The following is a 54,480-nucleotide window of genomic DNA, read 5'->3' on the forward strand; positions in this document are numbered from 1 at the left end:
CAGATCGTGGACGCGAGTCCGCTGCCGGTCAATGTTCTCGCCAGCCCGCGATACTCACGCACGCAGTTCGCCGAGGTGGGAGTGGCGCGCATCAGCACCGGTTCGCTGCTCTACCGGGCCGCGATCTCAGCGGCAGCGCAGTCACTGAACGGGCTGAGTGAAGACCGCCCGGCGCAGACAGCGAACGTGCTGACCTACCGGGCGGTCTCGCAGCTGGGCGACTAGCCACAGCTCAGTTCTCGGTTCAGTCCTCGTCCTCGGTCAGCATCTCATCACCGGGACGATTCCCCAGATCAGTCGCGGTGGCGGAATCCGTGGAGAACTCACCGGAGATGTCCGGGGCATCAAGTTCGTCGCCCTCACCCGAGTCGTCGAGCAGGGCATCATCGGCACCTTCGATGCCTGTGCCCTCGGGGCCATCGGCACCGGGTTCGGCATCGATTGGTTCGACATCGAGGTCCGGGTCGAGTTCCGGATCGACGTCATCGGCTTCCGCCTCGGCGGCATTGAGCTCCGGATCATCGAGCTCATCGGCCGTGGGTTCGTCGAGGGTGGGGTCATCCATCAGTGGTGCACCCATCTCGGGTTCGTCCTGCCACTGTGTCGGATCGTTGGGAATGTCGCTCATGATCGCTCCTTCGGTGGTCGTCGTGTCTGTCGACGCCCACATTGTTGCACGAGCAGCGGGCGGTGCGCAGGTGATGCGATCACCTGCGGTCGTAGCGTTCCTTCCATGTCTGCCAGTCCCAGGCGCTGAGGAACTCTTCGGCCGCGGCCTCACCCGATCCGATGAGATCGATCTTGTCCGCCAGTGTCAGGTCGAAGTCGGTGCTGCTCTGTGCACCGGTGTCGACGAAGATCGTGCGATCGGTGACCGAGGGCTCATCGATATGGCGTCGGTCGTGGGCATTGATCATGGTCGACAGGAGCGAGAGCGCGTATTGGTAGGTGTTCGCATTGGGCCGCCATTCGGCTTCGGCCGTCGTTCTGGCCGAGAGCATCACTCCCAGGGTGGGCCAGCGTGCAGGCTGGCTGTCTTTGCGATCGAAGATGTCGACGGGGAAGTTCGAGAGCAGGCCGCCATCGGCCGCGAGCACCGAGGCACCGCCTGCGGTCTGCGGATCTGCCCCCAGAGAGCGGGGCCGGAAGAAGAACGGAGTTGCCGCGGACGCACAGACTGCCTCGGCGACCGACTGCGAATCCGGGTCGACGCCCAGTGCCTCGTGGTAGTCCCAGGGCAGTCGGAGCATGCGACCGCGAGAGACATCGGAGACGATGACGACGAGGCGGTACTGCCGCTCCGGCGGCAGCGCACTGTACGCATCGTGCAGGCGCAGATCGCCCCAGGTTCGGATGCCCTGTGCGGCGAGGATGTCGTCAAGGAAGTCATAGAGCGCCGAGCCGAGGTACATTCCCTTGTGGAACACAAGTCCCTGGATCTTCCCCAGCCACGGCACGAGACGGAAGGCCGGGCTGAGGTCTTCGAAGTCCGTGAAGTCCTTGCCCAAGATCGTTTCGATGAGCTTTTCCGGAGGAATTCCCGCGGCAGTCAGTGCGCCCACGATCGCACCGGCCGAGGTTCCCGCGATGCGGTTGAAGGAATAGTTCGCCGAGCTCAGCGCATTGACCGCGCCGACGAGGCCGGGAAGTTTGGCGCCCCCACCTTCGAGGACCAGATCGGTGACGGCCATGACGCGCTCCTCCTCAGAGACCTCGGTATCCCGGCGACCCCCGTGCCGACGGGGCTCCTCTCATTGTCTACCAGCAGGGGCGGAGACAATGAGAGGAGTGGGCCGTGTTGCTGCTCAGCGTGGTGCGGGCGCGGACGCAGGGTCGGCGTCATTGAGCTCGGCGGCCGGTGATGCAGTGTTCTGTTCTGCGATCACTGGGCGGCGGCCGGTGAAGTGATCCATGGTCTTATTGACGCCGAGGAAGTCCATCACCTTGTCGAAGACCCGTGTGGGCAGCAGTCGCGCCCCGGGCAGGATGCGGACCAGCGACGGCATGACCAGCTGCTCACGACCTGATTCGACGGAGTCCAGGACGTCATTGGCGACGTTGGTCTCTTCGAGGATGGGCAGGAGACGTGGGAACTTGGTTTTGACGCCTTCGAACATGCCGGTGTTGATGTAGAACGGGCAGACGACGAGGGTGTTGACGTTGTGACCATCGGCGCGCAGTTCGGCACGCAGCGATTCGGTGAAGCCCACCGCGGCGTACTTGCTTGCCGAGTAGTCGGTCTGCCTCGCTACGCCGACCATTCCTGCAGCACTTGAGATGGTGACCACTGTGCCCCGGTCGCGCTCGAGCATTCCGGGCAGGAAGGCACGGGTGACCCAGTACAGGGCGAGGGTGTTGACATCGTAGACTCGGCGGATCGCGGCCTCATCGGCCTCGAGCAGCTTCGTGCCGGTGACGATTCCGGCGCAGTTGATGAGGACGTCCACGGGACCGGTGTCTTCGGCGATTGCTGTGACCTGTTTGGAGTTGCCTACGTTGACGGTGAAGGACCGGGCACTGGTGCCGGTCGCTGCGATCTCGTCGGCAACGCGCTGTCCGCTCTCTGTTGAGAGATCCCAGATCAGAACCTCCGCTGCTCCACGCGCTGCGGCGTCGAGTGCCATCAGACGGCCGATGCCGCTGCCGGCGCCGGTGATCAGTACTCGTGCACCTTCGATAGGGGTACCGCGGGTCATATTTTTGCTCCTTTGCATCTCGAGTTTCAGCGCATGGTTCGAATGGGGACGCTGTTACTGACATCACAATACATGCCATAGTTACTGATTCGTAACCAGTTGGTCTCTTCTCTTTTCACTCTCCAGAGTGATGTCGGCCCAGACACGTGCCCCCTATCGTCGCGGATGGACGGGGCGAACGCTTCCGGTCATCCTATGAATGGAGTCAATGTCGTGCGTCTCATCAAACAGCTTGTCGCCGTTGTGGCAGTCACCGCGCTCGGAGGGGTCGCGGCAAATATCGTTGGAGGAAACGGGGTGTTGGCTCTCCTGGCAGGGCTCATTACTGCAGCCCTGACGCTCGTCGTCTACCGCGCTGTCGTGCGGCGCACTGAACATCGCTCGGTCGCCGAGGTGTCGTCGGCAGGTGCTCTCCGGGCACTCAGCCTCGGAGCGCTCATCGGCGTCGGACTATTCTCTCTTGCGATCGCTGCCATTGCGCTCCTCGGTGGGTACACGGTTGATGGGCTCGGATCTCCAGGAGCACTGTTGGGGCTGCTCGGTCTCATGGCAGCAGCCGCGGTCACTGAGGAAGTGATCTTCCGGGGTGTCCTGTTCCGAGTCGTCGAAGAGCGGACCGGCTCATGGATCGCCATGGTGGTAACCGGACTGGCGTTCGGCCTCATGCACCTGCTGAACCCCAACGCTTCACTCTTCGGTGCGATCGCCATTGCGGTCGAAGCCGGCTTCATGCTCACCGCCGCCTATATGGCGACAAGACGACTGTGGGTTCCGATCGGTCTGCATTTCGGATGGAACATAGCTGCTGGCGGAATCTTCAGCACTGAAGTCTCCGGAGCCAATACTCCGCAGGGGCTGTTGGATGCGACGATGTCAGGCCCGGTGCTCCTCACCGGCGGAGACTTCGGTCCCGAGGGCAGCGTGCTCTCCATTGCAATCTGCATTCTCGCAGGTGCCGTCTTCGTCTGGATGGCTCATCGACGCGGAACAATACTTCCACCGCGCAGTCGGCGGCAGGTGCCCGAGGCCTCCCCGCCGGTGCTCAGCGAGGGCTGACTGGGCCTGGGCCGGCTGCGGATACACGAAAACCCTCGCCGAGGCGAGGGTTTTCATTGTGTGGTGGCTCCGACCGGCGTCGATCCGGTGACCTTTCGATTTTCAGTCGAACGCTCTACCAACTGAGCTACAGAGCCAAGCCGCCAACATACCGAAGCATGTTGAGAGAAACAAAGGCCCTTCCGAAGAAGAGCCTTGTGCTCCGCGACCCTGACCGGACTCGAACCGGCGACCTCCGCCGTGACAGGGCGGCGCGCTAACCAACTGCGCTACAGGGCCTAACTGGTGTAACTAGTGTATCCGTTGTGGTGGCGGACTTTCCAATCCTACACCGTACCCCCAACGGGATTCGAACCCGTGTCGCCGCCGTGAAAGGGCGGTGTCCTAGGCCTCTAGACGATGGGGGCCCAGGTTGTCCTCGGATTCCCCCGGGGCAACGACGTTAAGCTTATCCCAACCGTTTTGCTGAGCGCAAACCGGCAACCCGTGTCCTCGGTCACACTGTTTCGCAGCCCTGCGAAACAGCGATCGAGAGGGCAGTCCACAGCTCCTTCGGAGGCCCTCCGATTAGGCTGGGGGCATGGAAGACCTCAGTGATGACGAGTTCGAAACGATCCTTGATGAGGCACTCGACCAGCTTCCCGCGGGGGTGACTGACGAGCTCGACAATGTTGCGCTCTTCGTCGAGGACCGGCCCGAGGATGGGAACACGCACCTGCTGGGCCTCTATGACGGAACGCCCGTGGGGGAGCGGGGAATCTCGGGCCTCGAGCTGCCGGACAACATCTTCCTCTACCGCGACAATCTCGTCTCCTTTGCCGAGGACCGCGATCACCTGCGCAGCGAAATCGTCATCACCATCGTCCACGAGATCGCGCACTTCTATGGAATCGACGACGAACGCCTCCACGAGATCGGCTGGGGCTGAACCCAGGCGCCCCTCCGCAGTCCCCGCAGGCGACGGTGAAGTCCAGCGTCATCCCAGGTCGTAGGCGGTGACAGGAGGTTCATCCGCCCTCATTGATTGGCGCTCGAGCCTGGACTTCGCTTATTGTGGGCGGGTACCCATCAGCACTCGATACAACATTCCGTCCGTATCGACGCGGGAACACAGGGACGAAAGTCCCGGGCAGAAATGCTCCGCGTGTCCCCGCAGATTTACGGGCAGGAGGCACGACCCCTTTATGACAGTGGCATCCAAACCGACAAGCGCGGCTACCCCGGCCGTCCGTGTACTCAACCTGGCAGGCATCGACTACACCCTGCACAGCTTCGATCACGACCCCAGCACCCGCCGTTACGGGTCCGAAGCAGCCGATAAGCTCGGCGTCGGCTCTGACCAGGTGTTCAAGACCCTGATGATCCAGGTCGACGGCGCCCCCGTCACCGCCCTGGTCCCCGTGTCCGGGCAGCTCGACCTCAAGGGTCTCGCGTCCGCACGCGGAGCGAAGAAGGCTCAGCTGGCAGGCGTGGCCGAGACCGAGCGTCGCACCGGCTACCCGGTCGGCGGAGTCTCTCCGTTCGGGCAGCGTCATGCTGTGCCGGTCGTCATCGACCGCACCGCACTCGAGCACTCCTCGGTCTTCGTCTCCGCAGGCCGCCGTGGCCTCGAGATCGAGATCCGTCCCGAGGACCTCGTCATGCTCACCAACGCACAGGTCGGGAAGATCGCAGCACTGGACTGATCAGTTCAGCACTGATCGACACCCAGACCTGATCACACCCATTCGACGTCACCGACGGCGGGCTCTGCCTGACCGGCGGTGACGTCTGCGTATATCGCCAGGGCCGCGTCCACCTCGGCGACGGGGACCATCATGTCGAGCTCCACGGCGGCACCGTACTGTGACCGTGTCGTCCAGCCCCGGTTCCCGGCCGCTCGATCCAGGGCGTTGGCCTGGGCGTAGTCCACCTCGGCGCGCACCGGCACCAGCTCATGCTTCGTCACGATGCGTGCCGTTTCCAAGGCCGCCGAGGTGGCCTGGCCGTAGGCGCGGACGAGTCCTCCCGCACCCAGCAGAGTTCCCCCGAAATACCTGGTCACCACCGCAACGACGAAGGTCAGCTGGTGTCCGGAGACGACGTCGAGGATCGGTGCCCCGGCGGTGCCCGCCGGCTCGCCGTCATCGCTGAAGCGCTGTGTGCGCGAATCGGGATCGAGGACGAACGCAGTGCAATGATGGCGCGCCTTCGGATGGGCGCTGCGGCGCTCGGCGATGACCTCCCTGGCCTCTGCCTCGTCGGCGACCGGCGCGAGGTACCCGATGAAGCGTGACTTCTTGATCTCGATCTCGGTCTCAGCGGGGGCGGCGATCGTGCGGTAGGGCATGCCGATCACTCTACCGAAGACCACTGACGCGGACCCCGCCACCACGGGCCCGGACCGTTTCGCCGGAATCTGATCTACGATGAGCGGACGAACCTGAACAATGGTGAAAGGGTGATGCGTTGTGCAGCAGCTCAGCGAAGCTGAAATCTCGGCGATCAAGGACGAATCCGCCAGAGCCTACGAACTCGATCGAGCGCATGTCTTCCACTCCTGGTCGGCCCAGGAGCTCATCGACCCGATGACCGTCTCCCGCGCGCAGGGCTCGACCATCATCGACGGTCAGGGGCAGTCGTTCCTCGACTTCTCCTCACAGCTGGTCAACACCAACATCGGCCACCAGCATCCGAAGGTCGTCCAGGCCATCAAGGACCAGGCGGACCTGCTGTGCACGATCAGTCCCGCCCACGTCAACGCCGCCCGGTCCGAAGCCGCTCGGCTCATCACCGAGCGCACCCCGGCCGGTCTGGACCATGTGTTCTTCACCAACGGCGGCGCCGATGCCAACGAGCATGCGATCCGCATGGCCCGGCTGCACACCGGCAAACACAAGATCCTCTCCCGATACCGCTCGTATCACGGGGGCACGGAGACGGCAGTCAACGTCACCGGTGACCCGCGCCGCTGGTCCAATGACCGTGGCGACTCCGGTGTCGTCCACTTCTTCGGGCCTTTCCTCTACCGGTCCGAATTCTCGGCCACCACCGAGGAGGAGGAGACCGAGAGGGCTCTGCGCCACCTCGAGCGCACCATCGAACTCGAGGGCCCGTCGACGATCGCCGCGATCATCCTCGAGTCCATCCCCGGCACCGCCGGCATCATGCTGCCTGGCAGCGAGTACATGCAGGGCGTGCGAGCCCTGTGCGACAAACACGACATCATCTATATCGCCGACGAGGTGATGGCCGGATTCGGGCGGGCCGGCAAATGGTTCGCCTTCGAACACTTCGATGTGGTGCCCGACATCATCACCTTCGCCAAGGGCGTGAACTCCGGCTATGTGCCCCTGGGCGGAGTGATCATGGATGATGCGATCTACGGTTCCTTCGCACGTAAGGCCTACCCCGGCGGGCTCACCTACTCCGGCCACCCGCTGGCCTGTGCTGCGGCCGTGGCCACCCTCAAGGCGATGGACGAGGAGCGCATGATCGATCATGCCGAACGCATCGGTGAGGAGATCATCGGGCCCAGGCTGCGCCAGATCGCGGAGAACTCGAAGCACGTCGGCGAAGTCCGCGGAGTCGGCGCGTTCTGGGCGATCGAACTGGTCTGGGACAAGGAATCGAGGGAACCGCTGGCACCCTACGGTGGCGGCTCACCCGAGGTCGCCTCGGTGGTGGCTGCGCTCAAGGAACACGGGGTGGTGCCCTTCAACAACTATCACCGTCTCCACGTGGTCCCGCCGATCAACATCAGCGAAGAGGATCTCGAAACCGGCCTCGGCGTCTTCGAGAAGGTGCTCACCGACCTCGACTTCTCCCGCTGAGTTCTAGCGGGCGTCGTGGGTGAAGTCGCCGCCGAGGACGGTGGCGCGGACTGTAATCTGTGAGATCTGCTCGGGGGCCACGTCTGCGGGGTGGGCGTCGAGGGCCACGAAGTCCGCGAGCTTCCCGCGTGACAGTGTTCCCTTGTCTGCGCCGTGCCCGGAGGCTTCGGCCGCGACCGAGGTGTAGGCGGCGATCGCCTCATCGGCGCTCAGGCATTCCTCGGCCGAGCCCATGATGTCGCCGTCGCGGGTCTTCCTCGTCACAAAGGCTTCGATGCCGCGCAGCGCATTGCCGTCGGCGCAGGGGCGATCCGAGCTGCCGGCCAGCAGCACACCGTTATCGATGAAGGACTTCGCGCGGTAGATCAGGGAACGACGTGCAGGTCCCAGTGAGGCGTTCATTCCGTCGCCGATGCCTTCGGCGAATGCGGACTGCGGGGTCACGACGATTCCGTTGTCGGCCAGGGTGGATAGGTGCTCATCATGGACGAGGGCAGCGTGTTCGATCCGGTTGGGAACGACCCGGCGACCGTACTTGGCCTGCGCGTCGACGATGTTGGCCACGGCAGCATCCACGGCCGCATCGCCGATCGCATGGACCGCGACGGACCACCCGGAGGCGTAGGTGTCGAGGATCTGCTTGCGCAGCACCTCGGCGTCGTCCTGCAGGTAGCCGGGATGGTCCTTGCCCTCGTAGTTCTCCCGCAGAGCTGCGGTCTCCCCGCTCAGCGCCCCGTCCATGAAGAACTTGACCGGTCCCAGAGAGACGAGGTCATCGCCGAGGCCGGTGCGCACCCCTGCATCGAGGCCGATGCCGAAGCCGTCGGCCGAGTTCGCTGCGATCTCGTGGAGTCCGTCGGCCTGCGGCAGGAGCTGGGCGCGGGCACGCAGCTTGCCCTCTTCGCGCGCACGCAGGTAGGCGCTGACTTCGATGGGGGAGTGTCCGATCCAGCCGTAGGCGACGCCGCAGTCACCGAAGGAGGTGATGCCTTCCTTCGCGTAGTACGCGGTCGCAAGGTCGATGGCCTCGACGATCGTGTCGAGTGAATAGGGGCGGATGAGGTCCTGGACGAGGCCCTGCGCGGTCTCTTCGACCAGGCCTGTGGGGTGGCCCGCCGCATCGGTGACGACCCTGCCGCCGACTGGGTCGCTGAAGCCGGGGTCGAGGATCCCTGCTCGCTTCATCGCCTCGGTGTTGACGATGGCGGCATGCCCGGAGGTCTGTCGCATGAATAGAGGCCGGTCGCCGGTGATCTCGTCGAGGCGGGACAGCTCCGGGTACTGCCCGTCGTAGTCGCGGTGGGCGTAGCCGGTGGCGTTGATCCACTCGCCGGCCGGAGTCGTCGCAGCTGCCTTCTCGAGGGCGGCGTAGACATCGGGCAGGCCGCCGGGCAGCGCTGTGACGTCGATCGATGCCAGGGTGAGTCCGAACCATGCGGTGTGGCAGTGGACGTCGTTGAAGCCCGGCAGCACCGTGGCCCCGCCCAGCGATTCGACCCGATCCGCGGTGACGCCGTCGAGCTCCTCATCGAAGCCGATGATGCGCCCGGCGAAGACGCCGATCTTCTTCGCCCGCGGACGTGCCGGGTCGAGCGTGTGGGCGTCGAGATCGGTGAAGATCGCGTCGATGTTCATGTCAGTCACCTTTGCAGCGTCAGAATCAGTTACAGCGTGGGGGTCGGGGCCAGCGTGGCACTCACACCCGGGCTCCGCGGATCGCGGGGTCGGTGAGACAGCGGACGAGCGCGGGACCCTTGTGGGCCAGTGCCTTCTCGAAGGCATCTCGGAAGTCCTCCGTGCGTTCGACTGTCAGTCCCATACCGCCGAAAGCCGTGGCGAGGGCCGCGAAATCGGGGCTGGACAGGGAGGTGCCAGTTGCGCGGCCCGGATACTCGCGATCCTGGTGGCCGCGGATCGTGCCGTAGACCGAGTTGTCGTTGACGACGACGGTGAGGTTGACACCGTATTGTGCGGCGGTGGCGAGCTCCTGGCCGTTCATGAGGAAGTCACCGTCGCCGGCGATGCAGAACACGGGACGCTCGGGATGAACGAGTCCGGCGGCAACGGCGGCGGGGAGCCCGAAGCCCATCGATCCGTTGCGTGGGCCCAGCGCCGAGGGGAAGCCGTGGGTGGGCAGGAACCTGGTGGCCCAGCCCGAGAAGTTCCCGGCCCCGTAGGTGATGATCGCGTTGTCCGGCAGCAGCTCCCTGACATGGACGAAGGCCTCATCCATGTCGACGAAGCCGTCACCGGCACGACCAGAGTCAGAGCTCGCCGAGGTGGTCACCGGCACCCGCCATTCCTCGAGTTCTGCCCGGGCTTGGCGGATCCATTCGGGCAGCGGCACCGGTTCGTCGTTGCCGCTCAGGTGCTCATCTCCGACAGCAGGCTCATTGATCGACCCGTCGGAGGACACCGAATACGCACGTGCACCGTCCTCGGTGAACAGGGCCTGGGCGAAGCGGTTGACCGGGGTGATGATGTGCTGGTCGAGGCTGCCGAAATGTCCGTGAGCGTCCGGATCGGGGCCGATGACGACGGTCTTGGCGTCGGTGCCGATGGTGAAGGAATCGGTGGCCACATCGGTGCGGACACAGCCGAGGAAGATGTGCAGGTCAGCCTCGGCGAAGGTTCTCTTCGCGACCGCGGAGGCACCGAAGCCGAGCATGCCGAGGAAATTGGGGGAGTCGTGGTCGATGCCGTCATAGGCACGGAAGGTGCCGATGACGCCGAGGCCGCGGTCGCGTGACCACTGCGCGATCCTGCGCGAGGTCGCCGGGGACCAGTCCTCGCCGCCGATGATGAGGACGGGACGATCGGCCTGGAGGATGCGGGCCCGCAGCTCGGTGACATCGCCTGCATAGGGGGCAGCAGAACCGTGCGTGCGCGGCGGCAGCACCGTCCCCGCGCTGGCCTTGACCAGGACCTCCTCGGGCAGGCCCACGACGACGGGACCCGCCCGGCCGGTCACGGCGGTGTGCATGGCATCGGCGACCACCTCGGCGGCCTTGTCGGGGTCATCGAGGGTGAGGACCTTCTTGGTCGTCGTCGAGAACCAGCCGTTCAGGTCGAATTCCTGGAAGGACTCGCGGCCACGCTGGGCGGTGGGGATGAGGCCGACGAACACGACGAGCGGCGTCGCGTCCTGGTAGGCGGTGTGGACCGAGACCATGACGTTCGAGGCACCGGGACCGCGGGTGACCATGGCGATCCCGGGGATGCCGGTCATGCGGCCCTCGGCTACGGCCATGTAGCCGGCTCCACCCTCTTGGCGGCAGACGATCGGGGTGATAGTCGAATCGTGGAGGCCGTCGAGAACGTCGAGGTAGGACTCGCCGGGGACCAGGTAGGAACGCTGGACGCCGTGGGCTTCGAGCTCCTTGACGAGGAGGTGACCTGCGGAAAGTGGCGCTGAGTTGTCCATGGCTTCATGCTTATCATTCTTTTGTCTCATGTGGGCAGACTCTTGAACATTCGGTCGCACAACGCCGTATGATCTTGGCACAACGGATTCCGCAGGGAATCGCTCGACATCGAGATAGTTCATCGCCAGGAGGCTCAAGTATGACCGGCATCGACTCCGACGAACACTCGGGACAGGCATCATTTATGCCTGGACCGGCAGCGGCCGGAGGGACGCCCCGAAAGCGGTTGGACTCCGACTCGTCTGGGGGATCCGCGGAGACGGGATTCCGGTCTCGGCCGAAGAAGTCGCAGCTCGAACGCGATCCGGGCATGCCTGCAAGCACCTGGCGTCTGCGCTCGGATGCCTGGGAATACCTGAAGTTCGCGATCAAGCGACTGGCCATCAGCGGCGGGGACTTCTCGATGATCGCCGCCGACGGCGAGGTCTGGCGGTCGCTGCGATCGCTGAAGACGATCGAACTGTACTGGGGCGGGTTCGGGCAGCGCTATGTCGAGGACATCGCCGAGCTGCTCTCCAACGGTGAGTTCGACAAGGCCCATGACATGATTACGCGCGCCGTCAACCGTCTGCGCGGAACCACGGTCCCCGATGTCGTCGACGATGACCTCTCCGAGGACGAGCGTGCCGAGCACAAGGACCGCCAGGATTCGCGCCCCCGCTTCGAGGTCCTCATCGTCGATGAGACCACCGAGGGCGGCCGCGATGAGCTGCACACCGACCTGCTCAAACTGCGCCACGCCTCCGACCAGTTCATCTACGACTACGTCATCGTCCCCACCGCCGACGATGCTGTGGCTGCGGCGCTGACGAACCCGAACCTGCTCGCCTGCGTCATCCGCCCCGGCTTCACCGACCGCACCCGGCAGGTGCTCAGCCGCGACCTGCGCAGCGCCGTCGAACTCGCCCACCAGGGCACGACCGACTCGCCGACGATGCCGATGAGTCCGCTCAACTCGGTCCGGCGGGTGCTGCGTCTGGCAGACACCCTGGCGGGTCTGCGCCCCGAACTCGACCTCTACCTCATGGCCGGTGCCCATATCGAGAGCCTGGCCGGAGCGTTGACCCATCGGTTCCGCCGTGTCTTCCGCCGAGAGGACCAGTTCGAGCTCCACCTGTCCTTGCTGCGCCGTGTCCAGCACCTCTACGACACTCCGTTCTTCACCGCGATCCGGGAGCACGCACGCCGCCCGGCCGGTGTCTTCCACGCCCTGCCTGTCTCTCGCGGCGGCTCGGTCGTGGGCTCGAAGTGGATCAGTGACTTCGTCGACTTCTACGGTCTCAACCTGCTGCTCGCGGAGACCAGCGCCACCTCGGGTGAGTTGGATTCCCTGCTCGCTCCGGTCGGCACGATCAAGAAGGCGCAGTCTCTGGCGGCCAGGGCCTTCGGCGCGAAGCGGACCTACTTCGTGACGAACGGGACCTCGACGGCGAACAAGATCGTCCACCAGGCCGTCGTCTCACCCGACGAGGTCGTCATGGTCGACCGCAACTGCCACAAGTCGCACCACCACGCGCTCATGCTCACGGGCGCCAGGACCGCCTACCTCGAGGCCTACCCGCTCAACGACGTCGCCTTCTACGGCGCGGTGCCGCTGAACCGGATCAAGCAGCTCCTGCTCGACTACCGGGCCGCCGGCCGCCTCGACGAGGTCCGGATGATCACCCTGACCAACTGCACCTTCGACGGGATCGTCTACGACCCGGAGAAGGTCATGGCCGAGTGCCTGGCAATCAAGCCCGACCTCGTCTTCCTCTGGGACGAGGCGTGGTTCGCCTTCGCCCGGTTCCACCCGGTCACCCGCAAACGCACCGCCATGGTCGCGGCCGAGCGGCTCGAGGCGATCCTCGGCACCGACGCCCACGCCAGGGCATATCGGGAGCAGCGCGAGCGGCTCTTCGATGCACAGACCGGTGAACCGGCTCCCGACGAGGTGTGGCTGAACGAGTCCCTGCTGCCGCCGCCGGACGCGGTCCTGCGCGTGTATGCGACCCAGTCGACGCACAAGACGCTGACCTCGCTGCGGCAGGGCTCGATGATCCACGTCTATGACCAGGAGTTCTCCCACGGGGCTGAGGAGTCGTTCCACGAGGCGTACATGACGCACACTTCGACCTCGCCGAACTACCAGATCCTCGCGTCCTTGGATTTGGGGCGCCGGCAGGTCGAGATGGAGGGCTTCGCCCTCGTGCAGAAGCAACTGGACCTGGCAATGAGCCTGGCCTCGGCTGTCTCGCGCCATCCGCTTTTGAAGAAGACCTTCCGGGTGCTCACCGCGGCCGACCTCATTCCCGAGGAGTACCGGCAGACCGAGCGCACGATGCCGCTGCGTGATGGTCTGGCGACGTTCTGGCATGCGTGGACGACCGATGAGTTCGTCGTCGATCCCAGCCGCATCACGATCGAGATCAGCGGCACCGGAGTCGACGGGGACACCTTCAAGCACGACTTCCTCATGGACCGCTACGGCATTCAGGTCAATAAGACGAGCCGCAACACGGTGCTGTTCATGACGAACATCGGCACGTCACGCTCGGCTGTGGCCTACCTCATCGAGGTCCTCGTCAAGATGGCCGAGAAGTTCAATGACCCGCACGAACTCCAGGCCGAGTATTCCCTCGACGAGCCGGCCGAGATCATGCCGCCGCTGCCGGACTTCAGCGCCTTCGCCCCCGCATACGCCGCCGAGGTGCCGGCTGAGGATCCGTCGAAGCAACTGCCCGACGGTGACCTGCGCACCGCCTACTACGCCGGACTGCGCCGCTGGAACATCGAACACGTCCTCCCCGAGGAGCTGGGCCGTCGGCTCGAGTCGGGGGACCAGCCGGTCTCTGCCGGGTTCGTCACGCCCTACCCGCCGGGATTCCCCGTGCTCGTGCCCGGTCAGATCATCACCGCCGAGGTGCTCGACTTCATGTCCGCCCTCGACACTAGGGAGATCCACGGCTACGACGCTCGGTTGGGCTATCGCGTCATCCTGCCGAAGGATCAGCTCGAGTCGAAGAAGTAGGCGAGCATGCGCACGAATCGACTCATCCAGACCGTTGAATCCCACACTGAGGGTCTGCCGGTGCGGGTCGTCACCGGGGGAGTCGGGACCTACCCTGGGGCCACGATGGCCGAGCGCCGGGACTGGTTCATCGCCAACTCCGATGACCTGCGCACCTTCCTCATGTGCGAACCCCGCGGCACGGGTTGGCTCTCCGGGGCGATCCTGCAGCCGCCGACGCGTTCCGATGCCGATTGGGGTGTGCTGTTCATCGAGGTCACCGGTGTGCTCCCGATGTGCGGTGCCGGCACCATCGCCGTGGCCACCGTGCTCGTGGAGACCGGCATGGTGAGGGTGGAAGAGCCGGTGACGCGCATCCGTTTGGACACGCCCATCGGGCTCATCGTCGCCGAGGTGGTTGTCCGTGATGGTCGAGCCGAATCGGTGACCATCGTCAACGTCCCCTCCTACGCCCATGCCTTGGACCAGAGCGTCGACGTTCCGGGCTACGGCTCAATCGGCTGCGACATCGCCTTCGGCGGGAACTACTATGCGTTCGTTGAGGCTGGGGGCGAGCCGGGGTCGGGCGGGATTGGCATCCCCTTCGACCGCGACCGCGGCGAGGAATTCACCAGGGCCGGCCGTGCGATCATGGCCGCGGTCAACGAACAGATCGAGCCGGTGCACCCGGTCTCAGGTTTCCGCGGCTGCGAGCACGTTGTGTTCCTGGCTCCCGGCTCAACCGCGTCCCATGCCCGACACATCCTGATCAACCATCCCGGGTGGGTGGACCGCTCGCCCGGAGGGACCGGGACGAGCGCCCTCATGGCCGTCCATCACGCCCGCGGCGACCTGGGGCTGGATACGGATTTCGTCAACGAGTCCTTCATCGGCACCTCGTTCACCGGTCGCCTCGTCGAGGAGACGAGCGTCGGTGAACACACGGCCGTGGTCCCCACGATCACCGGCCGCTCCTGGCTGACCGGCACCGCGCAGTACACGCTCGACCCCACCGACCCGTTCCCCGCCGGCTTCACGATCTGAGGCGAGGAGGCGTCCCCGCAGGGACGCCTGAGCGCTTGTCGCCGAAAGCATAGCTGAGCGCCGAGAGCCGACTTCACGGAGTCGACTCTCGGCGCTCAGGTCTGCTCTCGACGAGGCCGGCCTCCGCCGGCCGGCTCTCAGCTCGCGAGGTTCTCGAAGACGGCTGCCATGCCCTGACCGCCGCCGATGCACATCGTTTCGACGCCATAGCGCGAGTCGCGACGTTTGAGTTCGTGCAGCAGGGTGGCCAGAATACGTCCGCCGGTCGCGCCCACTGGGTGGCCCAAGGAGATTCCGGAGCCGTTGACATTGAGTCGCTCAGCGAAATCGGACTCGCTCAGCTTCCACTCGCGGGTGCAGGCCAAGGCCTGGGCCGCGAAGGCCTCATTGAGTTCGATGAGGTCCATGTCGCCGAGGCTGAGCTCGGCACGTTCGAGTGCCTTCGCGACAGCCGGCACAGGTCCGATGCCCATGGTCTTGGGCGGCACGCCGGCCACGGCCCAGCCGACCATGCGGGCGAAGATGCGCAGGCCCAGCTCACGTGCCTTCTCCTCGGTGGCGATGATGCACAGCGCGGCGCCGTCGTTCTGTCCCGACGCGTTGCCAGCTGTCACAGTCGCCTCGGCGTCGGAAGAGCCGAGGATCGGGCGCAGCTTACCCAGCGATTCGACGTTCGCGTTCGGGCGAATGTGCTCATCGCTCGTGATGACCTGCTCCGGGGTCTTCCGGGTTGCGGGGATCGTGATCGGTGCGATCTCGTCGTCGAAGCGGCCGGTGTCTCGGGCCTTGGCTGCCTTCTGGTGCGAGGCGACGGCGAATTCGTCCTGTTCCTGGCGGCTGATGCTGTATTCGGCGCGCAGGTTCTCAGCGGTCTCAATCATGCCACCAGGCACTGGATAGTTCGTGCCGCCTGCGGTGACGCGGCCACGGGCCAAGCTGTCCTTGAGGTCGATGCCGGAGCCTTTGACACCCCAGCGGATCTCTTCGTTGAAGAAGGCGCCGCGGCTCATGGTCTCGACGCCGCCGGCGATGACGACATCGGCGAATCCGGCATTGATCATCGCGTGTCCGTCGGCGATGGCCTGGAGACCGGATCCGCATCGACGGTCGATCTGACGGCCGGGCGTGGTGATCGGAAGTCCCGCATTCAATGCGACGACGCGCCCGATGGCCGGAGCTTCCATCGTGGGGTAGCAGTTGCCGAGGATGACATCGTCGACGACGTCGACGTTCAGCCCGGACTTCGTGATGAGTGCTTCGAGGACCTGGCGGCCGAGCTCTTCTGGCGGCAGGTTCTTGAACTGTCCGCCGAATCCGCCGACGGCAGATCTCACGGGTTCACAGATGACTATGTTCTTCGGCATTCTTCCTCCTCGGAAGGGTTGGTTTGTGTCAGCGTCCGAGCAGTTCGTCGGAGATGATGCGCATCTGGATCTCCGAGGAGCCTTCGAAGATCTTCGTCAACCTGGCATCACGCCAATGACGTTCCACCGCGAAGTCCTTCGTGTACCCAGCTCCACCGTGGATCTGCACGGCCTCCGAGGTGACCTTCTCCGCCATCTCAGCCGCCAGGTACTTCACCATCGCCGCTTCCTTGTCACAGCGTGCACCAGAATCGATCTGCGTGCACACGTGATACATCAACGCCCTGGACGCCTCGATCTGAGCTGCCATGTCAGCAACCTTGAACCGCAGATGCTGGAAATCAGCGAGCGGGTGACCGAACTGAACACGCTGCTTCAGATACGCAATCGAGTCTTCAAGCGCTGCCTGTGCCAGACCGATGGATCGAGCAGCAGTATGCGCACGCCCGACCTCAAGTCCCGACACTGCTTGGTAGAAGCCACGATCTTCCTCACCCAGCAATGCATCAGCCGGAAGGTGGAAGTCGTCGAAGTTCAGATCCCAGGTCTTCCACCCGAAGTACCCGATCTTCTTCACCGCAGTCCCCGACATACCCTCCGGGAACTCACCACGTTCCTTCTCGACCAGGAACGCCGAGATCCCACGATGACGCTTGGCTTCGTCGGTCGAGGTGCGGGCGAAGAGAATGATGTAGTCGGCCTGATCGGCAAACGTGCACCACATCTTCGTGCCATTGATAACCCACCCACCATCATCAGCACGCGTGGCCTTGCAACGAATGTTCGCCACATCGGAACCGGCCTCGGCCTCGGAGAGGGCGAAGGCGCCGAGGTATTCACCGGTGGCGACCTTCGGCAACATTCTGGCTTCCTGCTCGGGAGAGAAGTTGCCACCCATACCGTTGCCGCGAGCCAACAGGCCACCAACACTCATCCACGCTCTGGAGAGTTCCTCGGCGACGAGACAGTACTCGAAGACGCCGAGCCCCAGACCCCCGTACTCTTCGGGGATGAGGATGCCGAAGAACCCCATGTCCGCCATCTGCTTGATAAACCACTCTGGGAACTGACCCTCAACCGGGTCGAGTTCATTCGCGAGTGGCAGGACGACGTCGCGGGCGAACTCGCGAGCAAGCGCCTGGATCTCCAGTCGCTCCTCGGTCATGAAGTGCGGGGTATTCGGGCGTGGCCTGGGTTTGTGCGTCATTGTGTGTCTCCTTGGCTAGTCGGGGGTGGCAGCGAGAGCGTCACTTCTGCGTCTCGAGCGGTTTGGCCGCCCATTCGCGCAGGACGGCTGCCTTGATCTTCGACCCGTTCGTTCCGGCGGTGACGGGCATAGTCTCGACGAGGCGGACCTCGGTGGGAACCTTGAAGCTGGCCAGACGATCCTTGCAGTACGCTCTGATCTCGGCCGGATCCGGATTCGTCCCTGGCACGGGCTGGACGAAGGCGACCACTTCAGGGGACCCCGCTTCACTGTTGCGGCCGACGACCTTGACGATCTCGACCTCGGGGTGGGTGATGAGGTGGAGTTCGATCTCTGCCGGGTCGACGAGGAATCCGCGCAGCCGGATGACGTCGCCCATGCGGCACACGTATTCGAAGGAGTCGGGTCCTTGGGCTCGGCCGAGGTCGCCGGTGCAGAACCAGCCTCCGGTCGTGAAGTTCTTCGCGCCTTCGCCCTTGTCGCCGAGGTATCTGTCAACGATATTGGGCCCGCGCAGCTGCACTTCGCCCTCTGACCCTTCAGGGACATCGAGGTTCGAGAGGGGATCGACGATGCGGTACTCGTATGCGGGATCGGTCAGTCGCCCGCCACCGGAGTAGCGGAGCTCTTCGGGCGTGTCGACGGGCCAGAAGGAGGTCAGCGCGAAGACTTCGGAAGAACCGTAGACGCCGACGGTCCGAGTGCCGAATGATTCGGCGGCCCATTGTGCGATGTCTGCGGACATGCCTTGGAAGTCGGCCACGCCGGCCCACTTCCACGAATCCAGGCGAGTGCCGGACTCTTCGCAGACACGACGTACCCGCGAGAGCATGTCATCGGCGCCGACGAAGTGGGAGCCGTTGAAGTGATCCCAGGCCGAGACAAGTTCCTGTTCGTTGAAGACAGGGTGGAGGAGGACTGCGGAGCCGCCGAAGAGCGCACCCATGCCCGCCGAGTATCCGAAGACACCGGAGTAGGGCAGCGGCTCAACGAGAACGTCGCCGGGCTCGAATCCCACGCGTGAGGCGACGTGCTGCGAATGGGAGACCACAGCGGTCTCCTTGTGGGCGGCCAGTTTCGGCATGCCCGTCGACCCTGAGGTCGTGAACGCGACCGACAGCCGGTCCGCGCTGGGCTCGACTGCAATCGGTTCGACAGCCGACAAATCCGTCGCCGAGGTGGTGGTGCCGTCCGCGGGCACGATCACTGCCCCGGAACCGAGGTCATAGTCGGCGGCAACAGGTTCCTCCGATGCCCCCGGCACGGCCCAGACGGCAACCGTGGGTGCGTCCTCCTGCGATTCGTCGACGGCCTTCGTTGCGGTGGCAAGAAAGTCGATGCCGCGGAATCCGTGGGCCATTACGAGGACCTTGGGCCGCGCCTTCGTGAGGACATGGCCGACCTCGGCGACGTTGTAGCGAGTGTTGACGCCGATGACGTGGGCTCCGCGGGCCGAGGCCGCGAACTGCCAGGCGTAGGTGTCTGCCCAACTGGGCAGCCAGATTGCCACGCAGTCGCCCTCACCGACTTCGTGCTCGGCGAGGAGGGCGGCGAGCTGGTTCGCACGGTTGAGAAGACCAGCCACGGTGACGCGAATGTGTCCGTGGTCGAGGCCGCCGGTCTGAGCGCTGGCGGACTGCGCGTCTGCAGGCACAGGGTCGATGAGGGCCAGTCGCTGCGGGTCGGCCTCGACCCACGATGCCAGGTGGCCGTAGAGAGTACTGGTCTGTGCGGTCATGATCGGGTGGTCTCCGTTTCTTCGTCGCTGGTTTCCAAGGTGCGCACCCATGCGTCGACCTGGCTGGCGAAATCGCTCATCTCCTCCATCGGATAATGCCCGATCCCGGGGAGGAAGGTGAACGATCCTCGAGGGATGGACGCAGCATCACGACGGACCGCCTCGGCGTCGATCCAGAGGTCATCCTCACCGGCGACGAGGATCGTGGGGCAGACGATGTCGGGCAGTCCTGCGCTGACATCGTGACGGCCCCAGCCGATGAGGTCCGAGTTCGAGATGATCGGGTCCTCGCGGCAGTGCATGCGGGCGATGACGGTGCGGCGTTCCTCGCTGACCGCGGAGCCGACGACGGCGCGTGTGCCCCAATAGGTGCGGTCACTGCGCGAGGGAGTCGAGATGTCGTTGAGCTCGCGGGTCAGACCTCGAACGGAAACATGGCCAGCTTCAGCCCCGGCAGCCATCGCGACCGCGGCCCGGATGCGAGTTCCGGCCCGTACGGCGAGATCGATCGTGATCTTTCCGCCGATCGAGCAGCCGACGGCGACGAAGCGGTCGATGCCGAGCTGATCGAGGACGGTGAGTGCGAACCCGGCATACTCGCCGAGGTCGGTCACCGGACCGTGGGCAGAGGGTTCGCTGCGTCCGTGGCCGGGGAAGTCGGGGACGATGACGCGGTATCCCAGGGCCGCGAGGTCGGCGGCGACGTGGGCGTACTGGACGCCGCTCTGTCCTGCTGTGTGCAGGGCCAGCAGCGGGGTCGCGTCGATGTCGCCCCAGTCCTCGACGAAGGCGAGGCGGCCGTCGATGACGAGCTGGTGCGCACGCAGTGTCGTAGCCACGGTCGTGCCGGTCGTCGGTGTGGTTTCGGTCAGTGTCGTCATGTCAGGCCACCTGCAGGGTTTCGATGGATGTCGTGGTCGCGCCGACGTAGCCGGCGGTGCCGGCGAGGGCGCGGGCGTTGTCGATGATGCGGATGAGGGCGCTGGTCATGCGCAGGTACTCGTAGCCGGATCCTGCCGAGCGCATCTTCCCTAGCATGGCGGTCTCCATGAAGGAGTTGTCATCCGAGGACATGAGATCGATGAAGACCTCGCCCGGGATGTCGAGGACGAAGTCGGCGCCCTTGACCGCACGGGCCACGACCTCGAGGACCTGGCCGCGGTAGCAGCGGATGTGCACGGGGCGGCCGCCGATCGCAATTCCGACCGTTCCGTCATAGGACTCGATGAGGCGGGCGAATGATTCGTCATCGCTCAGCCGACGGTGGAGCTCGGCGTTCCATTCCCTGCTGCCGGGGCACAGCAGGCCGGAGACGGAATCGGAACGGTCGACAGCCTCGGCGCCGGTGAAGGCCAACCGCAGGACCGCGGCGACTCCCGCGTCACCGTTGAGGAAGGCGGTGACCTCGGTGCGCACACGCGCGTCCAGTTCGGCCAGGACCGCTGTGACGACCGCGGTCGGGGTGGCGGCCTCTGTGAGCTGCCCCTTCAGCTCGAGGTTCGCGGACACCAAGTTCGCTGAGGCCAGGTCGGAGGAGTCGACGATCTCAGTGCCGATCGCAGTGGCCACAGCGTCGGCCAGAGCCAATGCAGACCCCGGGGCGAGGACGGGCGCGGCAGCGAGCAGTCGCTGTCCGGGGGCGAGTGGCGGTGTCATGGAGATTCCTTCCGAAGGGGCTTGTGAGAAGATTGGTGGCAATGGACGAGCATGTGGACAAGTCAGGCAGGCGGCGGGCTGCGCCACGATTCATCGACCGCGAAACGGTCATCGACGCGGCGCTCGAAGTGCTCGCAGCGAAGGGTTTCCACGGGGCGTCGACGCGTGAGATCGCGAAGGCAGCCGGAACCTCGCTGTCGAACCTCTACAACTACTTCGGTTCGAAGAGCGAGATCCTCGAGGTCGTCCTCGAAGACACCGCCCGCACACTTGCCGATTCGCTTGAGACGGCAGTGACTGCGGCCGGTGACGCACCGCTGGCCAGGCTTGATGCCGCGGTGCGGGCCTACGTCGATTTCATCGTGGAGAAGCCGCGCGCCTCGGTGGTGGGCATCACCGAGTTCCGTTACCTCGAAGGCGAGAACCGCGCCGAGGTGGTTGCTCAGCGCGATCGCACCGAGAAGGTCTTCCGAACCGCCATCGCCGAGGGCGTCGAGGCCGGGGACTGCGATGTGCGCAACCTCGGCTCGGCCACGCGTGGTGTTGTGACCCTGTGCAACTCGATGTCCACGTGGTACCGGCCCGACGGCAGACTTTCGTCTGCCGAACTGGCCGACCTCCAGGTCGATCTCGTGTTCGGTCTCGTGCGTGCCGCGGGTCGTCCCAGCGCCGCGCACTGACGAGGCGATCGCACACGGGAGCGAGGGCGTGTCAGACGCTCTGAGCATTCTCGACTCTTTCCATGGTGCGCGCATCGGCGGCTCCCGCTGCGGGTGGGAACGAGAAGCGTGCTGCATCCCAACCGGCCTCGAGTGAGGACCAGAAGAAGAACGAGACCTTGCGCTCGGTGAACTTCCAGCCGTCTGCAGTGCGGACCATCGTGTCGTCATAGCGGCCGGCAGCCAGCTGCGATTCACCCTCGACGACACAGGGCTGGAGCAGCCAGGTCGTGCCGGTGGCCGAGTCGCCGTCGAGGTCGACGGTCTCGTTCGAGCTGAAGTGCCACCACGAGGTCACGGTCGTCGAGTTGAGTTTGGGGAAGAACTCGAGCATCTCCTCGCGACCGCGGGCTGTGGAGAGTCCGACGAACGCGCCATCGGCGGTGAACGTGTCAGCCAGAGCATCCCAGTGACCGTCGTCGAGCGCCTGACAGTAGCGGGCGCGAAGCTGGCCGATCGCCTGGATGTCCTCGAGGCGGGCGATGCGCTCCTCGAGTGATGGTGACTGCTCAGACATGTGCGGATACCTCCCTTTCGCGGGCCTCACGCTCTTCGACTTCCTGCGAGGTTTCGTGCAGGTCGGCCTGGAAGCGCTCCTTGATCGTGTACACGGCGACGAAGGTGATGATGGCCATGACGATGATGTAGAGCGCCACGCTCGCGGAGGTCCCTGTGGCTTCGATGAGCGAGACCATGATCATCGGGGCCAAGCCGCCGGCGAAGACACTGGCGAGCTGGAAGCCCAGCGAAGCACCGAAGTAGCGGACATCGGCAGGAAACATCTCTGCGAAGAGAGCGGCCTGTGGGCCGAACATCATGGCGTGGAGGGTGAGGCCGACGATGATCGCAAGGGCGACGAGGAACGGGTTGCCGGTGTCGACGAGCCAGAAGAACGGGAATGCCCAGATCGCCATGAGGACTGTGCCGAGGAGGAAGATCTTGCGTCGTCCGTGACGATCTGACCAGGAGCCGAAGAACGGGATTGTGAAGATCTGAGTGGCGACGGAGAGGCAGACGATCATGATCATCGTCGTCTGCGAGAGTCCGACGTTGGCGGTGCCGTAGGAGAGCATGCCGGAGATCATGATGTAGAAGGTGCCGTTGACGACGAAGAACGCGCCTGCTGCCTGGAGGATCTGCTTCCAGTATTTGCGGACGGCTGCCAGCAGCGAAACCTTGGGGATCTCCTTGTCGGCGGTGGCGGCATTGGCCTTGGCCTGCATCGTTTTGAAGACCGGGGTCTCTTCGATCTTCATCTGGACGAAGATGCCGACCGTGACGAGGAGGATTCCCGACAGGAACGGAACGCGCCAGCCCCAGGAGATGAAGGCGTCCTCATCGACGAAGAGCAGGATGCAGAGGAAGAACGCGTTGCCGATGATGATGCCGGCGACCGTTCCGAGCTGAACCAGGGAGCCGTAGAACCCACGGCGCTTGATGGGGGAGTGCTCGGTCAGCAGCAGAGTGGCTCCGCCCCACTGCGCTCCGACGCCGAGGCCCTGAACGAGGCGTGCGGTGATGAGGAGGATGGGTGCCCAGATGCCGATGGTCTCGTATCCGGGAAGGAGTCCGATGGAGGTGGTGGCCAGACCCATGACGACCATCGAGGCGACGAGTGGTCCCTTGCGGCCGAAGCGGTCGCCGAGTGCGCCGGCGATGATGCCGCCGAGAGGGCGGGCGATGAAGCCGACGGCCAAGGTGCCGAATGAGGCGATTGTGCCCAGCGCGCCCTCGAGAGAGGGGAAGAAGATATGACCGAAGACCAGCGCCGAGGCGGTCGAATAGATGAGGAAGTCGAACCATTCGAGGGCCGTCGCGAGGATCGAGGCACTCGCGAGTTTGGTCATCTTGCTCTCCTCTGGGAGGTCAAGATCGGCGGTGTCGGGCCCGGAGCGGTCGACGGGCGGTTCAATTGTTGAGGCCATAGCACTCTCCTTCGAGCAGGGAAGAACGTTCGTTCTTGTATCATGAGTATGACAGATCACATTAAGGGCTGGCAATAGGTGATCCGAGAATGGAACGTTCCGGCCCGGAAGGACGAAGGAGTCGGCAATGACGCAGGAATCCAAGAAGAAGCACGAGGAGATGTGCGCTGACCGCAGGTTCATCTCCACCGATCACAGCCTCTATTACGAGGACATGGATGCCGGCCAGATCTATCGATCCTCGTCACGGACTCTCTCGGAGGCCGACCTGACCATGTTCTCGATGTTCTCCGGTGACTGGAATCAGGTGCACTCCGACGCCGAGTACATGGACGCGAACGGCGGGAAGCGCCTCCTTCACGGAGTGCTGGGGATCGCGGTGATCACAGGGCTCATGGACAAAGCCGGCTGGTTCACCAGTTCCGCGATCGCGATGACCGGCATCGACGACTGGACGTTCAAGCGGCCGCTCTACATCGGCGACACCGTGACCATGGAGATGGTGATCCTCGGCAAGCGCTTAGTTTCGGCCGGGGACAAAGGCCTCCTCGATCGGCAGTTCACCCTGTACAACCAGCACGGGGAGATCGCCCAGCAGGGACGCTGCGGCTTCCTCCTCAAACTTCGAGGCGAAGGCGCAGCCTCCGTGCAGGACTGGTGAGATATGACTAGCCCAGCTGGCCGGGATTGAGGACGCGGGCGAGGAAGTCCTTCGTCCGCTGCTGCTGCGGATTGCCGATGACCTCTTTCGCCGGGCCTGCCTCGACGACGTACCCGCCGTCCATGAAGATCACACGGTCAGCGACCTGCCGGGCGAACTCCATCTCGTGAGTGACGACGACCATCGTCATTCCCGCCTCGGCGAGGTTGCGCATGACCTGGAGGACATCGCCCACGGTCTCTGGGTCCAATGCCGAGGTGGGCTCGTCGAAGAGCATGACGTCGGGGTCCATGCTCAGAGCTCTCGCGATAGCCACACGCTGCTGCTGACCGCCGGACAGGGATGAGGGCTTCGCGTCGATCTTCTCCGACAGGCCCACCTTCGCCAGGTTCGACTCGGCGACCTTCTCGGCCTCCGCCTTCGAGCGCCCCAGCACCTTGATCTGGGCGACGGTGAGATTCTCACGCACGGTCAGGTGGCCGAAGAGATTGAACGACTGGAAGACCATGCCGATGCGAGTGCGGGCGGCATCGATGTCGAGATCGAGGTCCGTCATGTCCATGCCGTCGACGACAATGGACCCACCGGTGGGTGTCTCGAGTGTATTGATGCAGCGCAGCATCGTCGACTTGCCCGAGCCCGAGGGCCCGACGACGCAGACGACCTCACCCTTGTCGACCTCGAGGTTGATGTCGGTGAGCACTTGGTTCGAGCCGAAGCTCTTCTTGAGGTTCTTGATCGAGATGATCGAAGTTGTGGCAGATGTTGTGGTCATTACTTCACTCCTGGCTCGGCAGAACCGTATTTGCGTTCGAGGACCCGTGAGAGATACGACAGCGGAATCGTGATGATGAGGTAGCAGACTGCGATGACGATGAATGGGGTGAGGTTCGCGGAGTTGACGATCTCGGCGCGGCCCAGTGCGGCGAGCTCGCGCCCGTCGACCGAGGACCCGAGGATATAGGCCAGTGAAGAGTCCTTGGTGAGCAGGATGAGCTCATTTGTCAGCGGCGGCAGGATGATGCGCATCGCCTGGGGCAGCACGATGGTGAACATTGCCCGCGATGAGGACATGCCCAGGGATCGAGCCGCCTCGACCTGTCCCTTGGGCACGGCCTGGATGCCGGCTCGGATCGTCTCGGCCATATAGGCAGAGGACACGAGGGCCAGCGCGATCATGATGATGACCAGCTGCGGAAGATTGAATCCCTGGAAGGCAACGGGGAGTCCGAATCCCATGACGAGGAAGACGACGAGGGCAGGCAGCCCACGGAAGAACTCGATGTAGGCGAATGAGATCCACCTGTAGATGCCGACCGAGGACAGGCGCATGAGCGCGAGCACGATCGCGACGATCAGCCCGAGCACGAAGCCGAGGGCCGTGAAGATCACGGTGTTCTTCAGGGCCTTGGTGATGACTTCGGGGAACATGCTGACTGCGATGTCCACGCGACCGAAGGTGTCGATGAGAGTGGGCCAGTCGGCCACGGCGATGATGGCGATGACGATGACGAGCAGAATCCCGTATTGGATTCCGCGGGAGATCTTGGCCTTCTTGCGTTTGCTCATCTTGGCTTTGGGGGCGGGGTGGCCCGGGCCGGTCGGGCCGCGGCTCCCCGTCGTTGGTGAAGTCGACATGGGTGAGGTCCTTCAACGGTGTCGGCGGAATCGTGTTCGCCTGTGTGCAGATGGGGCTAAAGAATGCGATTGGACGCACTCAGGTCAACGGGCGGCCGGCCGAAGCCCGAAGGCTGCGGCCGGCCGCCCGATCACCGATCATTCCTTGGGTGGCTCCTGGTTGAACCACTTCTTGTAGATCTTGTCGTACTCGCCGTTGTCCTTGAGTTCCTTGATGGTCTCGTCGACGGCCTTCTTCATCTCGGCATTGTCCTGCTTCATGCCGATGCCGTAGTGCTCACCGGTGTCGATGTCGAAGCCGACCGCGAAGCCGTCGTTGTTCGCGGCATAGTCGTAGAGAACGCCGTTGTCATTGATGACCGCGTCGGCCTGGCCGTTCTTCAGCGCTTCGAGGGAGAGGGGGAGGTCCTCGTAGGTGATGACCTCGGCGTCTTTGAAGTTCTCTGTCGCATAGTCGAGCCCGGTGGTGCCCGCCTGCGCGCCGACCTTGAAGTCCTTGAGCGCGTCGGCATCCTTCGCGGTCTTGTCATCCTTGGTCAGGACAGCCTGGTTGGCGGCGAAGTACGGTTCGGAGAAGCCGATGGCCTCCTCACGCTCGGGCGTGATGGTCATCGCCGCGGCGGCAACGTCGCACTGGTCCTGGTTGAATGCGGCCCCGGTGGTGATGGTTTCGAACGGGGTGTTGACGATCTCCTGCTCGACTCCGAGCTTCTTCGCCACGGCATCGACGATATCGACGTCGAAGCCGACGACCTCGCCGTCCTTCTCGAACTGGAATGGCTGATAGGACAGGTGGGTGCAGGTTGTCAGCTTGCCCTCTTTGACGAGGGGGACACCACCTTCGCCGGTCGCTGCCGGTTCCGATTCGCCACCGCCGCCGCACGCGGACAGAGCGAGCATGGCGCCGACGGCCACTGTGGCCAGAGTCAAGCGTCGTTTCATGGTTCCTCCAGAGTGTCGGTGGCATCGATGCCACATAGCAGGTGTCGCTCGCACTGAAAGGCTGAGCAACGTCTGAAAGGAATCGTACAGTGTCATGAGTCACACTCATGACCAACCCACCATCGCCGAGGCGGTCGTTGCCAAATCGTAGTGTTGACGTTCCGTTGGGGCCGGGAGATCGTGTCCCGAGCCTGGATCAGTCTTCGGCTCTGGCCAGGTCCGAATGGAGATGGTGGGTCATGGTCGCGCCAACGGCGGCCATAGAGAAGTCGACCGACAGCTGATCGTTCGTCAGCCGGTAGGTGCGGGCAGTTGCCTGGACCGACTTCGCCGATGCGGCCACGAGGACCTGTGGTGACTGCAGTTCGAGGACGAGCCCGTCTTCGGTCGAGGTCAGGGTGCCTTCGGCCAATTCCGTGTGCCCGGTCGGTTGGGCCAGGACGAATTCGACGCTTAAGGGAGTGGGGCTGCGCAGGAACCCGGTTTCCATGTGCATGGGGTGCCCCTCGGGTGACGAGGTGCGCTGCTGATAGACCAGGAAGGGTTTGCCGACATCGCGGAAGACCAGTTCTTCGGTATAGCTGAAGGGCTCGATCGTGGGGTAGTGACCCGATCCGGTGCCCCGCCAAGTGCCGATCAAGGGCTGCAGTTGTGGCGGAAGTGTCATGGTCGTCCTCCTCGGAGTCGGCTGTCCTCGCCTCGATCCTAGGGCATGAGCACTCAGCTCAGCTGTGCCTCCATGTCGAGGTCAGTGGTGTCCTTGGCCAGGAACAGTGCGATGAGCGTGAGGATCGCTGCCCCGATGATGTAGAGGCCGCAGTAGAAGATCGTTCCGCCTTCGGCCTGCCACAGGGCCACCATGACGAACGGGGCCGGACCCGCACCGATGACGCTAGACATGTTGTAGGAGATCGCCGAGCCCGTGTAGCGGACATTGGCGGGGAACAGTTCAGGCAGGTACGCGGCCATCGGGCCGAAGGTCAGTCCCATCAGGATGAAGCCGACGATCAGGGCGATGATGACGCCGGGGGTTCCGGCATTGAACAGCACATTGACGACGAGACCATAGGCGGCGATGAGGACCGTGACTCCCATGAGCATCTTGCGTCGGCCCAGCTTTTCCGCCAGCGGTCCGGAGACCACGGTGAAGATGCCGAAGAACACGACGCCGATGATGAGGTAGGTGAGGAACTCACTCTTCGTGTACCCCAGCCCCGCGACGAACCCGGCGGGATCGAAGCTCGTGCCGGCCGCCTCGGCGGCGGACTTCGCCTGATCCGTGGTGGCAGGGGAGGTGCCGTAGGTGAGGGTGAACGCGGTCATGAAGTAGAAGATCACGTAGGTCGCGAACATGATGAAGGTGCCGAGGATCAGCGGCTTCCAGCTCGTCTTGAAGACAGTGGCGAGCGGGGCCTTGGAGATCTGCTGCTTCTGGGAAACCAGCTGGAAGGCGGGAGTTTCCATGAGGGACATACGAACGTAGAGGCCGACGGCGACGAGAAGCGCCGAGAGCAGGAACGGGATGCGCCAGCCCCAAGCGAGGAACGCCTCGGGGGAGGTCCACTTGTTCAGCCCGACGAAGAGCAGGTTGGCGATGATGAAGCCGACCGGGGCACCCAGCTGCGGGAAGGTTCCCCAGATGGCGCGTTTGCCCTTCGGAGCGTTCTCGGTGGCCAGCAGTGCCGCACCCGACCATTCGCCGCCGAGGCCGACTCCCTGACAGAAGCGCAGGAGGACGAGGAGCAGCGGGGCCAGGACGACCCAGCCCGGAGTGCTCGCTGTCGGGAGGAGGCCGATGAGGAAGGTGCCGATGCCCATGATGAGCAGTGAGGCGATGAGTGTCTTCTTGCGTCCGATGCGGTCGCCGAAGTGGCCGAAGATGATGGAGCCCAGGGGGCGGGCGACGAAGGCGACGCCGAAGATCGCAAACGAGCTCAGCAGCTGAGTCGTCGACGTCTGGTTGGGGAAGAAGAGGGCCGGGAACACCAGCGACGAGGCTGTCGCATAGGCGTAGAAGTCGAAGAATTCGATCGTGGTGCCGACCATCGAGGCGGTGAGAACCTTGCCTCGGGTGTTGTTCTTCCGAGTCGCCGCGATGACATCGGACTCGGACTCGGGTCCGGGCTGCATGTTCGGGGAGCCCGGCTGGGTATCGGTGGACATTTCTTTTGTGCTCCGCTGTTGTCGAGATACGAAGGCACGGGCGGATGGTGCTCGTGTCAGATGAAGGTCGCCGGACACAGGGGTGAACGACGACTGCTCGACACTACTCCTGTCTCACAAAGTGCGACCCGCAGGTTTCAGAAGCTGAGATTACTCGTACGTCCGAGTGATCTGCACAACTCAGTCGCCGACCTGGGCGGGCCTCAGACCTCGACTGTCGAGCGGTTGGACGCGTCACCTCGGCGCAGGGCGATGGCGATGATGAGGACGATGAGTCCGAGCAGGCACAGGCCCACGCCCACCCACGCCGGGGCGCGGTAGCCCAGGCCTGCGGTGATGACGATGCCGCCGAGCCAGGCGCCGAGGGCGTTGGCGAGGTTGAACGCGGCGTGGTTCATGGCCGCGGACAGGCTCGGGGCGTCGTGGGAGTCTCGCAGCAGGCGCATCTGCAGGGCCGTGGTGATCATGGAGCCGGCGATGCCGATGAGGAAGAGCGCGATGATCGCGATCGCGGCGATGTGGGTGAAGGCGCCGAAGGCGGCGAGCACGATCGCGGAGAGGACCATGCCGCCGATTCCCGAGCGTTCGATGGACTTGTCGACGAGGGGGCCTGCGATGAGGGAGCCGGCGGTCATGCCCAGGCCGTAGACGGCCAGGACCCAGGGGATCGCGACCTGGGGAACGCCGGCGACATCGGTCATGGTCGGGGTGACGTAGGTGTAGACGGCGAACATGCCGCCGAAGCCGACAGACCCGGCGACGAGGGTGAGGATGATCTGCTGGCGGCCCAGGGCCTTCATCTCACCGCGTGCCGAGGGCACACCGGCGAGCTTCACCTTCGGCACAGCGACGGCGACCATGATGACGCAGAGGACGCCGAGCGCCGCAACGAGTGCGTAGGCGCTGCGCCAGCCGAACATGTTGCCCAGTGCCGTGGCGATCGGTACGCCGACGATGTTCGCGATCGTCAGGCCCAGCATGACGCGGGCCATGGCTCGGCCTCGACGGTGGGGTGCCACGAGCGAGGACGCGACGATGGCGCCGACGCCCAAGTAGGCGCCGTGGGGGAGCCCGCTGAAGAAGCGCGCGATGTTGAACAAAGTCGCGTCGGGGGCGAGCATCGAGGCGAGATTGCCGAGGGCGAAGAGTCCCATGAGGCACAGCAGCAGGAGCTTGCGGTCCATGTGCGCGGCGATCGTAGTGATCAGCGGTGCGCCCACGACGACGCCGATGGCATAGAACGACACAGCATGGCCCGCCTGGGGCACGGTGATGCCGAGTTCGCGGGCGATGTGGGGCAGCAGGCCCATCGTGGCGAACTCGGTCACACCGATGGCAAAAGCGCCGATCGCAAGCGCGAAGACGGCGAATTTGTAGACTCGGCGGGACACTGGGGCGTCGCTCATGAAGTCCCTTCGGACGAAGTGGGTGGGTTGATCAGCCGCGGCACGCGCGGTCGCAGACGCAACCGGGCGAATCACCGCAACCGAACAAGCCTATTGCCCAGCGCTGACCACCGATAGCCCCAGAGACATAATGTGACCATCCGAACAGCGTCAGCTCACACGCTGAAAGTTCAGCCCTCGTCGTCCATCTCAGCCAGCGCCTGCGAGGCCACGGAGAACGCGGTGTTCGCACTCGGCACCGAGCAGTAGATGGCCGACTGGAGGAGGACTTCCTTGATCTCGTCACGGCTGAGACCGTTGCGCACCGCAGCCTTGACGTGCATCGCGAGCTCGGCCTCGTGGCCACCGGCGATCATGGCCGTGAGCGTGATGGCTGATCGCATGCGCTTGTCCAGGCCCGGACGGGTCCAGATCTCGCCCCAGGCGTAGCGGGTGATGAGGTCCTGGAAGTCGGCGGTGAAGTCATCGACCTTGGCATTGGCCCGATCGACGTGGGCATCGGAGAGGACCTGACGGCGCACGGTCATTCCGGCCTCGCGGACCTCGTCCCGGCTGGCTTCGCGTGGCCCGGAGGCGGTCGGCAGTGTTGCCGAGTTGGCCCCCGTGGCGTCGGGATTCAGGAATTCGTGGAGCAGTCCCGCGGCGACGGCCGGTGCTTCGGCAGGTACGAGGTGGGCCGCACCCTCGATGACTTCGAGGAGGGCTCCGGAGATGCCGTTGGCGATCTCTGCGAGCTTCGTCGGAGGGGTCGGCTGATCCTCGGCTCCGGCCACAGCGAGCACCGGCAGGGTGATCTCGGCCAGGCGGGAGCGGACGTCGAAGGAGGCCAGTGCGTGGCAGAGCGCGGCATAGGAGAAGCGGTCCGCGTCCTGCAGGGAATGCAGCAGCGCGGCCGAGGCCTCTGGTTCGCGATCCATGAAGCCCTCACCGAACCAGCGCTCGGCCGAGCCGGTGACCTGCGTGGGCGTGCCCGAGGTGGCGACGACCTCGGCGCGTTCGAGCCAGCCGCTGGGCTCTCCGATCTTCGCGCCGGTGCAGAACACTGCGGCGTGGTCGAAGCGATCACCGTGGTCGAGGGCCAGCTGCAGAGCGATCGCGCCACCGATCGAGTCACCGGCCATGCTGATGCTGGCAGAGTTCGCGTCGGGGGAACCGGCCACGTCGGGCAGGACCCGGTCGATGGTGGCCAGGACCGCCTCGGCGAGGTCGCTCATCGTCAGCTGCGGATACTCTGACGTTCCCGCGGGGACGTCGACCGGTGCCGAACGGCCGTGGCCGGGCAGGTCGATGCCGATGATCGTCGTCGCTGGGTCCACCTCGCCGAGGTGGGTGGCAGCGGACTGCCAAAGCGCACCCACCGAGGTGCCCAGTGAGGGCAGGACGATGAGGACGCGCGGGTTCGCGGCGGCAGGTGCAGTTGGTGCAGCAAGAATTGTTGCGGTGAGTTCCACGTCAGGTCACTTTCTCGAGGCGAAGGGAAGGAGGCCCGGGGAGACGGGCTCGGGTCCGTTGATGGTGGCGATGATGGACTGTCGAACGTCCTCGGCGTCGCCGAGGTAGTTCTCGGGAGAGAAGAAGCCAGCCAGGTCAGGTGTCTCCTCGCCCTCGACCGGGTGCTTCTCCAGCGCCGCAGTGAGTGTGGTAACAGGGTCACCACCAGGGGTGATGATCTCCTGAACCTCGGTCTTCGACAGGCGGTCGCCGAAAGCGATGTTGAGGCGTTCGGCGAAGATGCCGGGGCTGGCGGCGTCCACGTTCTTCCGCATAGCCTCGGGGTCCACGCTCAGGCCCTCGACCATCGTCTGCAGCATGATGAGGGAGGACACCGCCAGGCCCATGAGCTCGGACAGGGCAGGCCATTCGGCGTGCCAGGCTCCGTCGGAGCGTTCCTCGATCGCCTCGGCAGCGGTCGAGGTCAATGTGGCCATGGCGCCGGGAGCGCGCATGCCGTTGCGGTGGAGCAGCACCGCCGAGGTGGGGTTGAGCTTCTGCGGCATCGCCGAGGACCCGCCGGTTGCGGCCAGGGCCAGTTCGCCGACCTCGGGGCGGGTGCCGATGAGCACATCGCGGGCGATCGAGGCCCCGACCGTCACGCATTGGGTGAGGTGGGAGGCCCAGTTGAGGACCCGGACGCGGTCGGTGTGCCAGGGCACGGGAATGCTGGTCAGCGCGGCATCGGGCCCGCGCAGCTGCACATGGAACTCACGGAGCAGCGTCTCGGTCTGAGTCCCGGCGAACTCGCGGATTGCGGCCCTGGTCCCCGCAGCTCCACCGACCTGAACGTAGTCGATGCGCGGGGTCAGGTTCTGGACCTCGTGAACTTCGGCGGCCCAGGACGCGATCTTGAGCCCGAAAGTCGTCGGCAACGCCGGTTGGGTCAGAGTGCGGGCCAGGCACACGGTGTCGGCATGGGCGTCAGAGAGGCCGACGAGCAGCTCGGCGATGACATCGAGGCGTGCATGAGTCTGACGGGCGACGCGGGCCATGAGCAGCCCGAGGGCCGAGTCCATGACGTCCTGGCTGGTCAAGCCCTTGTGCAGGGCACGGGATGCATCCTCACCGAGTCGTGAACGCACGGCTTTGAGGAAGGGAATGACCGGGTTGCCGCCGGACTCGGCATCAGCGGCCAACGTCTCCAGTTCGGCAGAGTCAGCCAAGAGCGACCTGGTGGTGGCTGCGATTCCCTCCACCGCCTCGGCGCGGGCGTCGGCGGAGATCAGCCCGGCATGAGCCTGAGCGTTGATCCATGCCGTCTCCACATCGCCGAGTGCGGACGCGAGGGCGACATCGTCGATGGCCTCGGCGCCTCTCAGGTCGCCGGGGGCGAACAGGAGGCGCGTATGGGCAACGGTGTCAGTCATTGTGTGTCCTCTCCAGCCGCAGCGGTCGCGGTTGAGTAGCCAGTGCGACCCTCCTCAGTCTTCGTGACTGGGGAACCGCAGGAACGGGGTCTCGTCCTCACCCTGCAACCGTATGTCGAAACGCAGCGATCCGTCAGCCTCACGGGTGGCGATGAGACGATTCCTGTCGGCTTCATCGAGCGAGGACAGCAGCGGATCGGCCGCCAGCGCTGTGGTGTCTTCGGGGAGATAGATTCTGGTGAAGAGCCTGTTGAGCAGCCCGCGGGCGAAGACGACAACGCTGATGAACGGGGCCTTGCCCGCCTCCGTTGCACCGGGATTGAGCGTGGAGAAGACGAAGCGTCCTTCTGGATCCACGGCGTTGCGGCCGAAGCCGGTGAAGGTGAAGCCGTCGCGGCGCAGCGATCCAGAACTGCGGGAGACGTTGCCGTTGCCATCGGGCTGCCAGATCTCGAGGATCGCATCGGGGACGGGAGCACCCGCCCCGTCGTAGACGTAGCCGTGGAGCTGCACTGCTCCGTCCTTGGCCGGGGGGACGAGTTCGTTGTCGCCGGGCCACGGCATGGCATAGCCGTAGAACGGTCCGACGGTCTGGCCGGGTGTTGCGGTGAGCTTCTGGTCAGTCATCGTCCTCTTCTTCCATCCAGGTGCGGTTGGCTCCGGTGAGCACGATGTCCCAGTTGTAGCCCATGAGGAATTCGTGCTCGGTGACGTTGTGATCGTAGGTGGCGACCAGGCGGTCACGGGCCTTCTGGTCGGTGATCGACTGGTAGATCGGGTCGAGGGCGAACAGCGGATCACTGGGGAAGTACATCTGGGTGATCATGCGCTGGGTGAACTCGGAGCCGAAGAGCGAGAAGTGGATGTGGGCCGGCCGCCACGCATTGTGGTGGTTCTTCCAGGGGTAGGGGCCCGGCTTGATCGTGGTGAACGAGTAGGAGCCGTCGTCGCCGGTCAGGGTGCGGCCGACGCCGGTGAAGTTCGGGTCGATCGGGGCCGGGTGCTGATCGCGCTTATGGATGTAGCGTCCGGCGGAGTTGGCCTGCCAGATCTCGACAAGCTGATTGCGCACCGGACGACCGTCGCCGTCGAGGACGCGGCCGGTGACCTTGATGCGTTCGCCGATCGGTTCCCCACCGGCCTGGATGGTGAGGTCAGATTCGAGGTTCGCCAGATCGCGGTGGCCGAAGGCGGGGGAGAAGAGTTCGATCGTCTCCGGGTCTGTGTGGCGGGGGTCCTTCGTCGGGTGCCGCAGGATCGAGGACCGGTAGGGCCGGTAGTCCAGGCGCGGCTGCGTCTCCGGCGGTGCTCCGGCCGCGACTGCTTCCTTGTGTTCGTTTTCGATCGTCTCGATCTCGGCAGACAGGGTCTGCTGTGACTCGGCCGCATCATCTGGGCCGGAGAGTTTCTGTGCACCCATGGTCGAACCTTTCTTCTCGGTGTGGGATGTGGTGTAGAGGTGAGTCGTTCAGCCCTTCGGCCAACCCGTGTAGCACTCGGCGAGGTAGCGCCGACCGTGCTCGGATTCGAGGATCGAATTGAGCTCGCCGAGGCTGCGCTTCGTTTCGAACGCATCCTGGTTGGGATCGGAGTGGAGCATCCGGGTCATCTGGTAGGAGAAGTTCTGCGCCTTCCACACGCGTTTCGTCGCGGTGCGCGAATACCCGGCCAGCGCCTCGGCGTCGGAGTCCTTGAGTGCCGAGATCAGCGCCGGGGCGAGCACGGACACGTCGGCGAAGGCGAGGTTGAGGCCCTTGGCTCCGGTCGGGGGAACGGTGTGGGCGCTGTCACCGGCGAGGAACAGGGAGCCGTGCTGCATCGGCTCGGTCACGGCCGAGCGGAAGGGCAGGATGTTCTTGTCGATGATCGGGCCGGTCTTGAGCGCGAAGCCGTCGGGACCGTCGACCCGGGCCTGCAGCTCTGACCAGATGCGGTCATCGGACCAGTCGGCCACCTCGGTGTCGGGGGAGGTTTGGAAGTACATGCGCTGGACGTTTTCGCTGCGCTGGGAGATCAGTGCGAAGCCGCGTTCGGAGCGGGAGTAGATGAGGACCTCGTGGCTGGGCGGGGCCTCGGTGAGGATGCCGAACCAGGCGAAGGGGTACTCGTGGAAGAAGCGCTGTTTCGTGTCTGCTGGGATCATCGATCGGCAGGGTCCACGGGAGCCATCGGAGCCGACGACATAGCGGGCGCTGATCTTCAGCTCCTCACCGTCTTCGGTCGTCGCACTCACCCAGGGGTGTTCGGTTTCGACGTCGCCGATCGCAGTGTCGGTGACCGAGTAGAAGGTGGGGCGTCCGGTGCGCTCGCGGGCGGCGGAGAGATCGACGAAGATCTCGTTCTGCGGGTAGAGCCACACGGATTCGCCGATGAGGCTCGGGAAGTCGAAGGAGTGGCTGACGCCGTCGACGCGGATGTCGATGCCGTCGTGGCGATGACCCTCCGTATGCACACGCGATTCGATGCCCTCGGCCTCGAGCATGCGCACGGAACCGGCTTCGAGGATGCCTGCCCGGTGAGTGTGGGCGATGTCGTCGCGGCTGCGATTGTCGATGACGACGGAATCGATCCCTGCATTGTGCAGTGTGTGGGCGAGCAGCAGCCCGGCCGGACCTGCTCCGACGATCGCGACGTCGGTCTGAAATTCTGGCACCTGGGCCTCCTTGCCTTATTCGTCCTCTCAGTGTGCGCCCAGTCACTGACACAAGGCGAGGATGTTATCAATGAATGAGATTAAGTGATCGTCGCGCCGCGGATTGACGGGGATTGCGGCGGAGATGTTGACGATCGGTCAGATTGTTGAGCACAATATGGGATGTTGTGTTCGTGATGTGCGGATAGGGCGTTCTTTGCGGCCCACCAATATGATTTTTGGCTCAACACATGCACGAATCGTCACGGCAGTCAGCTGCCTACAAGCAGAAAGCTCATGAATGATCATCACCGGCCTGATCGTCGGCCTGGCACTCGGATTCGTCCTCCAGCGAGGACGCTTCTGCGTGACCGGAGCCTTCCGCGATCTCACTCTGACCGGGAACACACGATGGTTCTCGGCACTCATCCTCCTCATCGCCGTGCACTCGATCGGGCTGTTCCTGCTCAACGGTCTCGGCGTCATCACCTTGGAGGCCTCGCCGTTCCCGTGGCTGGCCTCGATCATCGGCGGCCTCATCTTCGGCTTCGCCATGGTGCTCGCCGGCGGATGTGCCACCGGCACCTACTACCGAGCCGGTGAAGGCCTGGTCGGCAGCTGGTTCGCACTGATCTTCTATGCGCTGACATCTGCGGTGATGAAGAACGGACCGCTCACCTCGGTGACGGAGGGACTGCGCTCGATCACAATCGAGAGCGGCACACTCCAGGCTTCGACGGGGCTGAGCCCGTGGGTCTTCGTCGCGATCATCTCGGCCGTGGCCATCGCCGTCACCGTGCATCACAACAAGAAGACCGCCACCCCCGTCGCGACCCTGCCGCCTCTGAAGAAGGGCCTGGCCCACATCCTCACGGAGAAGCGCTGGAACCCGTTCGCCACTGCCGTGGTCATCGGCGTCATCGCCACGATCGCGTGGCCGCTCTCGGCTGCGACCGGACGCAACTCCGGCCTGGGCATCACGACACCGTCGGCGAACCTGACCACCTTCCTGGGCACCGGCGATGCTTCGCTTGTCGACTGGGGCGTCATGCTCGTCATCGGCATTCTCATCGGCTCGTTCATCGCGGCCAAGGCCTCCGGCGAGTTCCGGATCCGGGTCCCCGATCAGGCGACCGTAGTCAAATCCGTCTTCGGTGGAATCGGCATGGGCGTCGGCGCCGCAATCGCCGGCGGCTGCACGGTCGGCAACGCCATGGTCTCGACCGCACAGTTCGAATACCAGGGGTGGGTCGCAACATTCTTCATGATCGTCGGCGCAGGAGTTGCCGCGAAGTTCACCATCAAGTCAGGAGCGCGGACAGGTGTCGCGCAGCCCGCAGAAAGCAGGAGTGTATGAAACAGGTATTGGAAACAAACGGTCTTGTCTGCCCCTTCCCCTTGGTTGAGGCCAAGGATGCGATCGGCGGAATGGACAACGGCGATGAGCTCGTCATCAACTTCGATTGCACTCAGGCCACCGAAGCAATTCCTCAGTGGGCAGCCGAGAACGGCTATCCCGTGACCCACTTCGATCGCACCGGCGATGCCAGCTGGACGATCACAGTACAGAAGGGCTGAACGGCCACAGACCTCCCCTCGCTTACCCGAGCTTCCCCGTTGCAATGGCGGCCCTGCGTATTCGCAGGGCCGCCGTTGTTACTGCGTAGTTTAGTTTTCGCGTAATTCTCCTGAATGTTCTCTAGAGTTCTCTCTGTGCCTGAAAGCACAGATGTGATATATGGCTTTACTTGAAAAGTAATATTACGATAATGATGTAGTCACCATTTCTGGTGTTTTGTGCACGCACGTGCCTTTTCAAGGAGTCAGAATGACGCAGTCGACGACGCGCTCACGCAAGTTCAAGGCCATCCTCGCCGGTGGCATCGTCCTCGGAGTCGGAGCTGCGGTGACGCTGGCAGCCTGGACGGACAACGAATGGGCCGAGGGAACCTTCGGCGCCGGTTCCTTCAATGTGCAGGGAAGCACCGATGGCTCCACCTTCACAGACCACGAGAGCACCGACGGCGCTGCATCGTTGAGCTTCGACCTCGCCGGTGGCGACAACCTCACTCCCGGTGACACCACAGCGGCCCCCTTCGTCCTTCGCCTCGACGGCGAAACCTCCTACGACGCGAGCGTCGTGCTCGAAAACGCTACGGGAGGCGGCGACAACCCGGCAGCGCTGACCTACGAGATCGTCACCGTGGCCAATGCTGGCGCCTGCAGCGCAGATGCGACCGGCACCTCGATCGTCCCCGCTGGCACAGCACTCGGTTCCACTGCCGGTGCTCAGGGCTTCGACCTCACGGCAGGTGCCGATGCGACTGAGGGTGCACCTGTCACGCTGTGCTTCAAGGTCACAGCCGATGACACCCTGGATCAGGGCCAGAACACGAACGCCCAGTGGCAGTTCACCGCCACCTCGGCTGAGTAATCACACCAACCTTCGTGCGTTTTCCGGTGGGTCCATTGCGCGGCCCCGATCCGTCCGAGCGGGTCTCTGTCGAGACCCGCTCAGACAGTCGACGGCAGATGCGCAACCGCCGCATCAAGGCTGTCCTCGCTGGAGGCTTGGTCTTCGGTATCGGCTCAGCAGCAACCCTGGCGGCCTGGACCGACACCGAGGAAGCTTCGGGTTCCTTCAAAGCCGGTACGTTCAACATCGAACTGGCTGTCGACGGCTCCTGGAGCAGTAACACGGATATGACCTTTGACGCGTCCGGGATGTACCCGGGCTCAAAGGTCTACGCTCCGGTGTTCGTGCGGACGACGCCGGACACCACAATGGACGGCGAGCTGGCGGTTTCCAGTGCCGGTGCGACCGGTGACGCCGGTGGCATTGCCGAGTCTCTTGAATATCGCGCGGTGACATCGTCGCTCACTCCAGGCGCTGAGTCGTCCTTTTCCTGCAGCGAGAATTCATTTTCAGGTTCGTCCACTTATGTCTACGGCGGCGCTTCAACAACGGTGCCCCTAGCGTCCAATGCCACCGGTGCCGGCAAACAAGCAATCAAGCCGAACGCCGGCGACGTGAGGGCCTACTGCTTCGAAGTCACTCTGCCCACAGAGTCTCCGAACACCGCTCAGGGATCATCTGCGGCGAACACCTGGACCTTCGACGCCGAGTCCATCGAGACTTCCAACGACGCTGGGGCATCATGATAGCCCAGAAGCGAACGCCCAGGTCGCGCACGTCAGGCAAGACGGGCCTGGCCTCGTGGCTCGGCGGAGCACTGCTCAACATCTTCGCCGCCCTGGGTGTCGTGTGCATCGTTCTCGTCATCCTCAGCTTCGTCTTCAACGTGTCGATCATGATGTTCCGCACCGGATCGATGAGCCCGACGATCACCGCCGGCTCAATCGCCTTCGTCCACGAGATCCCGGCCGAGGAGATGGAAGTCGGAGACATCATCACCGCCGACCGTGGTGAGAAGGTTCTGCCGGTGACGCACCGCGTGACATCGATTCTGGATACCGATGCTCAGTCCGGTGTGGTCACCTTCGAGATGAAGGGCGACGCCAACGAGGCGAAGGACCCAGAGCCCTACACCGCGGACACCGTGCGACGGGTCATGTTCTCGATTCCGGGAGTGGCCCCGACCATTCAGCAGTTCCGCGATCCCTTCGTGCTTGGCGGAATCACGATCGCAGCGTCTCTGCTCGTCGTCTGGGCCTTCTGGCCACGACGTGAGGAAGAAGAGGACAGTGATGAAAACGCCGAGGCGGGTGACAGCACTCCCAACGAGGCCGCGGCCTCGATGCTCGAAGAATCCCAATCAGCTGTAACCCGCTCACCGAAGCACGCCCTCGCCCTCCCCGTCGCAGCGCTGTTGTTGGCAACGAGCAGTGGCCCATTCCCAGCAATCGACCCAGCGTCCTCGATGATCGCGGCTGCTTCCACCACCGCCAGCGACACCGCCACAACCAACACCGCCGCCGAGGCGCGCGGCCAGTACCTGCGCATGCGTGCCGTCGGTGACGAGTCGAGAATGCTCAATCTCAGCCCCGGTGCCTCAGCGGACTGGACAGTCGACGTCTGGGCTGATGCCCCGGAACCAGGGACAGTGGAGTTGGAGATCGGTTCTGGGCAACTGACAGAAGCGATCGCCAACGAACTGCTCGTTGATGTCCGGGCTTGCGAAGAGATCGTGTCGATGAACAAGTGCGCCGGCGGCGGTGAAGAACTGATCCACCAAACCCCACTCAGTGAGCTCGGCGCAGATCCCGAGAATAATCGGCCGCTCCTCGACATGCCCAGTGACGAGAAGCGCCGAGTGCAAGTGACTGTCACCCTGGCCCAAAGCGCCGACGCCGAGGCAGTCTCCGGCCAGCGAAGCAGTGTGCGACTGACAGCGATCGGCCAAGGAGAAGAAGTCTCGCTGGGTCCTGGCGACCCGGGAACCCCTGGCGATCCCGACGCCCCCGGTGACCTCCCACGAACTGGCATCGAAGGCTGGCTGTGGATTCTGCTTGCCGCCTGCGCACTCATCGCAGCAGGATCAGTCGTCGTCGCACGAACACGAAGTCGGAGGAAATCATGACTCAGCCCCCTAGGCATCAGCTGCTTCGCAGTCGGCGAATCCGTGTCCTCATCACCGGGCTCTTCCTCATTGTGCTCGTGCTTGGACTCTCGGGCGTGCGTTCGACGATGGCTGGGTGGACTGACTCACAAGAGGCCGCAGGGTCGTTCGAGGCCGCGACGATCCCAGGGCCAACCTTAACCAAATCCTGCGAATACAAGAGTGGCGTATTGGGTTTGGGCGCCCGGGTTGTAGTGCATTGGCGGCTGCCGGCGGGCTATCAACTCGATGACATCGTCGTTGAAGCTTCCACCAAGGGTCTTGGGTCTTTATTGGCTCCAATTACTGGATTCACTCTTTCAGAGAACACCACCTCCACTGGCAACGGCACATATAAAACAGAGGTGCCTACCAATCTCCTCGGCGGACTGCTTGGCCTCGGAGACGAACTGGAAATCGCGTTCTTTGCCGAGCATGAAAGCGGCTGGCGGTCAAAACCCACCTCCGTTGCGAGCAACGCTGGACTTCTCGGGATAGGAAACTGCCGCAACCTGACTTAGACCCCCACCACAGTCTCCGCCCCATCCGCCACGGTCAGCCGCATCGCCGTATTCTGCTCGATGAGGTTCCAGCCCTTATGGTCCAGGCCCGAAGACGACACGATCATCGCACCGTCGTCGAAGTGCTGCCAGCTCATCCGGTAGTAGTGGTCCTTATGGTCCAGCGGCAGCTCACCGCCCGTGCCCGAGGTGTCGAAGCTCTGATAGGGAATCGCCGTTCCCGCGGTCGCGTGGACGACGACCATCTCTTCGGCGCTGAGGACGAGCAGGTTGATCCCCGGATGGTCGAAGTCTGCCCGCAGCATCCGCACGGTCGCGACCGTTGCATCGAACAGTGTCTCGCCCTCATCCACGCGTCGAAGAATGAGTGCAAAGATGATGGCACTGTCTGTGGTCCCGCCGATGCGCTCCACCTCGGCGGTCGTGACATATTCGCGCAGTCGTTCGATCGGATGCACGGAACCGTTGTGAGCAAGAGCAATGTCTGCAGCCAGGAACGGGTGAGTGTTCTCCTCGTGCACGTCCATCCCCGCTGTCGCCATCCGCAGGTGGAAGATTCGACCGATGCTCGTCTCCGCATCAAGTGCATCCGTCAACTGTGGATCATCGGCACCTTCACGTGGTCTACGGAAGCGCTTGACCACCTCGGCGTCGGTGGGATCAGTACTGATCCACGCGGTGCCCCACCCGTCGTCGTGCAATCTGCCCAAATCTTGCCATTGCCGGCATTCGTCGGTGCCGATGAGGTCCGCTGCGCTCGCCGGAGTGGGGGAGATGTAGCCGAGAAGTCTGCACATGGTTCCAGGCTACGTCCGGTGGATACATCGACTGCGAAGTGTGAATTGGTTAGACTGTAACTAACAGATAGTTGATTAAGTGTTAGTAAGGAGCTCGCGCAATGACGGTTATCGAGGTCCCGGTACCCTCGCTGGATAGTGAGGAACTGAGTTGGTCACCAGTCAATCCGGACATGTTCAGCCGTCGAGAGGTTCAGCGCCAGACCGGTATCTATCGTGCCGCCTTAGTGCCGGAGATCGCTGCGTGGGAGGTGCATCTTCCGGCTGACATGCATGCTGACGTCGACGATGCCACCGGAGCTTTGGCGCGGGTCGACGGATTCGCAGCAGGAAAACTGGGTGCAGGTGATCGCATCGGCAGCCCTATGCCGGCCATTCTGCTGCGGACCGAGAGTGCATCCAGCTCACAAATCGAGCAGCTGACAACATCGGCTCTTCAGCTTGCACTTGCCGCCATTGACGAGACGACGAAAGCCAATGCCACAACCGTTCTGGGCAACGTGCATGCCATGGAGACTGCGATCGGAGTGTCGGGTGAGATTTCGCTCCAGTCGATTCTCGACATGCACAGGGCTCTGCTGAAGAGTGATCGGATGATGGCTTCCGAAGCAGGACGGTTCCGTGAGCAGCAAGTGTGGATCGGACCGGGAGGAAGCGGGCCGCTGCTCGCCGATTTTGTACCGCCGGCGCACCCTCGGATTCCTTCTGCCATGGAAGATCTCGTCGAATTCATCGCGCGAGAAGATCTTCCCGTGCTAGTACAGGCTGCCGTCGCACATGCGCAGTTCGAGACCATTCACCCGTTTGCAGACGGTAATGGCAGAACCGGCCGAGCTCTGGTGCACGCAATTCTCAAGGAGAAGGGGCTCGTCACCACTTCGGTGATACCGATCTCAGCAGGACTGCTCACAGACATCGGTGCGTACTTCGCCGCGCTCGGTGCATTTCGCTCCGGTGATGCAGGGCCGATTATTGCTCAGTTCACGCGTGCCGCACGGTTTGCCAGCCATGCGGGCAGACAGCTCATGGACGAGTTGCTCACCGTGCTGCAGGAGATGAAGCAGGCGCTGGCAGGGGTCAGGCGCGACTCTGCGTCATGGACATTGCTGCCCACACTGATTGCACAGCCAGTGGTCAATCTCAGCTTCGTCGCTGCCGCACTGGGGACAAGCCAGGTGACTGCGTTGCGTGCGATCGACACGTTGGTCGATCGCGGCATTCTTATCGAGGAAACAGGACGCAGAAGGAACCGTGTCTGGCGCCAACCAGGTGTGCTCAGCGTTCTCGACGACTTCGCGGACAGTGCGCGACGAAGCGGGCGGTGATTAGACTCGGACCATGAAGATCACGGTACTCGAGGGAGACATCACCGAGGCCTCCGTGGACGCGATCGTCAACGCCGCGAACTCAAGTCTGCTCGGCGGTGGCGGTGTCGACGGTGCCATCCACAAAGCGGCCGGGCCCGAGCTGCTCGAAGCCTGCCGAGAGGTACGCCAAACCAGCCACCCACGTGGACTTCCTGCAGGTCAGGCTGTCGCCACGACCGCCGGTGCCCTCAAAGCAAGGTGGGTCATCCACACCGTCGGCCCGAACCGCCATCAAGGCGAAGCCGACCCCGAGGTGCTCGAATCCTGCTTCGAAGCCAGCCTCAACGTGGCAGCGGAACTCGGCGCCACCTCGGTGGCCTTCCCGGCTATCGGCGGGGGAGTCTACGGCTGGTCGGCCAGGGACGTCGCCGAGGCGGCCCACTCCGTGATCGTCGAAGGCCGCGAACGCGGGCGCTGGGAGCAGGTCGCCGAGGTGGTCTTCGTCCTCTTCAGCGACTCGATGACGAGCGTGTTCTGCCAGGTCTTCGACCACGACCAGTGGTGAGAACTGGGGTTACGCTCTAATTATGGCCGCAACGTACGAAGAGTTCATGACCATCCCCTTCGCCGCCGCTGACGTCTGGCGAAGAGCCATCGAGGTGATCAACAAGCAGCCGGGTGTCGCTGGTGTGCACATGCAGCCTGGCCGTCTGAGCGCGTCGGTCAACGTGAATTGGCGACGCTGGAGAGAGAACCTCACCGTCAACGTCGACGAGGTGCCTGGCGGGACGGTCGTGCGCATCCGAAGCGAGTGCGCGTTTCCGCTCCAGATCATCGACTGGGGAAAGAATCGGGAGAACGTGTCCCAGATCAGGCGAGGGCTCGAGCCTCCCCACGCACCGGAAGTAGGAAGACGATGAAGATCCGCGACGTCATCCCCGACATTCCGGTATCCGACATCGAGGCGGCCCGAGGATTCTACGAAGACTTCCTCGGCCTGGGCACCGAAGAGTTCAACTTGGGCTGGGTGGCCCGCTTCACCTCGGCGGAGACCGGAGCCCACGTCCAGCTCGTCACGAAGGACGCCACCGCTCCCATCACCCCGGTGCTCTCGCTCAAGGTCGATGACATCGATGCCGCCTACGCCGAGGCTGTCGACCGTGGCCTCGACATCGTCCATCCGCTGACGACCGAAGATTGGGGAGTAACGCGCTTCTTCGTCCGCGACCCCGACGGCAACGCCATCAACATCACCCAACACCGGGCGACCGAAGACAGGGAATGAGGAATTCCATGACAACGAAGTCATATACGCAGGCCGTCGCCGATGGGATCTGGAGCGCCGGTACCGACCTCATCGGCTACGTACCCTCGGTCACCATCGCCCCTGTCATCGACCATCTGATCACCGCCGACGGTGGGACTGCCGGAATCTCAGAGCGAGTGAAGCCGCTCTCCCGCGAGGAAGAAGCGGTCGGAGTCCTCGGTGCCCTGCCGCTGGCCGGAAAGTTCGGGGCGATCGTCATGCAGGACAACGGCTTCGGCAACAGCCTCACGGCACTGACGACGTTCTCGCTGTCCTACCATCTGCCGCTGCTCATCTTCGCCAATACCCGTGGCGGCCCGGGGGAGTACAACTCGATGATCCATTCGATCAGCCAGCCGATGCCGACGATCCTGCGCACTGCGGGACTCCACGTTCTCGAGCTCGATCGTCGTTCATCGTCCGAGGATTGGGAGCAGACCGTCGCCGAGGCGGGTGTTCATGCTCGTATGACCTATCGTCCCGTCGTTGTCCTCGGCTCCTTCTGGAACACCGATGGGAAGGTGGCCTGAGATGAAGCGCATCGAAGCACTCGAGGTCCTCAACGGGCTGACCGCCGAACTGCCGGTCGTCGTGACGTGCGCGGCGACGAGTCGTGAACTGGCCTCCGTGGAGAACCGGGACAACCACTTCTATGTCCTCGACTCGATGGGCCTTGTCGGCTCCATTACTACCGGTCTCGCCATGGCGGCCAAGGACTCAAACCTGCCCAAGGTCATCGGGCTTGAAGGCGACGGGTCCCTGCTGATGAACCCGAACGTGCTGCCCACCGGAGGATTCCTAGGAGCCGAGAAACTGTTTCTCATCGTCCTCGACAATCAGGTGTACGGATCGACCGCAGGGCTGCCGACCTATTCCTCACGCGTCGACCTCGGTAAACTCGCCGAAGCCGCGGGCTGGACGGTCGGCCGAGCCGAGGACGCAGCTCAGCTGCGCGACGAATTCGATCGCCTGCTGACGACGACCGGGCCGACGCTGCTGCATGTGAGCATCGAGGCAGGCAATGCCGCCGATATTCCCAAGCTCCTCGTCGACCCGGTCGTACTCGCCCACCGCTTCCAGTCGTGGCTGACAGCGAGGCTCGAACCTCACGCCGCCGTGTAGCCGCCGTCGATGAGGTAGTAGGCGCCGGTGACGAACGAAGCGTCGTCCGAGAGCAGGAAGTTCACGACCTTGGCGACCTCCTCGGCGGTGCCCAAGCGGCCGAGCGGGTGCTTGGCCTTAAGTCCTTCGAGGGTCTCCGCGTCGAGACTGCTCTCGACCAGCGGTGTCATGATGTAGCCGGGTCCCACCGAGTTGATGCGCAGGCCCTGTGCTCCGTATTCGGCGGCGGCGTTCTTCGTGATCCCGACGACGCCGTGCTTGGCTGCGGTGTAGGCGCCGCTGTTGATCGCAGCGACCGAACCGTGAATCGAGGCCATATTGACGATGGCGCTGTCCTTGGCTCCGGCCTTGAGCATCGCGGGAATCTGGTAGCGCATGCCGTAGAGCACGCCGTTGAGGTTGATGTCGATGACCTTGTCCCAGTCATCGAGGTCAGTCTCACCTGCAGGCGCAGGTGCCCCGCCGATGCCGGCATTGTTCACGGCATAGTTGAGGCCGCCATACGTGTCGACGGCGAACTGGACGACCTTCTCAGAGTCTTCCTTCGCGGCCGTGTCCTGCTTGATCGCCGAGGCGGTTCCACCGTTCCCGGTGATCGCGTCGACAACGCGCTGGGCGGCGTCGAGATTGATGTCGGTGACGACGACGTTCGCGCCCTTGGCTGCGAGTTCCTTGCTGATGGCTTCGCCGAGGCCGGAGCCTCCGCCGGTGACGAGTGCGACCTTGCCCGTGAAATCTGCCATTGTGATGACCTTCTTCCATTATCCGACGAGCCCAGAGTTTGTGGCTCTCACCAGGGGCAACGAAGTTCAGAGCACCGAAATTCCGTCTCCTCGGTCACGTCGCCTGCTACCAGCCTTGCCACCGCCGTCCACCGGTGGTTCAATTGAGAGAAAGTGATTGTCAAATGCAATCACTTCTGCTCAAGGAGGAGCGATGGCAAGAGTCACATGGGGTTTCACGGCGTCACTCGATGGGTTCATCACCGGCCCGAATCACGATATGTCCTGGATGTCCGGTCTCGGTTCGCTCTCTGACGGCACCGTGGAGGACCTCGCCTCCCAGGTCGCCGTCATCATCTCCGGCCGTCGTGGCTATGACGCCGCAAAGGCCCAGGCGGCCGAGCGCGACGAGCTGACCTCCGAGGCCTACGGCGGGGCGTGGGAGGGTACCGAGTTCATCCTCACCCACCGTCCCGAGGAGCTCGCCGAGGACACTGCGATCACTGCTGTGAACTGCTCCATCGCCGAGGTGGTCGATCGGGCCCGGACCATCGCCGGCGATCGAGACATCCAGATCATCAGCGCCGACATCGGTCGGCAGGCGCTCGAGGTCGATCTCATCGACGAGATGCAGGTCTTCGTCGCGCCCATCTTCCTCGGCGACGGCACACGTATCTTTGACGTGCCCGGTGGCCGACGCGTCTATTGGGAGCTGGCTGAGGTCGACGAGGCGAACACAAGTGCTTGGTTTCGCAGGTTTCGTCCGCGCCGCCAACAGGATCTCACGCCATAAAGTTCACTCGGACTGGTTGCTCAGCTCCCAGAGGATGCGCAGCGCCTCGTCATCGAAGTCCTCGCTGGCAGTGTTGGGCTCGCTGTCGTGGACCTCGGCATGCAGCTGCTCCATCTTGCGATCGAGCTGGCCGGCCACCTCGGCGGCCTGAGTGAGTTCCTCAACGAGTCGATCGGGGACTTCGCCTTCGAATTTGTAGTGGATCTTGTGTTCCAGGCTGGCCCAGAAGTCCATGGCGATGGTGCGGATCTGAACCTCACAGATGACCGGGGTCCGTCCCTGGCTGAGGAAGACGGGCACCTCGAGGATCGCGTGCAGGCTCTTGTATCCGTTGGGCTTCGGATCGGCGATGTAGTCCTTGATCTCCACGACCCGGACATCGTCCTGCGCGGTCAGCATCTCCAGCACCTGGTATGTGTCGGCGATGAAGCTGCAGGTGATGCGGATGCCTGCGATGTCGGTGATGTTCGCGCGGATGACCTCGATGTCGAGCGGGAGCCCACGCCGATTGACCTTCTCGAGCAGACTCCGCGGCGACTTCACCCGTGAGGTGATGTGCTCGATCGGATTGTAGCTGTGAGCGTGCTCGGACTCCTCACGCAGAATGGAGATCTTGGTCAGCAATTCGTTGATGACGAAGCGGTGCTCCAAGATCAACTGAGAGAAATCCTGCCGCAGGGCGCGCACGCTCGCCACCTGGCCAGGGGACAGCGCCAAGCTCGAGGGGTGCTGGTGTCGGCTCATGATCCTCCGTGAGTGGCGTGGTCAGTGCCTTGCAAGTTTATCCCCGGCCAGTCCCCGCGGCGCTCGCCCTATCCTGTGTCAGTCTCGCGGCGTACCGTAAGACCATGTGCAGGAACATCAGAACCCTTCATAACTTCGAACCCCACGCGACCTCGGACGAAGTGCACGCCGCGGCGCTGCAGTACGTGCGCAAGATCGCGGGCACAACGAAGCCCTCCCAGGCCAATGCCGCCGCTTTCGAAGCAGCCGTTGAGGAGATCGCCCACACGACCCAGCATCTCCTCGATGCGCTGGTGACCACGGCCCCGCCGAAGAACCGTGAGGTCGAGGCCGAGAAGCGACGAGCCAGATATGAGGCCCGTACATGACGATCCTCGGGCTCGTTCTCGCAGGGCTGGCCGCGGCCCTGCACGTCTTCATCTTCTACCTGGAATCGATGGCCTGGACGAGTCCGCGTGCTCGGGCGACATTCGGCACCAGCGAAGAGTATGCAGCTGCCACGAAGTCGATGGCCTTCAACCAGGGCTTCTACAATCTCTTCCTCGCCCTCGCGGTCTTCATCGGCATCATCGTCTGCCTCGCGGGCGCACCGATGGTCGGTCTCACTCTCGTCTTCACCGGAGTCGGATCGATGCTCGCTGCGGCACTCGTGCTCGTGGCTTCGTCACCCGACCTCGCCTCCTCGGCGATCAAGCAGGGCCTTCTGCCTCTGCTGGCGGTCGTGTCTCTGCTCATCGGCATCGCGATCAATCCATGACTGATTTCCCCTGCGCCTCGAGGTCCTTCGTGATCCCCGCCGAGGCGGTGCGCAGGGCCTGCATGATCGCCGGCCCGCCCACGTGATGTTCGGAGTCGACGACGACTCCGAGGCCGGCAATCGTCAGTCCGGTGCTGTCGAAGACGGGCACCGCGATTCCCGTGGTGCCGTCATCGATATGGCCGACGAGCTCCGCGAAGTGATAGGTCCGGATCGAGGCGAGCATCTTGCGCAGGACAGCCGGATCGGTCGTCGTCTTCTCTGTGATCGCAGCCAGCGGACCGCGCAGATAGGCTTCGCGCACATGCTTCGGAGCATGAGCGAGGAGCACCAGCCCACACGAGGAGGCGTGGGCGGGAAGTCTCCCGGCCGTCTTCGAACGGTGGACGACAGCAGTCGGCTTCGACATCCTCTCGATGATGAGCACCTCGCGTTCGCGCAGGATCCCCAGCTGGGTGTTCTCGCCGACGAAATCGTGGACGGCCGTCATATGAGGTCGGGCAAGGGTGGCCAGGTCGACGGCGTCGGAAGCACGATTCGACAGCTCCCACATTCCCACGCCGATGCGCAGCCGCCCGTTGGGGTCACGCTGCAGCAGATTGTGCCGCATCATGTCGTTGATCAGCCGGTAGGCCGTGGACTTCGGCAAGGCGGCTCTCTCGGAGAGCTCCTCGGTGCTCAGGCTCTGATGATCGGGGTCGAAGGAACCGAGGACCCGGACCAGACGATCGATCATGGAATCGCCCGATTGAGAGTTCGCCATAACCGCAATCGTAGCCCCGGGCGACTCGAATTCTCAATGAATGGACCCGCGATGGCTCCTCGTGGTCCGCATCACTATTGTGGCCGGTAGGCGTGACATCGCCGTGCATCAGCTGTGCCCGAATCGGTCGACCTCAAGGGAGCGGCAGCCAGCGGCAGGTGAGCGCGGGACGAGACCATCACAGTCACCACCCGACCAGCGAAGGAACAGGGACGAACGACATGAGCGAGAACAGTTTCCTCGGCACCCAGTGGCACGAGAAGATCTTCACCGGCACGTGGACGAACGGCGCCGACGAGTCCTATGACGTCATCGAACCGGCAACGGGGGAAACCCTGGGCCGCCTGGGCTCTGCGAACGCCGACGATGTGAACGCGGCCGCCACTCGTGCTGCCGCCGCGCAGAAGGAATGGGCGAAGACGCCACCTGCCGAACGCGCCGCCGTCCTCCGCCGGGCCGGTGCGCTGTGGGCCGAACACGCCGAGGAGCTCTCCGACTGGATCGTCCGCGAATCCGGTGGCATCCCGGCCAAGGCCGGGCTGGAAGTCAGCTCCGCAGAGCAGATCTGCTACGAATCCTCAGCCCTGCCCAGCCACCCCAAGGGGCAGGTCCTGACCTCGAACGAGCCTCGCTGGTCGTTCGCCCGTCGGGTGCCCGCCGGAGTCGTCTCCGTCATCGCACCGTTCAACTTCCCACTCATCCTCTCCATCCGCTCGGTCGCCCCGGCGCTGGCCCTGGGAAATGCGGTTCTGCTCAAGCCGGACCCTCGCACCGCGGTCTGCGGTGGTGTGAGCCTGGCCCGCATCTTCGCCGAGGCTGGCCTTCCCGAGGGACTCCTGCAGGTTCTGCCCGGAGGCCGCGAAGCCGGCGAAGCAGTCGTCGCAGCGCCCGAGGTCACGGTCATCTCCTTCACCGGATCGACGGCCGCCGGACGCAAGGTCGGCGAAGCTGCCGGACGCCTACTCAAACGCTGCCACCTCGAATTGGGTGGAAACAATGCACTCGTCGTCCTTCCGGGGGCAGAAGTCGGTCCGGCCACCTCGGCGGGAGCCTTCGGTTCCTTCATGCACCAGGGACAGATCTGCATGACCACCGGCCGCCACCTCGTCCACGATTCCATCTACGACGAATACGTCGAACAGCTTGCCGAGCGCGCCAAGAACCTGCCGGTGGGCAACCCCGCCACCGAAGAAGTCGCACTGGGCCCGGTCATCGATGACAAACAGCGCACGAACATCCGCGACATCATCGACAAGTCTCAGGCAGACGGTGGCCGACTCGTCGCCGGAGGCACCGGCGAGGGCGCCTTCGTGCCGCCGACGGTGCTGGCGGACCTGAGCCCGTCGAACCCGGCCTGGACGCAGGAGATCTTCGGACCTGTGGCGCCCGTGAGCCGATTCTCAACTCTTGAGGAGGCCGCGGAACTGGTCAATGCCAGCGAATACGGGCTGTCCGTGGGCATCCTCGGCGATGTGGGCATGGCCATCGAACTGGCCGACCTCGTCGATTCCGGCAAGGTCCACATCAATGAGCAGACCGTCTCCGATGAGGCGAACGTGCCCTTCGGCGGCACGAAGGACTCCGGTAACGGATCCCGCTTCGGTGGGGCAGAGGCCAATATCGAGGCCTTCACCGAAACCCAGTGGGTCACGATGCGCTCGCAGATCGCCCCGTACCCCTTCTGATTCCTCTGCACACCGACTGCTCGAACACCTGAACGACCGGAGACACTGATGTCCACACCTGCCGCAGCCTCTGACGCTGCCACCACAGCTCGCGCGACCGATACTCGTTGGCCGGCGATCCTGTGCTGGCTGGCCGTCGCCCTCGAAGGCTTCGACCTCGTCGTGCTCGGGGCCGTGATCCCCGAGCTCCTGGCGACCAACGCCATCGGCTTCACCCCCGAGGCCGCGACCCTCGTCGCGACACTGAGCCTGGTGGGTGTGGGCCTCGGCGCTGCAACGGTGGGACCGATCGCCGACCGCTTCGGTCGCCGCTACACGATCATCTTCTGCGTCCTCTTCTTCTCCATCTTCACAATTCTCGTCGCGTTCTCTCCCAACGTCGCCCTGTTCACCACATTCCGGTTCATCGCCGGACTGGCACTGGGCGCCGTGATGCCCGGCTGCTTGGCCTACATCAGCGAGCACAACAAGTCGGGCAAGACCGGCAAGGCGACGACGCTGACGATGACCGGCTACCACGCCGGTGCCGTGGCGATCTCCCTGCTCGCCGTCTTCTACTCCCACAACTGGCACCTGCTCTTCATCGCCGGCGGCGTCGCCGGACTCGTGCTCGTCCCACTGCTGTGGTGGAAGCTGCCGGAATCTCAGGAGTTCGTCGACGCTCAGGCCGCGAAGGCCCATCCAGCCGAGGTCTCGACGACTGCGGCCCCGAAGACCGGAATGGCAGGGCTGTTCGTCGGCCGGTTCAAACTGGTCACGATCGGTGTCTGGGCCGCCAGCTTCATGGGTCTGCTGCTCGTCTACGGGCTCAACACCTGGCTGCCGAAGATCATGGCCGACGCAGGCTACGAAGTCTCCGACTCCCTCGTCATGCTCTTCGTGCTCAACCTCGGCGCCGTCGTCGGACTCATCATCGCCGGCTGGCTGGCAGACAAGCACGGCACCAAGCCGATCGTGCTCATGTGGTTCCTCCTCGCAGCAGTGTTCCTCGCGGCACTGAGCATCCCGATGACAAGCCAGATCCTGCTCAACATCGCCGTCTTCATCACCGGCGTCTTCGTCTTCTCCGCCCAGGTCCTCGTCTACGCCTTCGTCTCAGCGATCTACCCGCCCACCGCACGCGGAACCGCGCTCGGCATGGCCTCGGCAGTCGGTCGCCTCGGCGCCATCGTCGGTCCGTTCATCACCGGCACCCTGGTCACTGCGGGCATCGCCTACCCGTGGGGCTTCTACCTCTTCGCCGTCGTCGCCGTCCTTGGCTTCGCGGCGATGGTCATCGTTCCGAAAGCCGTGGACCACGCCGGCCGATGACTCACTGGATCGACGCCGCATTCGTTCGCGGAGGTACGAGCAAGGGACTCTACTTCCGCGCCGATGCCCTGCCCGAGCTGGACGAAGTGCCGGCACCGGGAATCGCCGGGGACACCTCGGCGTGGGATGCGATCTTCTGTTCTGCGCTCGGCTCTCCGGATGCCTTCGGCCGTCAGCTTGACGGCATGGGCGGTGGGATCTCCTCGCTGTCGAAGGTGATGGTGGTGTCCGCGTCAACGCGGGCAGGCGTCGACCTCGACTACACCTTCGGTCAGGTCTCCGTCGCCGAGGCGGTCGTGGACTACTCCGGCAACTGCGGAAATCTGTCCTCGGGTGTCGTGCCCTTCGCCCTGCAGGCCGAGATCATCTCCGCAGCCGACGGGTGGCACGTCTTCCGCCTCTGCAACACGAACACCGGAAAGCTCGTCGACGTCGGCCTCACCGTCGTCGACGGCCAGGCTGCGGTCGCAGGAGATTTCGAACTCACCGGTGTCAGCGGCACCGGAGCACCGATCGAACTCATCTACCCCGATCCGGCAGGCAGCCGCACCTCGGGGCTTCTGCCCACCGGAGTGCCCTCGGAGTCGATCGATGTCGATGGACGCATGTTCAACGTCTCCATGGTCGACGCGGCGCTGCCCGTTGTCATCGTTCCCTCCTCGGCGATCAGCCTTAGAGGCGATGAGTCTCCGGAGTCCATCGACGCCAATCGTCCCTCGATGCTGATGATCGAGGAGCTTCGGCGCAAAGCGGCGGTGCGGATGGGGTTGTGCGAGACGCCGGAGACCGCTCCGCAGGTCGTGCCCAAGGTCGCGGTCGTGACCTCACAGAAGCCGACGACCCTGCTTGACGGCACCAGCTTGGGCGCGAGAGATTCCGATGTCGTCGTTCGCATGGTATCGATGGGTCAGACTCATAAAGCGGTGCCGGGTACCGGCGCCATGTGCCTGGCCGCGGCCGCGCAGATCCCCGGCACCATCGTCCACGGCATCATCGCCCGTTCCGAGCATTCGGTGCCCGGCCCCGAGGTCCGCCTCGGCACACCTTCGGGCGTTGTCACCGCCTCCGCGGTCTGGGATGAGACGGCGAAGACCGTGACGGCTGCCTCCCTGTTCCGCACGGCACGGGTGCTCATGGTCGGGAAGGTTGCCGTCACGGTCTGAAACCGCCAGGCTGGAGCGCTCAGAAGCCCTTGTCTATGCCGTTCTTGCCGGCATTGTGATTGCCTCTGGCGGTGCCGTTCTTGCCAGCATTCTTCCCACCGTTCTTCCCGGCATTCTTTCCACCGTTCTTTCCGGCGTTGTGGTTGCCGTCCGAACCGCCGTCCTCATCGTCGGCCCCGAAGAGCCCGACGACCACAGGATCGTGGTCCGAGGCACGGTACGGGTCCGGGGCGTAGAAATCGCTGATGTTGTAGTTGAAGCGACTGTATTCGAGGGCAAGAGCCTCGACGGAGTTGATGTTCCAGACATCGGCACCGGTGATCGCATCGAAGGCACTCGAAGGCAGATCAGCCTGCGCGCCGGGAGCCGCCGCCTGGCCGGCTTCCGAGTTCGAAGAGTCCAGCGCCAGCACATGGTCGAGGCTGCCGGTGCGGGACTTGAACACGTAGGTCGACTTGTCCGTCATCTCGGACGCGACATCCTTGAACCCGGCTTCGTAGAAGACCTGCATCGGGTCCTCCTGCGTGTAGGCGTTGAAGTCACCGAGGAGGTAGACGAAGTCGGAGTCCGCTGCTTCCTTCTGCTCACCGGCGAAGTCGACGAGCGATGTCGCCTGCCTCACCCGGTCCGCATTTGAGGCACCCTGGCCGTCGCCGCTGTCCTCATTGCCCGGACCTGAGCCCGAACCCTTGGACTTGAAGTGATTCGAGATCGTCACGAAGGTCTTGTCCGTGTCAGCCTCACCCGACTCGTCCTTCGGCGCGAATGCCTGCGAAAGGGGTTCGCGTGCGTTCGAGAACGCGGCCTCATCGTCAAGGATCGTCGAATCCTTCTGCGGAGCCACCTCGGCGGGCTGATAGATCAAGGCCGTGCGGATGACGTCCTCGTCGGCGGGAACATCGGCGGGGGAGGGAACGAAATCCCACTTATCGGTGCCAGCGGCCTCGTTGAGACGCTCGACCAGAGTCGAAAGTGCATCATCGCGGTCCTTGCCGA

General features: G+C 64.0%; 56 protein-coding genes and 3 tRNA genes (2 of these 59 only partly in view). 27 read left to right on the forward strand and 32 right to left on the reverse strand.

The genetic code is table 11. From position 1 onward, the window contains the following. Window positions 1-225: the final stretch of an isocitrate lyase/PEP mutase family protein gene (locus LQ788_RS04325; RefSeq protein ID WP_231445528.1), read on the forward strand. 606 nt of this gene lie to the left of the window's left edge; only the last 225 of its 831 coding nucleotides appear in the window; its start codon lies off the left edge, out of view; it ends in the stop codon at window positions 223-225. 19 nt (window positions 226-244) lie between these two features. Here LQ788_RS04325 and LQ788_RS04330 read toward each other — a convergent pair whose 3' ends face one another. The 3 genes from LQ788_RS04330 to LQ788_RS04340 form a co-directional block, all read right to left on the reverse strand. After that, window positions 245-628: a hypothetical protein gene (locus LQ788_RS04330; RefSeq protein WP_231445529.1), complete on the reverse strand. Its 384-nt coding sequence runs from the start codon at window positions 626-628 to the stop codon at window positions 245-247. Between the two features lie 79 nt (window positions 629-707). Beyond that, window positions 708-1,691 carry a patatin-like phospholipase family protein gene (locus tag LQ788_RS04335; protein ID WP_231445530.1) on the reverse strand — a complete coding sequence of 328 codons (984 nt, stop codon included), beginning with the start codon at window positions 1,689-1,691 and terminating at the stop codon, window positions 708-710. A 114-nt stretch (window positions 1,692-1,805) separates the two neighbouring features. Beyond that, window positions 1,806-2,696, reverse strand: a complete 891-nt coding sequence (locus LQ788_RS04340; protein WP_231445531.1) for an SDR family oxidoreductase — start codon at window positions 2,694-2,696, stop codon at window positions 1,806-1,808. Between the two features lie 213 nt (window positions 2,697-2,909). Here LQ788_RS04340 and LQ788_RS04345 point away from each other — a divergent pair, with 213 nt between their 5' ends. Further along, on the forward strand, window positions 2,910-3,752 hold the full coding sequence (locus LQ788_RS04345; RefSeq protein WP_231445532.1) for a CPBP family intramembrane glutamic endopeptidase: 843 nt from the start codon (window positions 2,910-2,912) through the stop codon (window positions 3,750-3,752). A gap of 61 nt (window positions 3,753-3,813) precedes the next feature. Here LQ788_RS04345 and LQ788_RS04350 read toward each other — a convergent pair. From LQ788_RS04350 to LQ788_RS04360, 3 genes are all read right to left on the reverse strand, one after another. Then, window positions 3,814-3,889, reverse strand: a tRNA-Phe gene (locus LQ788_RS04350). Between the two features lie 68 nt (window positions 3,890-3,957). Beyond that, a tRNA-Asp gene (locus LQ788_RS04355) sits at window positions 3,958-4,031 on the reverse strand. A 55-nt stretch (window positions 4,032-4,086) separates the two neighbouring features. After that, a tRNA-Glu gene (locus LQ788_RS04360) sits at window positions 4,087-4,159 on the reverse strand. A 173-nt stretch (window positions 4,160-4,332) separates the two neighbouring features. Between LQ788_RS04360 and LQ788_RS04365 the strand changes: the two genes are divergently transcribed. Continuing rightward, complete coding sequence (locus LQ788_RS04365) at window positions 4,333-4,680, forward strand: metallopeptidase family protein (RefSeq protein WP_231445533.1); 348 nt, start codon at window positions 4,333-4,335, stop codon at window positions 4,678-4,680. 256 nt (window positions 4,681-4,936) lie between these two features. Continuing rightward, a complete protein-coding gene (ybaK, locus tag LQ788_RS04370; RefSeq protein WP_125187771.1) occupies window positions 4,937-5,437 on the forward strand; it encodes a Cys-tRNA(Pro) deacylase in 501 nt (166 codons plus the stop codon). Between the two features lie 32 nt (window positions 5,438-5,469). On the opposite strand, the gene LQ788_RS04375 is transcribed toward ybaK, so the two are convergent. Next, complete coding sequence (locus LQ788_RS04375) at window positions 5,470-6,081, reverse strand: YigZ family protein (RefSeq protein WP_231445534.1); 612 nt, start codon at window positions 6,079-6,081, stop codon at window positions 5,470-5,472. 121 nt (window positions 6,082-6,202) lie between these two features. On the opposite strand from LQ788_RS04375, the gene LQ788_RS04380 reads away from it, so the two are divergent. Continuing rightward, the gene (locus tag LQ788_RS04380) at window positions 6,203-7,564 is read left to right on the forward strand and encodes an aspartate aminotransferase family protein (RefSeq protein WP_231445535.1); all 1,362 of its coding nucleotides are present in this window, start codon (window positions 6,203-6,205) and stop codon (window positions 7,562-7,564) included. Between the two features lie 3 nt (window positions 7,565-7,567). Here the strand turns inward: LQ788_RS04380 and LQ788_RS04385 are convergent, their stop codons facing one another. Then, on the reverse strand, window positions 7,568-9,199 hold the full coding sequence (locus LQ788_RS04385) for an amidohydrolase (protein WP_231445536.1): 1,632 nt from the start codon (window positions 9,197-9,199) through the stop codon (window positions 7,568-7,570). Window positions 9,200-9,260: 61 nt separating this feature from the next. Continuing rightward, window positions 9,261-11,018, reverse strand: a complete 1,758-nt coding sequence (locus LQ788_RS04390; RefSeq protein ID WP_231445537.1) for a thiamine pyrophosphate-dependent enzyme — start codon at window positions 11,016-11,018, stop codon at window positions 9,261-9,263. A 110-nt stretch (window positions 11,019-11,128) separates the two neighbouring features. On the opposite strand from LQ788_RS04390, the gene LQ788_RS04395 reads away from it, so the two are divergent. Next, entirely contained in the window at window positions 11,129-13,999 is a 2,871-nt protein-coding gene (locus tag LQ788_RS04395; RefSeq protein ID WP_231445538.1) for an aminotransferase class I/II-fold pyridoxal phosphate-dependent enzyme, read from the forward strand. 6 nt (window positions 14,000-14,005) lie between these two features. Then, the gene (locus LQ788_RS04400) at window positions 14,006-15,022 is read left to right on the forward strand and encodes a proline racemase family protein (RefSeq protein ID WP_231445539.1); all 1,017 of its coding nucleotides are present in this window, start codon (window positions 14,006-14,008) and stop codon (window positions 15,020-15,022) included. A 137-nt stretch (window positions 15,023-15,159) separates the two neighbouring features. On the opposite strand, the gene LQ788_RS04405 is transcribed toward LQ788_RS04400, so the two are convergent. From LQ788_RS04405 to LQ788_RS04425, 5 genes are read right to left on the reverse strand one after another with little or no spacing between them, the layout of a single operon-like run. After that, the gene (locus LQ788_RS04405; protein ID WP_231445540.1) at window positions 15,160-16,386 is read right to left on the reverse strand and encodes an acetyl-CoA C-acetyltransferase; all 1,227 of its coding nucleotides are present in this window, start codon (window positions 16,384-16,386) and stop codon (window positions 15,160-15,162) included. A gap of 28 nt (window positions 16,387-16,414) precedes the next feature. Then, window positions 16,415-17,593: an acyl-CoA dehydrogenase family protein gene (locus tag LQ788_RS04410; RefSeq protein WP_231445542.1), complete on the reverse strand. Its 1,179-nt coding sequence runs from the start codon at window positions 17,591-17,593 to the stop codon at window positions 16,415-16,417. A 40-nt stretch (window positions 17,594-17,633) separates the two neighbouring features. Continuing rightward, window positions 17,634-19,331 carry an AMP-binding protein gene (locus LQ788_RS04415; protein WP_231445544.1) on the reverse strand — a complete coding sequence of 566 codons (1,698 nt, stop codon included), beginning with the start codon at window positions 19,329-19,331 and terminating at the stop codon, window positions 17,634-17,636. After that, window positions 19,328-20,212, reverse strand: a complete 885-nt coding sequence (locus LQ788_RS04420; RefSeq protein ID WP_231445546.1) for an alpha/beta fold hydrolase — start codon at window positions 20,210-20,212, stop codon at window positions 19,328-19,330. Before LQ788_RS04420 ends, LQ788_RS04415 begins: the two co-directional genes overlap by 4 nt. Before the next feature lies 1 nt (window position 20,213). After that, entirely contained in the window at window positions 20,214-20,987 is a 774-nt protein-coding gene (locus LQ788_RS04425) for a hypothetical protein (protein ID WP_231445547.1), read from the reverse strand. 41 nt (window positions 20,988-21,028) lie between these two features. Here LQ788_RS04425 and LQ788_RS04430 point away from each other — a divergent pair, with 41 nt between their 5' ends. After that, window positions 21,029-21,667, forward strand: a complete 639-nt coding sequence (locus LQ788_RS04430) for a TetR/AcrR family transcriptional regulator (protein ID WP_231445548.1) — start codon at window positions 21,029-21,031, stop codon at window positions 21,665-21,667. Window positions 21,668-21,698: 31 nt separating this feature from the next. Here LQ788_RS04430 and LQ788_RS04435 read toward each other — a convergent pair whose 3' ends face one another. Together LQ788_RS04435 and LQ788_RS04440 are read right to left on the reverse strand one after the other, a co-directional pair. After that, entirely contained in the window at window positions 21,699-22,223 is a 525-nt protein-coding gene (locus tag LQ788_RS04435; protein WP_231445549.1) for a nuclear transport factor 2 family protein, read from the reverse strand. After that, window positions 22,216-23,631, reverse strand: coding sequence for an MFS transporter (locus LQ788_RS04440; protein ID WP_231445550.1), 1,416 nt, complete (start codon window positions 23,629-23,631; stop codon window positions 22,216-22,218). Before LQ788_RS04440 ends, LQ788_RS04435 begins: the two co-directional genes overlap by 8 nt. Window positions 23,632-23,758: 127 nt before the next feature. On the opposite strand from LQ788_RS04440, the gene LQ788_RS04445 reads away from it, so the two are divergent. After that, a complete protein-coding gene (locus LQ788_RS04445) occupies window positions 23,759-24,292 on the forward strand; it encodes a MaoC/PaaZ C-terminal domain-containing protein (protein ID WP_231445552.1) in 534 nt (177 codons plus the stop codon). A gap of 7 nt (window positions 24,293-24,299) precedes the next feature. Here the strand turns inward: LQ788_RS04445 and LQ788_RS04450 are convergent, their stop codons facing one another. The 11 genes from LQ788_RS04450 to LQ788_RS04505 form a co-directional block, all read right to left on the reverse strand. Next, window positions 24,300-25,067, reverse strand: coding sequence for an amino acid ABC transporter ATP-binding protein (locus LQ788_RS04450; RefSeq protein ID WP_275902129.1), 768 nt, complete (start codon window positions 25,065-25,067; stop codon window positions 24,300-24,302). After that, window positions 25,067-25,861 (reverse strand): amino acid ABC transporter permease, encoded by a 795-nt coding sequence (locus LQ788_RS04455; protein ID WP_231447315.1) that lies wholly within the window; start codon window positions 25,859-25,861, stop codon window positions 25,067-25,069. The genes LQ788_RS04450 and LQ788_RS04455 overlap by 1 nt, the downstream gene beginning before the upstream one ends. Before the next feature lie 207 nt (window positions 25,862-26,068). Further along, window positions 26,069-26,872, reverse strand: a complete 804-nt coding sequence (locus LQ788_RS04460) for a basic amino acid ABC transporter substrate-binding protein (protein ID WP_231445554.1) — start codon at window positions 26,870-26,872, stop codon at window positions 26,069-26,071. A 196-nt stretch (window positions 26,873-27,068) separates the two neighbouring features. After that, window positions 27,069-27,539, reverse strand: a complete 471-nt coding sequence (locus LQ788_RS04465; RefSeq protein WP_231445556.1) for an FABP family protein — start codon at window positions 27,537-27,539, stop codon at window positions 27,069-27,071. 53 nt (window positions 27,540-27,592) lie between these two features. Then, the gene (locus LQ788_RS04470) at window positions 27,593-29,002 is read right to left on the reverse strand and encodes an MFS transporter (RefSeq protein ID WP_231447317.1); all 1,410 of its coding nucleotides are present in this window, start codon (window positions 29,000-29,002) and stop codon (window positions 27,593-27,595) included. A 236-nt stretch (window positions 29,003-29,238) separates the two neighbouring features. Further along, window positions 29,239-30,441 (reverse strand): MFS transporter, encoded by a 1,203-nt coding sequence (locus LQ788_RS04475; RefSeq protein ID WP_231445557.1) that lies wholly within the window; start codon window positions 30,439-30,441, stop codon window positions 29,239-29,241. Window positions 30,442-30,611: 170 nt separating this feature from the next. Continuing rightward, window positions 30,612-31,892, reverse strand: a complete 1,281-nt coding sequence (pcaDC, locus tag LQ788_RS19990; RefSeq protein WP_449495033.1) for a bifunctional 3-oxoadipate enol-lactonase/4-carboxymuconolactone decarboxylase PcaDC — start codon at window positions 31,890-31,892, stop codon at window positions 30,612-30,614. Between the two features lie 6 nt (window positions 31,893-31,898). Further along, a complete protein-coding gene (locus tag LQ788_RS04490) occupies window positions 31,899-33,302 on the reverse strand; it encodes a lyase family protein (protein WP_231445558.1) in 1,404 nt (467 codons plus the stop codon). Window positions 33,303-33,356: 54 nt separating this feature from the next. Continuing rightward, window positions 33,357-33,929, reverse strand: coding sequence for a protocatechuate 3,4-dioxygenase subunit alpha (gene pcaG, locus LQ788_RS04495; protein ID WP_231445559.1), 573 nt, complete (start codon window positions 33,927-33,929; stop codon window positions 33,357-33,359). Continuing rightward, entirely contained in the window at window positions 33,922-34,722 is an 801-nt protein-coding gene (gene pcaH, locus LQ788_RS04500; protein WP_231445560.1) for a protocatechuate 3,4-dioxygenase subunit beta, read from the reverse strand. Before pcaH ends, pcaG begins: the two co-directional genes overlap by 8 nt. 48 nt (window positions 34,723-34,770) lie before the next feature. Further along, window positions 34,771-35,955 carry a 4-hydroxybenzoate 3-monooxygenase gene (locus tag LQ788_RS04505; RefSeq protein ID WP_231445561.1) on the reverse strand — a complete coding sequence of 395 codons (1,185 nt, stop codon included), beginning with the start codon at window positions 35,953-35,955 and terminating at the stop codon, window positions 34,771-34,773. 280 nt (window positions 35,956-36,235) lie between these two features. Here LQ788_RS04505 and LQ788_RS04510 point away from each other — a divergent pair, with 280 nt between their 5' ends. The 6 genes from LQ788_RS04510 (at window position 36,236) to LQ788_RS04535 (ending at window position 41,014) form a co-directional block, all read left to right on the forward strand. Continuing rightward, window positions 36,236-37,291 carry a YeeE/YedE family protein gene (locus LQ788_RS04510; protein ID WP_231445562.1) on the forward strand — a complete coding sequence of 352 codons (1,056 nt, stop codon included), beginning with the start codon at window positions 36,236-36,238 and terminating at the stop codon, window positions 37,289-37,291. Further along, window positions 37,288-37,512 carry a sulfurtransferase TusA family protein gene (locus tag LQ788_RS04515; protein WP_231445563.1) on the forward strand — a complete coding sequence of 75 codons (225 nt, stop codon included), beginning with the start codon at window positions 37,288-37,290 and terminating at the stop codon, window positions 37,510-37,512. Before LQ788_RS04510 ends, LQ788_RS04515 begins: the two co-directional genes overlap by 4 nt. Before the next feature lie 250 nt (window positions 37,513-37,762). Beyond that, window positions 37,763-38,368 (forward strand): SipW-dependent-type signal peptide-containing protein, encoded by a 606-nt coding sequence (locus tag LQ788_RS04520; protein ID WP_231445565.1) that lies wholly within the window; start codon window positions 37,763-37,765, stop codon window positions 38,366-38,368. A gap of 14 nt (window positions 38,369-38,382) precedes the next feature. Further along, the gene (locus tag LQ788_RS04525) at window positions 38,383-39,096 is read left to right on the forward strand and encodes a SipW-dependent-type signal peptide-containing protein (RefSeq protein WP_231445567.1); all 714 of its coding nucleotides are present in this window, start codon (window positions 38,383-38,385) and stop codon (window positions 39,094-39,096) included. Continuing rightward, complete coding sequence (locus LQ788_RS04530; RefSeq protein ID WP_231445568.1) at window positions 39,093-40,475, forward strand: signal peptidase I; 1,383 nt, start codon at window positions 39,093-39,095, stop codon at window positions 40,473-40,475. Before LQ788_RS04525 ends, LQ788_RS04530 begins: the two co-directional genes overlap by 4 nt. Beyond that, window positions 40,472-41,014, forward strand: coding sequence for a hypothetical protein (locus LQ788_RS04535; RefSeq protein WP_231445569.1), 543 nt, complete (start codon window positions 40,472-40,474; stop codon window positions 41,012-41,014). The genes LQ788_RS04530 and LQ788_RS04535 overlap by 4 nt, the downstream gene beginning before the upstream one ends. On the opposite strand, the gene LQ788_RS04540 is transcribed toward LQ788_RS04535, so the two are convergent. Further along, on the reverse strand, window positions 41,011-41,811 hold the full coding sequence (locus LQ788_RS04540) for a class II glutamine amidotransferase (RefSeq protein ID WP_231445570.1): 801 nt from the start codon (window positions 41,809-41,811) through the stop codon (window positions 41,011-41,013). The genes LQ788_RS04535 and LQ788_RS04540 overlap by 4 nt on opposite strands. A gap of 101 nt (window positions 41,812-41,912) precedes the next feature. Here LQ788_RS04540 and LQ788_RS04545 point away from each other — a divergent pair, with 101 nt between their 5' ends. The 6 genes from LQ788_RS04545 to LQ788_RS04570 are packed head-to-tail and all read left to right on the forward strand — an operon-like array spanning window position 41,913 to window position 45,546. After that, complete coding sequence (locus tag LQ788_RS04545; protein ID WP_231445571.1) at window positions 41,913-43,136, forward strand: Fic family protein; 1,224 nt, start codon at window positions 41,913-41,915, stop codon at window positions 43,134-43,136. 13 nt (window positions 43,137-43,149) lie between these two features. Then, window positions 43,150-43,683, forward strand: a complete 534-nt coding sequence (locus LQ788_RS04550; protein WP_231445572.1) for an O-acetyl-ADP-ribose deacetylase — start codon at window positions 43,150-43,152, stop codon at window positions 43,681-43,683. A gap of 22 nt (window positions 43,684-43,705) precedes the next feature. Continuing rightward, entirely contained in the window at window positions 43,706-44,038 is a 333-nt protein-coding gene (locus LQ788_RS04555) for a hypothetical protein (RefSeq protein WP_231445573.1), read from the forward strand. Continuing rightward, window positions 44,035-44,403 carry a VOC family protein gene (locus LQ788_RS04560; protein ID WP_231445574.1) on the forward strand — a complete coding sequence of 123 codons (369 nt, stop codon included), beginning with the start codon at window positions 44,035-44,037 and terminating at the stop codon, window positions 44,401-44,403. The genes LQ788_RS04555 and LQ788_RS04560 overlap by 4 nt, the downstream gene beginning before the upstream one ends. An 8-nt stretch (window positions 44,404-44,411) precedes the next feature. Continuing rightward, window positions 44,412-44,954, forward strand: a complete 543-nt coding sequence (locus LQ788_RS04565) for a thiamine pyrophosphate-binding protein (protein WP_231445575.1) — start codon at window positions 44,412-44,414, stop codon at window positions 44,952-44,954. Window position 44,955: 1 nt separating this feature from the next. After that, the gene (locus tag LQ788_RS04570) at window positions 44,956-45,546 is read left to right on the forward strand and encodes a thiamine pyrophosphate-dependent enzyme (protein ID WP_231445576.1); all 591 of its coding nucleotides are present in this window, start codon (window positions 44,956-44,958) and stop codon (window positions 45,544-45,546) included. Here the strand turns inward: LQ788_RS04570 and LQ788_RS04575 are convergent. Next, window positions 45,531-46,289, reverse strand: coding sequence for an SDR family NAD(P)-dependent oxidoreductase (locus LQ788_RS04575; RefSeq protein ID WP_231445577.1), 759 nt, complete (start codon window positions 46,287-46,289; stop codon window positions 45,531-45,533). The two genes, LQ788_RS04570 and LQ788_RS04575, sit on opposite strands and share 16 nt — an antisense overlap. A gap of 193 nt (window positions 46,290-46,482) precedes the next feature. On the opposite strand from LQ788_RS04575, the gene LQ788_RS04580 reads away from it, so the two are divergent. Next, window positions 46,483-47,061, forward strand: a complete 579-nt coding sequence (locus LQ788_RS04580; protein WP_231445578.1) for a dihydrofolate reductase family protein — start codon at window positions 46,483-46,485, stop codon at window positions 47,059-47,061. A 3-nt stretch (window positions 47,062-47,064) separates the two neighbouring features. On the opposite strand, the gene LQ788_RS04585 is transcribed toward LQ788_RS04580, so the two are convergent. Beyond that, window positions 47,065-47,805, reverse strand: a complete 741-nt coding sequence (locus tag LQ788_RS04585; protein ID WP_231445579.1) for a GTP pyrophosphokinase — start codon at window positions 47,803-47,805, stop codon at window positions 47,065-47,067. Window positions 47,806-47,909: 104 nt separating this feature from the next. Between LQ788_RS04585 and LQ788_RS04590 the strand changes: the two genes are divergently transcribed. Beyond that, window positions 47,910-48,173: a DUF2277 domain-containing protein gene (locus LQ788_RS04590; protein ID WP_231445580.1), complete on the forward strand. Its 264-nt coding sequence runs from the start codon at window positions 47,910-47,912 to the stop codon at window positions 48,171-48,173. Continuing rightward, window positions 48,170-48,562: a DUF1304 domain-containing protein gene (locus tag LQ788_RS04595; protein ID WP_231445581.1), complete on the forward strand. Its 393-nt coding sequence runs from the start codon at window positions 48,170-48,172 to the stop codon at window positions 48,560-48,562. Before LQ788_RS04590 ends, LQ788_RS04595 begins: the two co-directional genes overlap by 4 nt. On the opposite strand, the gene LQ788_RS04600 is transcribed toward LQ788_RS04595, so the two are convergent. After that, a complete protein-coding gene (locus LQ788_RS04600) occupies window positions 48,552-49,325 on the reverse strand; it encodes an IclR family transcriptional regulator (RefSeq protein ID WP_231445582.1) in 774 nt (257 codons plus the stop codon). The genes LQ788_RS04595 and LQ788_RS04600 overlap by 11 nt on opposite strands. Before the next feature lie 221 nt (window positions 49,326-49,546). Between LQ788_RS04600 and LQ788_RS04605 the strand changes: the two genes are divergently transcribed. The 3 genes from LQ788_RS04605 to LQ788_RS04615 are packed head-to-tail and all read left to right on the forward strand — an operon-like array spanning window position 49,547 to window position 53,484. Further along, window positions 49,547-51,010 carry a benzaldehyde dehydrogenase gene (locus LQ788_RS04605; protein ID WP_231445583.1) on the forward strand — a complete coding sequence of 488 codons (1,464 nt, stop codon included), beginning with the start codon at window positions 49,547-49,549 and terminating at the stop codon, window positions 51,008-51,010. A 48-nt stretch (window positions 51,011-51,058) separates the two neighbouring features. Further along, window positions 51,059-52,321, forward strand: coding sequence for an MFS transporter (locus tag LQ788_RS04610; RefSeq protein ID WP_231445584.1), 1,263 nt, complete (start codon window positions 51,059-51,061; stop codon window positions 52,319-52,321). Further along, window positions 52,318-53,484 (forward strand): PrpF domain-containing protein, encoded by a 1,167-nt coding sequence (locus LQ788_RS04615; protein ID WP_231445585.1) that lies wholly within the window; start codon window positions 52,318-52,320, stop codon window positions 53,482-53,484. The genes LQ788_RS04610 and LQ788_RS04615 overlap by 4 nt, the downstream gene beginning before the upstream one ends. Window positions 53,485-53,503: 19 nt before the next feature. On the opposite strand, the gene LQ788_RS04620 is transcribed toward LQ788_RS04615, so the two are convergent. Then, on the reverse strand, window positions 53,504-54,480 hold the 3' portion of the coding sequence (locus tag LQ788_RS04620) for an ExeM/NucH family extracellular endonuclease (RefSeq protein ID WP_231445586.1). Its footprint extends 1,672 nt past the window's final position; only the last 977 of its 2,649 coding nucleotides appear in the window; its start codon lies beyond the right edge, outside the window; it ends in the stop codon at window positions 53,504-53,506.

The sequence above is a fragment of the Brevibacterium zhoupengii genome (assembly GCF_021117425.1).
Lineage (GTDB): Bacteria > Actinomycetota > Actinomycetes > Actinomycetales > Brevibacteriaceae > Brevibacterium > Brevibacterium zhoupengii.

What these genes read in the sequence shown, in the direction of transcription:
- LQ788_RS04330 (WP_231445529.1), bottom strand. Translation starts at nt 628, where the DNA reads ATGAGCGACATTCCCAACGATCCGACACAGTGGCAGGACGAACCCGAG.
- LQ788_RS04335 (WP_231445530.1), bottom strand. Translation starts at nt 1,691, where the DNA reads ATGGCCGTCACCGATCTGGTCCTCGAAGGTGGGGGCGCCAAACTTCCC.
- LQ788_RS04340 (WP_231445531.1), bottom strand. Translation starts at nt 2,696, where the DNA reads ATGACCCGCGGTACCCCTATCGAAGGTGCACGAGTACTGATCACCGGC.
- LQ788_RS04365 (WP_231445533.1), top strand. Translation starts at nt 4,333, where the DNA reads ATGGAAGACCTCAGTGATGACGAGTTCGAAACGATCCTTGATGAGGCA.
- ybaK (WP_125187771.1), top strand. Translation starts at nt 4,937, where the DNA reads ATGACAGTGGCATCCAAACCGACAAGCGCGGCTACCCCGGCCGTCCGT.
- LQ788_RS04375 (WP_231445534.1), bottom strand. Translation starts at nt 6,081, where the DNA reads ATGCCCTACCGCACGATCGCCGCCCCCGCTGAGACCGAGATCGAGATC.
- LQ788_RS04385 (WP_231445536.1), bottom strand. Translation starts at nt 9,199, where the DNA reads ATGAACATCGACGCGATCTTCACCGATCTCGACGCCCACACGCTCGAC.
- LQ788_RS04390 (WP_231445537.1), bottom strand. Translation starts at nt 11,018, where the DNA reads ATGAGACAAAAGAATGATAAGCATGAAGCCATGGACAACTCAGCGCCA.
- LQ788_RS04395 (WP_231445538.1), top strand. Translation starts at nt 11,129, where the DNA reads ATGACCGGCATCGACTCCGACGAACACTCGGGACAGGCATCATTTATG.
- LQ788_RS04400 (WP_231445539.1), top strand. Translation starts at nt 14,006, where the DNA reads ATGCGCACGAATCGACTCATCCAGACCGTTGAATCCCACACTGAGGGT.
- LQ788_RS04405 (WP_231445540.1), bottom strand. Translation starts at nt 16,386, where the DNA reads ATGCCGAAGAACATAGTCATCTGTGAACCCGTGAGATCTGCCGTCGGC.
- LQ788_RS04410 (WP_231445542.1), bottom strand. Translation starts at nt 17,593, where the DNA reads ATGACGCACAAACCCAGGCCACGCCCGAATACCCCGCACTTCATGACC.
- LQ788_RS04415 (WP_231445544.1), bottom strand. Translation starts at nt 19,331, where the DNA reads ATGACCGCACAGACCAGTACTCTCTACGGCCACCTGGCATCGTGGGTC.
- LQ788_RS04420 (WP_231445546.1), bottom strand. Translation starts at nt 20,212, where the DNA reads ATGACGACACTGACCGAAACCACACCGACGACCGGCACGACCGTGGCT.
- LQ788_RS04425 (WP_231445547.1), bottom strand. Translation starts at nt 20,987, where the DNA reads ATGACACCGCCACTCGCCCCCGGACAGCGACTGCTCGCTGCCGCGCCC.
- LQ788_RS04430 (WP_231445548.1), top strand. Translation starts at nt 21,029, where the DNA reads ATGGACGAGCATGTGGACAAGTCAGGCAGGCGGCGGGCTGCGCCACGA.
- LQ788_RS04435 (WP_231445549.1), bottom strand. Translation starts at nt 22,223, where the DNA reads ATGTCTGAGCAGTCACCATCACTCGAGGAGCGCATCGCCCGCCTCGAG.
- LQ788_RS04440 (WP_231445550.1), bottom strand. Translation starts at nt 23,631, where the DNA reads ATGGCCTCAACAATTGAACCGCCCGTCGACCGCTCCGGGCCCGACACC.
- LQ788_RS04445 (WP_231445552.1), top strand. Translation starts at nt 23,759, where the DNA reads ATGACGCAGGAATCCAAGAAGAAGCACGAGGAGATGTGCGCTGACCGC.
- LQ788_RS04450 (WP_275902129.1), bottom strand. Translation starts at nt 25,067, where the DNA reads ATGACCACAACATCTGCCACAACTTCGATCATCTCGATCAAGAACCTC.
- LQ788_RS04455 (WP_231447315.1), bottom strand. Translation starts at nt 25,861, where the DNA reads ATGAGCAAACGCAAGAAGGCCAAGATCTCCCGCGGAATCCAATACGGG.
- LQ788_RS04460 (WP_231445554.1), bottom strand. Translation starts at nt 26,872, where the DNA reads ATGAAACGACGCTTGACTCTGGCCACAGTGGCCGTCGGCGCCATGCTC.
- LQ788_RS04465 (WP_231445556.1), bottom strand. Translation starts at nt 27,539, where the DNA reads ATGACACTTCCGCCACAACTGCAGCCCTTGATCGGCACTTGGCGGGGC.
- LQ788_RS04470 (WP_231447317.1), bottom strand. Translation starts at nt 29,002, where the DNA reads ATGCAGCCCGGACCCGAGTCCGAGTCCGATGTCATCGCGGCGACTCGG.
- LQ788_RS04475 (WP_231445557.1), bottom strand. Translation starts at nt 30,441, where the DNA reads ATGAGCGACGCCCCAGTGTCCCGCCGAGTCTACAAATTCGCCGTCTTC.
- LQ788_RS04490 (WP_231445558.1), bottom strand. Translation starts at nt 33,302, where the DNA reads ATGACTGACACCGTTGCCCATACGCGCCTCCTGTTCGCCCCCGGCGAC.
- pcaG (WP_231445559.1), bottom strand. Translation starts at nt 33,929, where the DNA reads ATGACTGACCAGAAGCTCACCGCAACACCCGGCCAGACCGTCGGACCG.
- pcaH (WP_231445560.1), bottom strand. Translation starts at nt 34,722, where the DNA reads ATGGGTGCACAGAAACTCTCCGGCCCAGATGATGCGGCCGAGTCACAG.
- LQ788_RS04510 (WP_231445562.1), top strand. Translation starts at nt 36,236, where the DNA reads ATGATCATCACCGGCCTGATCGTCGGCCTGGCACTCGGATTCGTCCTC.
- LQ788_RS04515 (WP_231445563.1), top strand. Translation starts at nt 37,288, where the DNA reads ATGAAACAGGTATTGGAAACAAACGGTCTTGTCTGCCCCTTCCCCTTG.
- LQ788_RS04520 (WP_231445565.1), top strand. Translation starts at nt 37,763, where the DNA reads ATGACGCAGTCGACGACGCGCTCACGCAAGTTCAAGGCCATCCTCGCC.
- LQ788_RS04530 (WP_231445568.1), top strand. Translation starts at nt 39,093, where the DNA reads ATGATAGCCCAGAAGCGAACGCCCAGGTCGCGCACGTCAGGCAAGACG.
- LQ788_RS04535 (WP_231445569.1), top strand. Translation starts at nt 40,472, where the DNA reads ATGACTCAGCCCCCTAGGCATCAGCTGCTTCGCAGTCGGCGAATCCGT.
- LQ788_RS04540 (WP_231445570.1), bottom strand. Translation starts at nt 41,811, where the DNA reads ATGTGCAGACTTCTCGGCTACATCTCCCCCACTCCGGCGAGCGCAGCG.
- LQ788_RS04545 (WP_231445571.1), top strand. Translation starts at nt 41,913, where the DNA reads ATGACGGTTATCGAGGTCCCGGTACCCTCGCTGGATAGTGAGGAACTG.
- LQ788_RS04550 (WP_231445572.1), top strand. Translation starts at nt 43,150, where the DNA reads ATGAAGATCACGGTACTCGAGGGAGACATCACCGAGGCCTCCGTGGAC.
- LQ788_RS04555 (WP_231445573.1), top strand. Translation starts at nt 43,706, where the DNA reads ATGGCCGCAACGTACGAAGAGTTCATGACCATCCCCTTCGCCGCCGCT.
- LQ788_RS04560 (WP_231445574.1), top strand. Translation starts at nt 44,035, where the DNA reads ATGAAGATCCGCGACGTCATCCCCGACATTCCGGTATCCGACATCGAG.
- LQ788_RS04565 (WP_231445575.1), top strand. Translation starts at nt 44,412, where the DNA reads ATGACAACGAAGTCATATACGCAGGCCGTCGCCGATGGGATCTGGAGC.
- LQ788_RS04570 (WP_231445576.1), top strand. Translation starts at nt 44,956, where the DNA reads ATGAAGCGCATCGAAGCACTCGAGGTCCTCAACGGGCTGACCGCCGAA.
- LQ788_RS04575 (WP_231445577.1), bottom strand. Translation starts at nt 46,289, where the DNA reads ATGGCAGATTTCACGGGCAAGGTCGCACTCGTCACCGGCGGAGGCTCC.
- LQ788_RS04580 (WP_231445578.1), top strand. Translation starts at nt 46,483, where the DNA reads ATGGCAAGAGTCACATGGGGTTTCACGGCGTCACTCGATGGGTTCATC.
- LQ788_RS04585 (WP_231445579.1), bottom strand. Translation starts at nt 47,805, where the DNA reads ATGAGCCGACACCAGCACCCCTCGAGCTTGGCGCTGTCCCCTGGCCAG.
- LQ788_RS04590 (WP_231445580.1), top strand. Translation starts at nt 47,910, where the DNA reads ATGTGCAGGAACATCAGAACCCTTCATAACTTCGAACCCCACGCGACC.
- LQ788_RS04595 (WP_231445581.1), top strand. Translation starts at nt 48,170, where the DNA reads ATGACGATCCTCGGGCTCGTTCTCGCAGGGCTGGCCGCGGCCCTGCAC.
- LQ788_RS04600 (WP_231445582.1), bottom strand. Translation starts at nt 49,325, where the DNA reads ATGGCGAACTCTCAATCGGGCGATTCCATGATCGATCGTCTGGTCCGG.
- LQ788_RS04605 (WP_231445583.1), top strand. Translation starts at nt 49,547, where the DNA reads ATGAGCGAGAACAGTTTCCTCGGCACCCAGTGGCACGAGAAGATCTTC.
- LQ788_RS04610 (WP_231445584.1), top strand. Translation starts at nt 51,059, where the DNA reads ATGTCCACACCTGCCGCAGCCTCTGACGCTGCCACCACAGCTCGCGCG.
- LQ788_RS04615 (WP_231445585.1), top strand. Translation starts at nt 52,318, where the DNA reads ATGACTCACTGGATCGACGCCGCATTCGTTCGCGGAGGTACGAGCAAG.